Raw genomic sequence first — 46,812 nt, 5'->3', positions numbered from 1 at the left:
CATTCTTTGATTATACAAAAATATCCGTTGCCAGTAATCAAATTCATTTGATTACCAACAACAGATATTTTAGAACCAAAAAAGGCAGAGCCAACAGCGCTCCGCCTTACCTCTGACAATTTAATGAATCACCGTCACGCAATAAACATGCTCAACAGGAACACCGCTATCAATCCTGTAATGACCGAAATGGCCATGGAACGCGTGCGATAAGCAATGATGACGACGATAACGGCCGCAATCATTTCGGAAAAATGGTTTAAGATAATTCCGTAAGTGGCGCTGTCAATGAAGATATCCTTCACGACCAGCGCGGTAAATAACGATACCGGCACAAACTTCATCCATTCGTTGAACCATTCTGGAATGGCCCGCTTGGTGAACAACATCAAGGGAATGAAGCGCGGCACGAAGGCAACACAAAAGCCTAAAATAATTAACCAGAAGTGTTGCGTACTGTTCCACGTATTAACTGCACTCATATAGCGTCTCCCGTATCCTAATCATCCGATTCACTTTCCACCGTCGACTTCTTCGCCCCCGGACTGCGCAACTTCCACAGCCAATGGCTATCTGGCAACCGTTTCCGCAACGTTGTCTCCAGAAAGAACCCAATCAGTGAAGCAATAATCGTCGAAATTACCAACCCCAACGTACTCTTGGTGAGCATCATGCAGGCGGCCGCCAGCAGCCCAGAAATCAGGCAAATGACAATCGTCAAACGGTTCTTGATCTGCATCACGATCATGTACAAGAACAGGGCCGTTAACGCAAAGTTCACGACTCCCAGGTCAATCTTCAGTGCGCTCCCAATCAAACTCCCGACAACGTTACTGAGGGCCCAGAACAGCAAGGAATAGTGCTCCACCATCAAGGCTTCCTTACCCGTCCACTTCTTATCCGTGGCAAATTTTAAGTAATTAATGGCGTAATTTTCATCATTTAACGAAATCGCAAACGCAAATAAAAAGCGATTGGACTGGCCTTTTAAGTAAGGCGATAAACTCGAACTCAGTAATGCATACCGTAATTCCAAAAAGAACAACATCAAAACAATTGAAAGTAATGGGGAATTAATGGTCAACATCGTGGCAATTAAAAATTGCGCCCCACCTGAAAAGACAAGGATCGAAACCAATCCTGTCAGTAAGGTGTTGAACCCTGCCGCGTGTAGCAAAATTCCACAAGCCAGCCCAATTGGTATGTAACTCAAGTTAAGGGGCATGGCTACCCGCAGTGTCGACCGCCATAAGGGTTCATTGGGGTCCGGCACTTGCTTGGGGTTTGGCCGTCGTTTATTCAAGAATGTTTGCCTCCGTCGAATACTCTGAGATATGAAGCAAGTTAATGGGTTTACATGAGAAAACCACACGATGATATTTTAACATGTTTCACGCTATTTTCATATAACAGTTGTGATATTTAGCAAAGGGAATCCGTTATCATCCCTTGTTTGATTAGAACTTTGTGAAAAAATCCAGCGAATTTTCATCGAATGGCCAACTCATAAATGCTTCCCGTAGACTTCCAAATCGGCAGTGAAGCCCTGCATGTCGGCGATTCCTGGTAAATGGCCCCAGTGTTCGTAACCGTGCTTTTCAAATAAACGGCGGCTGGCCTGGTTGTAACCAAAAATTCGCGAAATGACCGTCGTCAGTCCAAGGCGTTTGCCGGCGTTCTCAGCCCATTCTACGGCTTGCCCGCCCAAGTGGTGGCCCTGCGCCTCAGAAGCCAAATACAGGGCAATTTCGGCCGTTTGCGCGTACGCTACGCGGTCACTGTACGGTTCCAGGCCCACGAATCCCACCACGTTATCTGCTTCCACCATCACCCACAACGGAAAATGATCCGCAGAAAATTCGTGGAACCACGGTTGCCGCTCCGCCACCGTCATGGGCGTCAGGTCCGCGGTACTTGCTTTCGTGGCAATCGCCTGATTATAAATGGCCACAATCCGCGGCTGATCCGCCGTGGTGGCTAACCGAAACGTGACTGACATGTGCATCCCTCATTTCTCAACTTATAAAATCGATTATACGCAAAAAGTGCCGCAAAACCAGTGGTTTCACGACACTTTCATTTCACATCTTATGAATGCGACTTGGCATCTGGGTCTTCAACAGCTTGGAGTTTTTGGTTATCATCCAACTGTGACTTGCCCATCAAGTGCTTCTTTTGCAGCCAAACCATGGTTGGCCAGAGCAGCGCTAAACCAATGACGGTAAAGAGTGCTAAGACCCACAACGATTGACCGACCATGCCCTGCATCCCCGACGTGATGGCTTGACGGAATCCGAGGATTGAGTAAGTCATCGGCAGGAATGGGTGCACGACGTTGTAGAAGTGGTTGGTGACTTCCATTGGGAACGTCCCACCGGAACCACCTAATTGGAGCATCAGGAGAACCATGGCGATGAATCGACCAGGGTTGTCCAGCAGCATCGACAGGAACATGACGATAAACATCGACGCTTCCGCGAAGAAGATTGAAATCAGAATCATTTGACCTGGGTGATCGACACTCAAGCCACCTAACATCATCAGGACTGGTTCGATCAGGCCCATGGCGAATCCTTCGACCGCGCCAATGGAAACCTTACTCAAGTACCAACCCGTGGCCGTCCCGTCCTCGCGTGACACCTTCCGAATTGGGAAGGCAAAGTTGAAGACCAAGGCCCCAACGTAGAGGGCAACGGACAGCACGTAAGGTGCTAAGGCGTGCCCGTAGTTTGGCACGTAACTGTAGCTTTCGTGCTTCAGCTTCGTTGGTGCGGCAAACATGTCGGCCGTCTTGTTGGTCAGAGGTTGTGCCTTGAGTTGATCAGCACCACTCTTCAGGGACTTGGCTAACGTGCCACTCCCGTTCTTGAGCTTGTTGGTACCGCTGAGCAATTTAGCACTATTGCTGTCCAGCTGTTGCGAACCATCAGCCAGTTGGTTGACCCCACTGGTTAAGGTTGGAATCTTGCCGTTCAAGGTATTCAGGCCAGAACTAATCTGGGTGGCACCCTGGTTCAGCTTGCTGGAGTTGCTAGTCAGCTTGTTGCCGGCAGCGGTCAGCTTTGGCGTGTTGGCGTTAAGCTTGTTGCCAGCAGCAGTTAACTTACCTGTATTGGCGTTCAGCTTGTTCACACCCGCCGCGGCCGTTTGCAGCCCAGTGTTTAATTGCGTGGCACCGGACGAGAGCTTCTTGGCACCACTCTTTAGGGCGGGACCATTCTTGGCTAACTTGGCAGTACCTGCCATGATCTTGGTAATCCCATTGGTTAAGGTTGGTACTTGACTGTTCAAGCTGGATAAACCGTTGTTCAGTGTTGTTGAGCCGGCGAAGGCTTGGTCGACACCGGACGTGTATTGTGGTAATTGTGTACTTAGTTGCGTAGCACCTGTGCTCAAATCTGTGGCACCCTTCTGCAATGCCGCCAACTGCTGTTTACTATCATCAGAATTCAACGCAGAAAGCGCCGTTAAGTCTGATGATAAGTTATTCATATCGGTGGCTGCATCAGTACTTGAGCTACTCATCAAAGCTTGAAGTGCGTTTGCTTGAGCTTCAGTCATTGTAGCAGACTGCATTAGACCTAGCAGTGCTCCAGCTTTTGCCTGCACATTTTCCAAAGCTGTAGTTGCAGCCGCACTGGCATCAGCAGCCGTTGTAGCATCCTTCAACAGTGAGGCATTAGCCGTGGCGGCTGAAGCCTGCTTTTCAGCTGTAATGTTTTTCGCATTACTATTAATCGTGTCCAACTGCGTTTGTAACTCTGTAACTTTGTCTTTAATTGACTGATCACTACTTGCTGAACTGATTTCGTCAGCTAACGCTTTAGCCTTGGAAGTTGCGGTCACAATATTGCTCTTGGCCGTTGTATTCGCATCACTTGTTGTAGAACCAGAGGTACTTGTAGTCGATCCAGCAACGTCACTCTTGATTTGATCAGTTGCTGTTTGAGCACTAGCCGCAGCAGCTTTCGCGGTAGCCTGCGCCGCCATTAACTGTTGCATAGCGGTATACAAATCATTCGTAGCCGCGGCCATACTCGTGCCATTGCCCCTAATTGAAGCAACGTTTTGAATATTTTGCAACAGTCCTTTAGCCTTGGTTAGGTCCTCAGACATGCCTGCAATATTGTCAAGTTTTGTTTCTAACTGGTCTACCCCATTTTTTAAGCTAGTTGCACCAGTGGCCAATTGACTTGCCCCAGAGTTCAACGAGCTAGAGTTCCCACTCAACGTACTCAACCCAGAATTCAAGCTCTTACTCCCGTCAGCCAGCTTGGTGACACCGCTAGCCAGAGAAGTTGCGCCACTACCCAGCGTTTTCACGCCAGAGTTCAGCGTATAAACCCCATCAACATAAGTGTAAGTCCCACTCTTCAAAGTGCTGGCCCCACTCGCAAGTTGTGACGTTCCGGCGGTCAGTTTCGGCATCCCTGCGCTTAACTGACTCACACCACTGGTAAATTGGTTAACCCCAGCGGTATATTGACCGACACCACTAGTGTACGTGTTCACCCCAGTAGCGTATTGGCCAACCCCGGCGGTATACGTTGCCAGTCCACTTTGCAGCGTAGAAGCACCGGTGGTCAACTTTTGAATCCCAGTTGCCAATGGCGTCACGGACGTCTTCATTTCCTGGAGACCACTATTCAGCGTGTGGACCCCGGTCGTGTAGGTGTTCAGGCCATCCGTCAAGGTCACCGTCCCGTTCTTCAACTGAGCGGATCCCTTGGCAGCCTTGTCCATCCCCTTGCCGACGGCGTAGATTTGCTTAAACGTGGCTTGGGCGTATGCCTTGGTCACTTTTGCACGAATCTGGCTGTTCAGCTGGTCAGAACCGACCTCACTCATGACCTGTGCGATGTAGTTAGCTGAACCGTTCGTCTTGTAGGTAAACGTCATTTTCTTCGGGTGCTTATCCAGCGCCGTCGCAGCGTTTGCCGAGAAATTCTTTGGCAGGGTGATCACCGTGTAGTACTTGTGATTCTTTAACCCAGCCGCCGCCTTCTTAGCGGACACAAATTTCCAGCCTAACTGGTGGTTCTTTTTCAGGTTGGTGATTGTTTGATCCCCAACGTTTAATTTTTGCCCCTGATAAGTCACGGGTTTATCCTGGTTCACCACCGCAACGGGTAACGAACCGGTTTCGCCGTACGGGTCCCAAACCGATTTTAGAAAGAAGATACTGTAGAGGAATGGAATAAACATAATGGCCAACACGGAGATCAAAATCAACCGATTGTGCCGGATGTAATTCCATTCGCCTTTAATCATGTTCACGAATGCCAACTCCCTTTTCCTCAAAATAATCTTAAAATTGCGCGTTCTTAGCTAATAGTAATAAGTATTCTCGCACATTAATACTTGACTTGTCAAAACAACAACAGGCCCTCAACAATCTATAGAAATCGCCACCAACGTTGTGAAATAAGCGTTACAGCCACTTTTGACCCAATAAATTAAATTTCGTGGTGCGGTAAAGTTAGGTCTTCAGTACATCACCTAGTATAGAACTGAGGTCAACTGGTTGCGTTGACTTGAATCAAGTTGATGAAAAAGAGTGGGACAGAAGGCGGTTAGCTGGTGAGCATTAAGGCTGAGAGCCGAATAATCCCGGGCTTGGATTGTTCGGCTCTCAGTTTTAAGCGGAGCCAGCTGCCCTTCTTGTCGCACGTTTCAGTAATCCAGACTTGGAACACCAAAAAGAGCCCGAGAAATTATCCCCAGACTCTTCCGATTGATTTCATAAACTGATGCGTTTAGAACAAAGCCACGATTGCCCGCCACATGCGAACAAAGATGTTGGCCTTCTCAACTGCCTTGGTCACCTTCAACGGCACGGCGGTCGTCTTGGTGTTGCCCAGGAAGCCTAACTTGTCGCCCTTCAGCGAGATGTTAGCCGTCCCAATCTCAGTGTTCTTTGAGACCGGTGCTTCCAACGCCTTGTTCTTGGTCAACTTAGCTTTCAGCTTCGTGGTTGACTGAATGTTGCTGGCAACCTGGTCGTTGCGGATCCAGAGCTTCAAGCCGCTGGTCAGGACCGTCTTCGCCGTCTTTTCCTTGGCATCGTTGGTCTTAACCGTCTTACTTCCAGTCACCTGACTGCCGGCCTTGAGGCTGACGGTCTTAAAGTTGTTGTAAACGTAAGACATCATCTTCTGCGTTTGTTGGAAACGAGCAGGATCAGTTTCCGACTTGTGTGCCGCGTGCAAGACGACGGTGATGATCCGGTTACCGCCATTGTGGGCGGTCCCGGTAAAGTTGGCACCGGCCGCGTCGGAGGTCCCGGTCTTCAAGCCGTCCACGTGGAGCTTCGAGTACGAAGCAGACAGGCCCTTCAACATCCAGTTCCAGTTTTCCATCTTGGTGGCGTCAGCCGTTCCCTTTTCAAACCACTGCTTGGTGATGCTGGTGGTCTTCAAGACTTCGGGGTACTTGTTCAACAGGGCCACTGCCAACTTGGCTTGGTCGGCGGCGGACCATTCATTTTCGGTGGAACCGGCAACGTTGGTGTAACCCAGCTTGCCGACTTGCTTGTTGGTCAGCCCACAAGCGTTGTAAATCTTGGCGCCGGTCATCCCCAGCTTCTTGGCTTGGGCGCGCATCTGCGTAACAAATGCGTGTGGTGACCCGGCAACCGCAATCCCCAGGGCTTCGATGGCCCCGTTAGCGGAGTAAATTAATGAGGCTTGGTAGAGGGCCTTGACCGTGTAGCTGTGGCCGGACCGCAGGGGCACGTTGGACAGGTTGGTATTTTGGGCAACCTTAGCCGTGGCTTTGTTGATGGTCACTTTTTGATTCCATTTCAGCTTCCCGATGTGAACCGCGTCGAGGACCAAGTAGATGGACAACAGCTTGGTCATTGAGGCAACGGGCAGGACCTGATCACTATTTTTATCATAGAGAATCTGACCGGTCGTGGCATCAACGGCAATCCCGGCCTTGGCCTTGAGGTTGACGGTCGAACTACTGGTGCTGGTCGTGGCCGCCTGGGCCGTGAGTGGTGCGCTAAACGAACTGAGGCCCCCGGCAAACAGCGTCATCGCCGTTACCAGGCCCATTACAACTTGCTTTAAACGTTTCATTTAATCAAAACTCCTCTATCTTATGTAGTTACCGGAAAAGTCCGGCAGCTTTATTTGGCCGCTCCCGCCGTTTTTAACCGTTGGGGAATGGCCAAGGGGTGATCGTGTTTGACGGGCAAATGAATCACGAAACTGGTCAGGTCGTCGTCGGACTCGACGTAGATGTACCCGCCGTGCAGGGCGACGATGCTTTGGGCAATCGCCAACCCCAGGCCGGTCCCGCCCGTTTCCTTGGAACGTGACTCTTCAACCCGGTAGAACCGTTCAAAAATTAAGGCCAGCGACTCTTTGGGAATCTTCGGGCCGTCATTGGTGACGCGAACTTCGAGTTCGTCGTCGCTGACGCGTTTAGCCAGCAAATTGATTTCCTTACCGCCATCGCCGTACTTCATCGCGTTGGAGACCAGGTTGTTAAAGACCCGGACCAACTTTTCGGGGTCGGCTTCCATCATCAGACTGGCCGGCTCGCTCGATGCGCCAATCGTCATGCCCTTCTTCTGGGCTTCCAGTTCAAAGCTGGCCCCCAATTGCTCAAGCATGGCAGCCAAATCAATGGTCGTCAGACTCAACGGCGTATCCGTTTGCCGGACCTTGGTGTATTCAAACAGGTCGTCCACCAGGGACTTCATCTGCTTGGATTTCAGGAAGGCCGTGTGCGTGTATTTTAAAACGTCCTCTTGGCTGTGATACTGCTGGTCTTCGATCAATCCGAGGTAGCCGATGATTGAGGTCAGCGGCGTGCGGATGTCGTGACTGACGTTGGTAATCAACTCGTCCTTGGACTTCTCAATCGCCCGCTCCTCATCCATCGAGTGAATGACGGAATCGACCAGCGCGTTGACGGAATCCACGACCCGTTGCACGTCACCACTGACCCGGAACGGAATCCGATGGTCGAAATGGCCGTTGGCAATGTAATGCAGTTCTTCAATGATGTGGTGCAGCTGCATTTGCCGGTAACGCCGAATCAGCCGCCACCAGACGACCAGGGCATCACCAATCACCATGAAGCCAATGAAGACGTTTTCCCAGCTCCAGAGCTGAAAGTGATTCGGGCCAAAGACCACGGACCGTTTGATGATGAAAATCCCATCGCGCAGGCCGGGGTTGCTTTCGATGGCTTGGCTGATCAGCACCAGCAACGCCAGGTTCAGCATCAGCAGTAGGATGACCGTGACGACCCCTTCCATGAAGAGCGCACTTTTTTCACGCGTGGTTAGCTTCATGTTGCGGCCTCCCGCGGATTATTCAATTGGGATTGTTCCTTTTTTACCATAGACACGCCCATCTCCAATTGGTGATGCTTTTTAAATTTGTTTCGTGCTGTAGTGCGTAGGACACTTAAAACTGGCCGCCTGCGGCTTCCAGGTACTGCGCCTGCTGTGGGGCCGGTTCCAGCCTGTGGTGCGGGCTTCCACCTCAACTTTAAGCCGCGAAGTTCACGCGTCTCAAAGGTTGTCCCGTGCTGTAAGGCCGAGCAAAGTTCGCTCGGTCTAACACCACCCACACAGCTGGCTCCGTACCTGGCTTCCTCCGGCTCTGGTTGTGCGTTCACGCTAGTTTTGTTTGGGGCACCTCACCCATTGGACTTGTTGGTCTGGGTGGATGATTTGCTTGTTGCCGGTCAATGGTGAGTGACGCTCGCCAGCAACCAGCAGATGCGATAAAACGTGTCGAATAGCCAACAGTAGTAACACCTAACCCCGTTGCCATTAACAACCAGTATGCCGATAGGGTGGAAAAAATGGACTCAGCCGTGGGATTTACGGTGCGCTAGCAGCGTAAATGGTGCCTTTGTGACTCGCTCTATGAGGCGCAAAGCAAGCCCAGAGACCGCCCTTTGGCTCTAGGCGTCCTGCCCACAGCGTTCCAGTCCATTTTTTCCACCCGGTAAGGCACCAGCTACCACTACCGCCTGCTGCCACACTCTTGTCCCTAATGTGATTCGATCTTGTACCCCACGCCCCAAACGGTTTGAATGACCTTTTCGCCGTTGGTGGCGTCTTCGATTTTGTCCCGTAAGTGGCTCACGTGAACCATGACGGTCTTGGCTGAGACGATACTTTCTTGACGCCAAACGCGCTCGAAAATTTCGTCTGCGGAGAAGACCCGGTTGGGATGGCTTGCCAACAGGTAGAGAATCCCGAACTCTAGTGCCGTCAGGGAAATGGTCTTGCCGGCAATCGTCTTGACTTCGTGGGAATCCTTGTTGATGGTCAACGTGCCGATGTCCAGGATGTCTGGGCTATCGTCGGTCACTTGGTCTTGGCTCCGCCGCAACAGTGACTTGACCCGGGCCATCACTTCTAAGGGGTTAAATGGCTTGGTGACGTAATCATCCGCGCCAGAAATCAGTCCCTGAATCTTGTCCATGTCGCCGGTCTTGGCAGACAGGATCAAAATGGGAATCTGTGAATCCTTACGCACTTCCTTCATGACTTCGATCCCGCTCATTTCAGGCATCATGATGTCCAAAATCATCAAGGCAATGTCTGGCGTGGTGTGCAGCTTGGTCAACGCTTCCTTACCGTTGTAGGCGGTCAGGGGTTCGTAACCTTCGTTTTTAATGTAGATTTCAAGTAATTGCGCAATTTCTTTATCATCATCGACAACTAAAATTTTCATATTGTGCTAATCTCCTTTAACAGCTAGGTCCTATCACTAGCGGTCTTCCCCGTAGGTTTACGTCTATTTTAGCAAATAAATCCCGTGGCGTGACCGGAAAACCCGAACCTTTAGTCGGGCGTAAGGCACTTTACCATTCCTTAATCTTACACTATTTGCGGGTCCGCCGCCAACTTGACGTTTAAGGCTGGGTTAAGCCAAAAAGGCCGTTGCTTGGGGCTTGGTTCCTCGTAACGGCCTGGACGGCTTGAATATTTATTTGTTTATATTGATTTCGTTTACTTAATTCCAACTGGTAAGCACCGTTCTGCCTATGCCATCACTCGTTTTTCCCTCGCCACGGGCTTTAACCAACGCCGCTTAGGAAAAACGCAATGGTGCAAAAAAGCCGACCCAAACTGCCGGTCGACTCTCATTTATTAATTTGCATTCACAAATTTACTTATAGTTAGGTGCAGCCTTCGTAATCTGCACGTCATGCGGATGGGATTCAATCAAGCCGGCGTTGGAAATCCGAACGAATTGCGCGTCGTTGATCAAATCTTTGATTGTGGCGCTCCCGGTGTAACCCATGCCGGAACGTAAGCCACCGACCATTTGGAAGATGATGTCGTTGACGCTCCCCTTGTATTCCACGCGGGCTTCAATGCCTTCTGGCACCAACTTATCGGCTTCGTTCACGCCGCCTTGGAAGTAACGGTCAGCGGAGCCGTGAGACATCGCAGCCAAACTGCCCATCCCCCGGTACGTCTTGTATTTACGACCAGCGTCCTCGATGACTTCACCAGGGGCTTCGTCGGTCCCGGAGAACATCGACCCGAACATCACGGCGTTCCCACCGGCCGCAATCGCCTTCACGATGTCACCGGAGTACTTCATCCCACCGTCAGCGATGATTGGTTTGCCAAATTCACGCGCAACCTGAGCGGCGTCGTAAATGGCGGTCAACTGGGGCACACCGACACCGGCAACCACCCGCGTCGTGCAGATGGAGCCAGGGCCGATTCCCACTTTAACCACGTCAACGCCAGCTTCGAACAGGGCCCGTGTACCGGCCCCCGTGGCGACGTTACCGGCAATTAACGTGGCGTCGGGTAATTGTTGGCGAATTTCTGCCACCTTGCGTAACACCCCGGCAGAATGGCCGTGAGCGGTATCAATGATGATGGCGTCGGCACCAGCATTCAGTAAGGCGCTGGCCCGGTCAAACGTGTCGGACGTGACCCCAACGGCGGCGGCAACTAACAAATGGTTGTTGTCGTCAACTGCGGCGTGGGGGTACTGGCTGGCATCGTTCGCGATTGCCTTCACGTCAGCGACCATTTTGGCTTGGTCTTCAGCACTCATATTTTTGTGGATGACCCCGAGGCCCCCGTTACGGGCCATGGCGGTCGCCATCTTCGTCTCCGTGACGGTGTCCATGGAGGCACTCAAAAACGGAACGTTCAGCTTTAGGTTCGGTGCTAATTGGGTACTCAGATCGACTTCATTCGGCAATACGTGACTTTCTGCGGGTATTAACAAAACATCATCAAAAGTAAATCCTTCTTTAGCAAACTTCGTGTCCCAATTAGACATAGTTGATATCGCTCCTCTTAATTTTAGTCTCAGGCTCGGTTAGGAATCCTGGGAGATATTGTTTCTTAATTTACCAGTCTAGGCCATTCAGGTCAAGGCTTCTCATTGAACTATCATGGATTAATTATTTCGATGCGGTTATTGGTTCATCCGCCGATCCATTTCGTTTACCAAATACTAACACGATTTTTCGCCTGGTAGCTAATGCCATTCCCAACAGCGTCAGGGCTATGCCAAGTAGTTGAACCAGTAGCCCCTTGTAGGCAACTCTGACCACGTGAGACCCTTTCGTGAGTCCATGGATAACCAACTGATTGTGCGCGTCAAGCCGTGCTTGAACACGACGACTATCTAAACTGACATGATAATTTTTGCCATACAAGACCATGGGCAGAACGACCTTATTGGCAGCGCGAGGTAACGTAAACGAAATTTCACTGCCATCAGGAATTCCCATAATTGCTTTCGCATCAACCCTATTTGTCTCATCAAAAACAACGTGATGGTTGGCTATTTCGTCAAATTTTGAGGTACTTGCATTAGGATAATAATCGTAGTTGGCGATGTGCTCCATTAAATTGTCGTATTCATACCTGTTCGTCACCTTATACCATGCCCGACCATCCCGGTATGGTATACTCCCCATCAAATTTGATGATGTTATCTCCGGCGCACCAATTTCAAACGAAATAATTTTTCGCTGCGCATCGATTGAGAACACTAATGCAATCATTCCCATACTGAGAAGACCAAGGCGAATCAGTCTCTGACTTGATACGTGCGAAAGAAAATACACGAACGCTAGGCAAAAGATTAGACTGAAGCCCAATTGTGGAAAAATCATCAAGCGCCACGGAAACTGAATCATTTTTAATGGTGTATTCTGCAGTAAATGCCAGGGAAATAGACGACTGCTTATCAACCAATATCCTAAAGAAACCCAGTAGATTTGCTTCACACCACTATCCAGGATTCTATATCCAATTGTACCAGAAATGAAACCGAGTAAAGCGACAAGAGTAAAACCATACGAAACATTGTTCGACAGTGCTGCGCCAGTATATTCTACTAGATCAATACCATTCAATTGAAATACCTGTGGTACCGAAATCTTAAAATGAGTACTAAAAACCAATGCCGGTAGCCAAAAGGTACTGGTCAGTAAAATCGTCAGTCCAATGGCTTTAGCCAGACCGAGACATTTCTCGTCATCTAACTTTGTCCAATTGATTAGTGTGAAAACAATTAACGTAAAAATCAGCAGGATGAAGCTCAAAACATGACTGAGCGCAACAACCGTCACGCCACAAGTTAACATGCCATACCTACCATTCATGATCCAATGATAAAGGCCTGCAAAGACCATTGGTAAGAAAACGATGGTTGCCACAATACCAATATCTGCCATTAGATATTGATATGAGACGTTTAAGGCCGATAACGTATACACTAATGAAAACAGCATTGCTGACACTTTGGCATTTTTCTTTATCGACAGAAAGCTGTAGTAACTCACGACCAGACCAGCAAAAGTCATCATCGCATTACCCATGTAATAGCTTAAAATCGGCTGTCTAAAAATCATTCGCATCAGAACGTATCCGTAGAGTGGTAACTTGGGATACATGGCCATCACTGCTGAGCCAGTCTGATTGAAGCTAAACGTCCCTAACACCGGAAATAAATTAAAACGCATAACATTTTGGTACAATTCATTAATCCGTTGAAGGTGAAACTGCAAGTCCTGACCGCCGAAGAGCCAGTCATACCTCGCAAAGGCTAGCACGTTTACCAGGCTAATCACTAAGAAAAAACCAACGATTACCCACTTGTTAAAAAATTGTCTGGGTAAGGATGCATTCACCTTTTCCGCATCCTCAATTGAAAAATTCTTCATTTGCAATCTCCAAATTTACTTCCGCTCAAACAGCCAATACTGGACGTCGGTCTCTTCAAAGACCTGCCGATGGACCTTAACCACGCGGTAATGCCGGTACAAGGTCTTGGCCAACTTGGACGTGCCGGGGTTCAAGTTCCCGCTGGAAATGCGTCCCGGCACTTCGCGGTTGCCCCGCCATTCGCGGACAGACTGCTTGGCCGGCGTGTTGAGTACGACCCACTGCACCTGGTGGCGCTGAATGATGCGGCGTTGCGCCCGCAGAATCTGGGGAGCCGCCTTTTCTGGGATATTATAATTTTGGAAATAATAAGCCGTTGGCACCGCGTCCGCCGCCGTGTAGAAGCCCATATCGATCGAGCCGTAGTTGAGTAGCGTCGGGTGGGCCGACTGTTGCCGCATAATCTGACCAAATTCGACTTGCGCTGGCTGTTGCGGCTTACGCGTATTTTTCTTCGTGATGGCCTGATTATTCGGGAAGAGCCGCGAACTGACCACGTTGTTGTTCACGCCCAGCACCAGGAAGAAGCTGAGAATCAATGTGCCCAGGATCACGAACGGATCGTCCGTCTTGGGCAGCCGCACCCATTTGAAAAATAGCTGAAGCAGGTAAATGAAGGGCACGACGAAGAAGGCAAAATAAACCAATTGATAATACTGGTAGAGCGAGCCCGTCTGGTAGCCGTACAGCGCCAGCAAATCGTTGCCCAGGAAGATCAACAGGTACAGCGCGCGGGTCAATTTCCGCTGCAAAATCGTCCGTTGGAACAGGATTAGCAGCGTGCCGCCAACGCCCAGGATGAAGAACAGCACGTCGCCTAGGTAAAAACGTGCCACCAAAATGGTCGACTGAATCAGGTTCGAGAAGAACGAGACCGACGACGTCATATAAACTTTCGTATTAAATAAAATGTAGACGTTAATAAAGGAACCCAGCGACCCCGTTGCCAGGAAGTAAATCAACCACGGCACCGTTGCCAGCAGGAAGCCCGCCCCACTCCACAGGACCACTTGGCCCAGTCGCCGCCACTGTTTCTTGACCAGCAGGTAGCCGCCAAACGCCAGGTAAAAGGCAATCCAGGCGCCTAACAGGGTGTATTTGGACAGGAAAACCACGCCGACAAACAGGCCCTGCGTGAAGTACCACCACGGATTGACCGCCAATTGCCGCTGGTCCAGCAGGAAAATCAAGTAGATCAGCGATAGCAGTAGCGGGAGCACGAAGAATTCCACCGTGTCGCCGTAGTTGTAGTAGGGATGGTACAGGAACAGCATCGGTGATAGCATCGCCACCAAAAAGGCCGGCAGCTCGTCTAGCTTCAACAGCCGTGCTAATTTGTAAGTCAAAATCATTGCCGCCACTAGGACCACAATTTCTGTTATAAAAATAAAAATGAAGCTGCGGTGGCTGATCAGATAAGCCAGGCCGTGCCAGAAGTACACGTAGGGCCCCTTCTGCTCAAAAATATCCTTATACGGGACGATCCCGTTCATCATCGCCTTGCCAACCGTGAAGAAGGCGTTGTTATCCGGCGACGTGTCAAAGTAATACGCTGGCGAGGTGTAGGAACAAAACGCCATCATAAAAATCCCAATGAACGCCAATAACGTAAAATACTGAGCTTCGTGGCTTTGCAATTTTTCCTTGATTCGTAAGTACACGGACCCCGACTCCTTTTCTAAGAGTGGGACCAAAGGCGGTTAGCTGGTGAGCATTAAGGCTGATAGCCGGATAATCCCGGGTCTGGATTATTTGGCTATCAGTTTTAAGCGGAGCCGGCTGCCTTTGGTCGCACGTTTCAACAATATGGTTGTGAAGACACAACGCGCGTCTGAGAGGTTGTCCCAGACACGCTTCAGCAATATAAAATCCTAAATGAAAAGAGGTTGCGACATTGGCCACAACCTCCTTCATTACTTGTTAAAAAGTGATTACTTGATCGTAACCTTAACAGTGTAAGCTTTGTAGCCCTTCTTGGTAACAGTCATAGTGAACTTCTTACCTTTGTTAAGCTTCTTAGCTTGCTTCTTAGTCAATGAAAGCGTCTTCTTACCGTTCTTCTTAACAGCAAACTTCTTAACAGATTGCTTCTTGCTGTTCTTCAAAGCGATGGATGAACCCTTAGCAGCCTTCTTGACGTAGACCTTACGAGCGTTCTTCTTGTACTTCTTGCTTAATTGAACGCGCTTTGACTTCTTAACAGTCTTCTTAGTTGCTTTCTTAGCAACTTTTTTAGAGCTGCTTGAAGAAACAACACTGCTGGTAACACCACTGCCACTACCGCTCGTAGCAACTGCATTGCTCCCTGCAGCGTTAGCAGTCGTTGCAATGACCCCAGCAAACGTTAAAGCAGCTAATAAACTTAAGACGTAACCAAATACTTTCTTCATGAAAAATTCCTCCCTAATTATGTAAGTCTAATCAAACCATAAAGCGGCTTCATTACTCAATAATGTTAGTTCTTTCGTTCAATGCCGTCAAGGGTTATTTTCAAATAGTTGTGGGGGTGATGTAAGCGCGCCACTTGGTGACAGAAAAACAGGCGGCTTGTCCGACAAAGACAGCCACCTGTTGGGTTTCATTTTATTTGTGTTCGCTAAAATATTGGCAACGTCGTCTAAAACTGCCGGCTTGCCGGTCGCCAAATTTAGGCTGGAACGCGGTGGGTAGGACGGTCAAAGCCAAAGGACGGTCTTTGACCTCAGCTGAGCCTAAATTTGGCTCGCTCACGCCTACATGGATGGTGCAATACTGCTAGGCAAGCATTACTAGTCCAGCGACAGCCACACTAATGTCATGTGGAAGAACAACCGTAACCGGAGGAGGCCAGAGGTGGCCGCAGCTGTTGTCGACGGTGTTGGCTGAGTGAAACTCAGCTTACAGCGTGGGGCGCGTTTGGAGACTGGCGGTTTTGGACAGACTTCAAACCGAGCCGGAGGACCGCCTCTCAGGCCGCAGGCGGTCCCCACAGCAGCCGGAATCTCTGGCAGCCGCAGGTGGCTGGTTATCCTCCACCATCACTTACGTTCAAACAACCAATAAGTCACGCTAACCCCTTCAAACACCTGCGTATGCCGGCCGACCGCCGCGTAATTGCGGTACAGCGTCTTGGCCAGCTTGCTCGTGCCCGGATTCAGATTACCACTGGTGATCCGGCCACCGCCACCCTGCCATTGCCGCACGGTCTTGCCCGCCGGCGTGTTCAGGACGACCCATTCCACCTTGTGCTGGCGAATCTGGGCGACCTGTGACCGCAAAATCTGTGGCGCCGCACTCTGGGAAATGTTGTAGTTTTGGAAGTAGTAAGCCGACGGCACCGCCCCCGACGCGGTGTAGAAGCCCATGTCGATCGAGCCATAATTTAGCAGTGTCAGTGGCTGCCCACTCTGGCGCATGTAATTGCCAAACGCAACCTGCGCCGGCTGTTGCGGTCGGCTGGTATTTTCCTCAGTGATCGACGAATTGTTCGGAAACACCCGCGAGTTGGTCACGTTGTTGTTGACGCCGAGGACCAGGAACCAGCTGATCACCAGCGTCGCGAGAATGGCAAAGCTGTCGTCCCCATTTGGCAGTGTCAGACGACTGAAGAGCCACTGACAGAAAATCACGAACGGCAAAACGAAACCGGCGAAATAAATTAATTCATAATACTGGTAGACCGCGCCCGCCTGGTAGCCGTAGAGGGCAAACATGTCGCTGCCCAATGTTGCCAGCAGGTACAAGCCGCGGGTGAAGTTGCTGCGAAAGACGCCCGGCAGGAAGGTCACCACCAGCGTCCCCACCACGCCCAAGACGAAGAACAGGACGTTGCTGAGGTAAAATTGCGAAACCAACGCCATCGATTGAATCAGGTTGGCAAAGAAGGCCACCGACGAGGTCAGATAAACCTTGGTGTTGAAGAGAATGTAGACGTTGATGAACGCCCCCAGGCTCTTGGTGACCAGAAAGTAAATCAACCACGGCACCGTCGCAATCAGAAATCCAGCCGCACTCCAGCCAATCAATTGGCCCAGCGCCCGCCACTGCTTTTTCACGATGCGGTAGCCGACCAGGACCAGGTAGAACACGATCCAGGCCCCGAGCAGCGTGTATTTGGACAAAAAGACCACGCCGACCAGCGCACCCTGAGCGAAATACCACCACGGACTGACGCGCATTTGCCGTCGATCCAGCAGGACAATCAGGTAAATCAGCGACAAGAGAAATGGCAGCGTGAAGAATTCCACCGTATCGCCGTAATCGTAGAACGGGTGCACCAGGAACAGCACCGGTGACAACAAGCCCGTCAACAGTGCCGGCAACTCGTGGTCACCCACCAATTTTGCCAGCTTGTAGACCAGGTACATCGCCGCCACCAACGTCGCAATTTCATAAATAAAAATCAACGTGAAGCCGCGATGATTCACCAGGTAGGCCAGGCCGTGTAGGAAGTACACGTACGGGCCCTTCTGTTCAAAAATATCCTTATACGGCACGATCCCGTGCATCATGGCCTTGCCGACCGTGAAGAACGCGTTGTTGTCCGGTGACACGTCAAAATAGTAAGCCGGGGAGGTGTACGAACAAAACGTCATGATGAAAGCCCCGACAATGGTGAACAAGCCAAATACTTGGGTACTGCGTCGATGAAGCATTAATCTAATGCGTTCCATAATGGTTGCCCCTCCCCATTAGTTTGCTGAACAATCAATCTGATTCCATAAGAAAAGACGCGGTTGCCCGCGCCCTTTCAACTCCCCTAAAATCTAGTAGAGCTTAACTTTGATTTCAAAAGTCTTGTAACCCTTGTCCTTGGCTTTGAGTAAGAAGTACTTTTCACCCTTGGCCAACTTCTTGGCTTCCTTCTTGGTCAAACGAATGTCAAATTTACCATTCTTCTTGACCGTGAACTTCTTAACCAGCTTGCCCTTCTTGGTTAACAAGGAAATCTTTTCCCCTTTGCGGCCCTTTTCTAAGTAAAGGATCGTGCCATTCTTGCGGTAGTGCTTACGAACGGCAATCCGCTTTGCCTTGGCCAAAACCTTGTCCTTGGCTGGCTTCTTCGCTGGCGTTTCTGGTTTGATTTCGGATGAGCTGTTCGCAGAAGAATCACTGCTGCTCATTGAACTCGAGCTGTTAGACGTGATGGAGGAGTCAACCGCATCAGAAGATGAAATGGCCCCGGCGCCCGTGTCGCCACCCTTAGGAATCACGTAACCACTATCCGCTGAACCGCTGCCGGACCCACTCGCCGCGTCGGCACTACTGCCATCAGCGTTAGCGGTCGTTGCAATCGCCCCGGCAAACGTTAAAGCCGCAACTAATCCTAAAACGTACCCAAAGACTTTTTTCATAAAAAATCCTCCCCGAGATAACGAAATTTTTTTCGTCGGGCTAGTGACTAACTCGATTACTTGTGAGCATCATAGTTCCGTCACGAAGACGGGTCAAGCACCGGGTTTTCAGTTTTCACTATGAAAATGAAAGGGTGGCTGTAAATGGCGTCAGGCCTTAAGTTTTCGGCGTTTGCGGCAACCGTTGACCCACTTGGATTTGTCTAAGCGGGTCAGTTGCTAAGCGGTGAAGTCATTTTGAAATTGCGATAAAAAATCTTTTTTCACTTAGGCTAAGCGGCTAACTAAACGAGACCCCTTCGTTGCTTTTTCGCTAGTTATTGCTCGAGAAAATGGCTTCGTGAACCTCGGGCGAGCGCCGGGCTAACCAGAGGGTGTACCCCAGACTGGTGAACCCCAGCAGTGCCCAAATAATCCAACTGGTCTGGCGCGTGCCTGAAGTGAAACGGTAAAACGACACCAGGTCGCCGATGATTTCCTCCCAAACCATTTCCCAGACATTGTGGGCGGTGAAAGCCTTGTTCAGGTAGGTAACCTCGATGACGACCTGAACAATCATGACCAGCACCCAGCCCTCCAGGTAGCGACGGCCACCCTGACTGGTCACAACCCGCCGGTACACGGGCACCTCTTCGTGTTGGTCATTTTCAAAGTAGTACCGTACGCGTTTCTCCTGGCGAATCAGCGTGGCGTTCGCCTGAAACCAACTGACCACGGCGGCGAAGATGACAATTGCCAGCAGGAGCGTCCCGTTCAGTGGCGTCCACTTGAAGGTCTTGGTGAATAGGTAACAGGTGAACAATGGCAGGAGCCAAAAGGTGAAGCGGTGGACCAAGCTGTATTCAAATTGGTCCATGATGAAATAGATGATGACCCCGATAGATAGGATGATTGTCAATTTTGATGCCCTCCTGGTTTGGTTATATTGTTTTAGAGCTGGATTGCTGTGCATTTGCCGCCTGTGGCTGCCGGGTACTACGTCTGCTGTGGGGCCCGGTTCCAGCCTGGGGGACGGGCTTCCACCTCGCTTTTAAGCCGGGAAGAACGCCGTCTCAAAAGTCGTCCCGTGCTGTAAGACCGGGAACAACTGCAGCATCCCGGGTGATATTCGTTTAAAGACAGATTGCTGTGCATTTGCCGCCGGAGGCTGCCGGGTACTACGTCTGCTGTGGGGCCCGGTTCCAGCCTGGGGGACGGGCTTCCACCTCGCTTTTAAGCCGGGAAGAACGCCGTCTCAAAAGTCGTCCCGTGCTGTAAGACCGGGAACAACTGCAGCATCCCGGGTGATATTCGTTTAAAGACAGATTGCTGTGCATTTGCCGCCGGAGGCTGCCGGGTACTACGTCTGCTGTGGGGCCCGGTTCCAGCCTGGGGGACGGGCTTCCACCTCGCTTTTAAGCCGGGAAGAACACCCGTCTCAAAAGTCGTCCCGTGCTGTAAGGCCGGGAAAGCCCACCCGGTCTAACACCACCGACACAGCTGACTCCGTACCCGGCCTCCTCCGGCTCTTGGTTGTTTTCTAATTTGACGTTGCGGTAGTGGCAGCAATTGTCAGTGTGGTGGTGTAGTCATCCGCTATTTTCTGGTGGTGTGAACGTTCATCATATTTTTAACGTAACCCCAATCCAACAAAAAACGAGCAAGAAATCCCAGTCAGGAATCTCTCACTCGTTCACTTGATTTAAGACTGTTCATGTCTCATCAGTTTTCAATTAAGACACTTTACGTTCCAGGCAACGACTAGTCCAGCAAGGGTACCAGCGCGCCACAACGTAACGACCAACCACCTACCCACCACAAATTTCGGGGCGGGTTCAAACCAACGTTGCCTAAGAACCGCAACATCAGCGACCGGAGGCGGCCGGGACTCAGCCGTGGGATTTTCTAAGTGCTTTTCTTAGAAAATGGTGGCTTTGAGACTCGCTTCTCAGAGGCTCAAAGGCAAGTCCAGAGACCGCCTTTCGGCTCTGGACGTCCGCCCACAGCGTTCCAGCCCGAAGCCGCCGCAGGGAGCGAACAGCTCACGCAGATCCTAATCTTTAAGACAGTCTAACCGAAGAACCCGCCACAGGTTTCGGGGCGGGTTCAAACCAACGTTGCCTAAGAACCGCAACATCAGCGACCGGAGGCGGCCGGGACTCAGCCGTGGGATTTTCTAAGTGCTTTTCTTAGAAAATGGTGGCTTTGAGACTCGACCTGTGAGGCTTAAAGCCAAGCCTAAAGACAGCACCACAGGCTTTAGGCGTCCGCCCACAGCGTTCCAGCCCGAAGCCGCCGCAGGGAGCGAACAGCTCCCACAACGAATCCCTAAGACAGTCTAACCGAAGAACCCGCCACGAATCTTGTAAGTGCGGCGAATCCAGAACATGAGGGCGATGGAGACAACCCCCAAGATGATACTTGGCCAAGGCATCAGCACTGGGTTGATAACGCTTGGTAACATTTGGGCGGCGTAGAACAACACCATCCACACGATGAACCCAAGTAACACGAACAACGCCCGAATCCAGCCGTTGTATTTGTGCTTGATCTTAGGATCAAATAACCGGGGCATGATTGGCAGGATGAACCCAGCCACAAGAGCGCTGACCGTGATGGCGGTGATCCCGACCGGTTGGCTGCTGGTCATTAATTTGGGACTGAAGAGGTACATGATCCCGAACATCAAGTTAAAGATCATGAAGAACGTCAGCGCGTTGTAAATCATGTTTGGCCAGTAGTTCGGGCCCCCGATGACCGCCGTAGCCGTCACTGGGCCGTCAACTACGACCTTCACTTGTTTCTCAACGTCGCCGTACAGGTTCTTGGCGGTCGCGCCACTCTTTTGGCCGTCGACCAGCTCGTTGACCATCTTTTGTACGGCAGCGGCTTTCTTTTCTGGGGTCAACTTGGTCTGGTCTAAGGCCTTGTTGAAACGGAACATGTAGTCCGCGTTACGTTTGGTCAGGCCAACGTTGTCGAAGGCTGCCCGTTCGCTAGCGGCCACCGTATTGCGGTCCTGGTGAACACCGGCGTTACGCGGCGTCTGCTTGTTATCACTCATTTATAATTGTTTCCCTTCTAAACGTTGAAACGGAATTCGACGATATCGCCGTCTGCCATCACGTAGTCTTTCCCTTCGACCCGCAGCTTACCGGCTTCTTTCACGGCAGCTTCGGAGCCAAACTCATCTAATGCATCAAAGGCCATAACTTCGGCGCGGATAAAGCCACGTTCAAAGTCGGAATGGATAATCCCAGCCGCTTGAGGGGCCTTGGTCCCCGTTTTAAACGTCCACGCCCGGGTTTCCTTACCACCAGCCGTGAAGAACGTTTGCAGGCCTAAGAGGTGGTATGAGGCCCGAATTAAGCGATTCAATCCAGGTTCTTCCACACCTTCAGCTTCCAAGAAGTCTTGCTTTTCGTCATCGTCCAATTGGGCAATTTCTTCCTCGGCTTCGGCGGCCACAGCGATGGCTTCAGCACCTTCCTTGGCAGCGTAATCCTTGATGATGCCAAAGTACTTGGAGTCTTCAGGATCGGCCATGTCGTCTTCGGCAATGTTGGCCACGTAGAGGACGGGCTTCGACGTCAACAGAAACAGTCCCTTAACGATTACCATTTCGTCTTCGTCAAAGGCAATCGTGCGGACGGCACCCCCGGCTTCGAGGACCGGCTTGATCTTTTCCAAAACGGCCAATTCAGCCTTGGCTTCCTTGTCGCTCCCCTTGGCAGCGCGTTCGACCTTGGACAAACGCTTGTCAACGGCGGCTAAATCAGATAGACCGAGTTCCAAATTGATGGTTTCAATATCATCAATGGGGTCGATCTTCCCGGAAACGTGGGTGATGTTGTCGTCGTCAAACGCCCGGACAACGTGGACAATGGCGTCGACTTGGCGAATGTTTTCCAGGAATTGGTTCCCGAGACCTTCACCCTTGCTGGCACCCTTGACGATCCCAGCAATGTCGGTAAATTCAAACGTGGTTGGCACAACTTTTTTGGCTGGAATTAGTTCTTGAATACGGTCTAACCGGCTATCTGGCACTTCGACCATACCGACGTTTGGGTCGATCGTGGCAAATGGATAGTTGGCCATTTCGGCCCCGGCCTTCGTAATCGCGTTAAATAACGTGGACTTCCCAACGTTTGGCAGTCCAACGATCCCTGCAGTTAATGACATAACAATTATTCACTCTTTCCATTGTTGGTGTCGGCCTTGACCAGCACCTTTTTTAGCTTCTTTTCAAATTCGCGGCGTGACAACATGACAACGTGGCCGCAATTGGTACATTTGATTTTAATATCCGCGCCCATTCGGGTAATTTCCCAGCGGTTGGTGCCGCACGGGTGGGCCTTTTTCATTTCTACCAAATCACCTAAATCGTACATGGCGTTCCCTCCAATGCTTGCTAATCTAAGTGGATGTCTAGCAACTCTAGGATGCGGTTCAAATCATCATTGGACAGGTATTCGATTTCAATGTGTCCCTGTTGATCCTTGTTGGCCGCCTCGTTGATGGAAACTTGCGTGCCAAACCGCTCTTGTAATTGGTTTTCGGTCGAACGCAGGAACGGCGACTTCTTCTTGGCGGGTTTCTTGGCCAATTTCTTGGCGGCACCGTTCAGCTTGTTGACTTCGGCTTCGACCGCACGCACGGTCATCCCCTCGGCAACGGCCTTCTTAGCCAACGCCACCAACTTGGTCTTGTCCTTTAACGACAGCAACGTCCGCGCTTGGCCCATCGACAGCTCGTTGTGTTGCAGCATGTCTTTGACGGCCTTGGGCAGTCCTAACAAACGCAGGTAGTTGGCGATGTACGGCCGACTCTTTCCTAAACGTTCGGAGACCTGGGCCTGAGTCAAGGTGAGCTTGGTCATCAAGGTATCATAGGCTTCGGCTTCTTCCAGCGGGGTCAAATCTTCGCGTTGCAGGTTTTCCAGCACGGCGATCTCCATCATCTGTTCTTCGGTCACGTCGCGAATGATCCCTGGAATTGTGGTTTTGCCGGCAAGCTTAGACGCCCGGAAACGGCGCTCGCCTGCCAAAATTTCGTAGCGTTCCAACGTCTTGTCCGGTTGACGGACGATGATTGGTTGGAACACACCGGTCTTTTCGATGGAAGCGGCCAGATCGTTCAACCCCTTCTTATCAAATTTCTGCCGTGGCTGATACGGGTTGGGCCGGATGTCGGCCAACGTCAGGTCAACCACAGTTTCTTCGGCGGTATCCACGCCATTTTCCGCAAACAGCGCGTCAATTCCCCGTCCTAAACTTTTCTCTTTCTTACTTGCCATGGGCAGCTAGCACTTCCTTTGCGAGTTCAGAGTAAACTTCGGCACCCTTAGACTTGGGGGCGTAATCAATGATTGGCATCCCGTGACTCGGCGCCTCCGCTAGTTGCACGTTACGCGGAATAATTGTGGCATAAACCTTGTTTTGGAAATACTTTTTAACTTCTTCATTGACCTGTTTACCCAGGTTAGTCCGGGCGTCGTACAACGTCAGGAGGACCCCTTCAATCTTCAGGTCGCGGTTAAAGTGCTTCTGCACCAATTTGACCGTGTTTAGCAGCTGGGTCAACCCTTCCAACGCATAGTATTCACTCTGCACCGGAATCAGAATGGAATCGGCAGCCGTGAACGCGTTGATGGTCAGGAGCCCGAGCGAAGGTGGACAGTCGATCAAAATGTAATCGTACTGATCCCGAACTTCGTCGAGCGCGGCCTTTAACCGGGTTTCTCTGGCCATCATGGGAGTCAGCTCGATTTCGGCACCAGAAAGCTGGATGGTGGCCGGAACAATATCTAACCCGGGATGAGCCGTATGAATGACAGCCTCTTGAATCGGCGTTTCGTTGACCAACACGTCATAAATTTCTTTGTCGATGGTGGCCTTTTGAATGCCGACTCCGCTGGTCGCGTTACCTTGGGCGTCGGTGTCTACTAGTAAAACTTGCTTGCCTTCGGTGGCTAGAGCGGCGCCTAAATTCACGCCGGTCGTGGTCTTACCCACGCCACCTTTTTGATTGGCTAATGCAATAATGTAGCCCATATGTCGTTTCACCTCTAGCTTTCTTTGGGAATGTCAATGGTAATGCGGTAACTGTCCGCAGTTTCTTCTTCTTTGGTGGTGAGCTGCATGCCCGCGTCGCTGACCATCTTCACCGATTGGCGAATGGTGTTGACGGCGACCCGGGTGTCGGCCGAAACGCTGTGCTTAGTCACCTTGCGCCGGCGTTTCTTGGGGTGCTGCTGCTTGGCAATCAACTCTTCAGTCTCCTTGACTGTTAGTTGATCAGCCACGACCGTCTTTAAAATGGTCACTTGCGCAGCGTCATCCAAGGACAACAGGGCACGACCATGTCGCTCGCTGATTTCCCGGTTCAACAGGGCCTCTCGTACTGGCTCCGCCAACTTCAGGAGGCGCAACTTGTTGGCCACGAAGCCTTGACTCTTGCCAATGCCCTCGGCCAGTTGGGCCTGGGTCATGTGGTTGAGTTCCATCAGCTTCTGGTAGGCATGGGCCTCTTCAATGGCGGTCAATTCCTCGCGTTGGAGGTTTTCAATCAGGGCCATTGAAGCCGTTTCATCGTCATCCATCTGTTCCAGAATGGCGGGAACCGTGTCCCATTTCAGACTGGAAACGGCCCGGAACCGCCGCTCACCGGCAATGATTTCGTAATGATCCGGTTCGTATTCGCGAATCACAATGGGTTGTAAGAGCCCATGTTCTTGAATCGTTTGCGCCAGTTCGGCGATTGCCGTTTGATCGAAGCGTTGCCGGGGTTGGAACCGGTTCGGCGTGATCTGGGCGACCGGAATCATCACCACGTTTTGTTTCACGGGATGGGCCGGATGCGTGGCCTTTTCCCGATTATTTCCAAATAATGAAAATGGCAATTATCTTACCCCCATCCCATTAATTTTCTAGTGGCTCCCGGTTGGGCGTGCCGGCTTTACGCGGGTAACGCTTGGGCGTGTGCTTGACCTTGTCCACGACCACGATGTGCCGGGGATCGTTGGATTCTGGCAAATTGAACGAGAAGTCACCAGCGACTTGGCCGCCGAGCGTCGTAATCCCGGTCTGGCTAACCGCTAATTCATTTTCGGTCTGCGCCGCCTTCAAGGCAACAAACTGGCCACCGACCTTCACCAGGGGCAGACACAGTTCGCTCAGCACGGACATCCGGGCAACGGCACGTGCGGTCACCAGGTCAAAGCCTTCCCGGTAAGGCGCACGCTTGCCGCCGAATTCTTCAGCGCGGGCGTGATGAAAGGCCACACCGGTCAGGTTCAGCTTAGCTGCGAGCTCATTTAAGAACGTAATCCGCTTGTTCAGGGAATCCACGATGGTCACCTGAAGTTGCGGGAAGACAATCTTGAGTGGCAATGACGGGAAACCGGCCCCGGCACCCACGTCACAGAGGGTCAAGGGTTCGGTCCGGATTGCGGGCACATAAAAAGCCGGGGTCAACGAGTCGTAAAAATGTTTCAGGTAGACTTCGGGCTCCTCAGTAATTGTGGTCAGATTGACGTGTTCATTCGTCGCAACCAAGAACTGATAGTAGTCAGCAAATTGTTGTTGCTGTGTTGCGTTTAATTCGATGCCTTGCGCCGACAGCGCGGCACGAAATTCTTCAGGATTCATGCAATATCTCCCTGCTCAGTTCTCTGTGAAACACAATTGTTTCACGTTTGATTATACTTTACCTTACTTACAGGCGAAACGCAACCGAACCGACAGCCCAGTTTCCGTTTCGCCATAGCGTCGTTTCCTATTATACCGAAAATGGCGACCACATGAAACGTCTATCGCGTACTTTCCGTGGGTTCTTTGCCTTGGCTCGACCAGCATAGGTCGCTAAACGAAACGCAACACTGTCTAAACCTACCGGCTTACCGTTCACCAAATTTAGGCTGGAACGCTGTGGGAAGGACGCTGGCAGCCTGAGAAGCGGTCTGTCAGCTTGCTTTGAACCGCACAAACCAGCGTTTCAAAGTCACCATTTTCCAAGTAGCCCACTTGGAAAATCCCACGGCTGAGCCTAAATTTGATTCACTCACGCCTACGTGGGTTGTAGCCAACTATTGTGGCTGAATGGTGTTCCAATAGCGATGACATTATTGTAATGGTCAATCTGAGTCTGAACCGGAGGACTGCTTTCCAAGTCCGAAGTTGGTCCTCCACAGATGCCGGAACATCTGCTGATTTCTAACTGATTTTGTACGCAAGTCCTTGCTAGGTCAACGGGCATCTCGGTCCAAAAATAGCGCCACAAAACCTTTTATACCTGGTTTTGTGGCGCTTAGTTTGAGTCGTTTAAATTAAAGGTAGCCCGTTCCCCGCTCTGCGTGAGGGGGTCAATCTGGGTCGATGCTTGGCGAAACCCGTGTTGTTGATCTCAATGGTATCAATGACAGGTTGGCCCAAGTATAGCGGGTGATTGGTAATGCTGGCCATCCCCCGCTGAATCGTAATCACGTTATAACTGGTTGCGTCGTGCACCTCATGTCGGTGTGGATCCTGGCAATCAATGTAGGTCGAGGCCGACGCCACCGTGGTCACCGGGATGGTCGAGTCGACCAGATAACTGGCCCCAAAGTGCAGGTGCCCGGCGAAAATGCCGCCGATGTTGTGCCCGTGTAAGATGGCCAACAGCTCGCGATTGTTCTGCAACAACGCGTACCGCATCCCCTGCAGTGCTGGCGCATCTAACGGGTGATGCAGAAATAAAAATGCCCGGCGACGTGGCGCTAGGTGTAAATTCTTGTTTAGCCAATCCAGTTGCTCGCGATCGAGCCAGCCGGCTTCCTTATTCGGTTCCCATTTGGAATCCAAAAAGTAGAAGTCCATGTTCTGGTACACCTGCTTATAGGCGTAGTATGGCTGATGCGGTTCCCCTAAGTACCCCTGGTTAAAGGCTTCCCGGTCATCCTGATCGCCGAGAATTACCTGGATGGGCGCCTGTAGTCGTTCCGATTGGGCCGTTAAATAGGTCCGGAGTTGCGCGTACTCCCGACTGGTGCCGCCCGTCAACAGATCCCCACCGATGACGATTAAGTCCGGTTGTAAGTCGTGGGCCACGATGTCATCAAAGATACGCTGGAGCTTCGTGGCCGGCGGTAACTGCTGATTATATTGCGGCTCGGCTGCAGCTGCTAATTGTGGATCTGATAAATGAACAATTGTGAATTTATTCATACCCCCGTGGCCCCCATCAAATATAGTCGCAGTCACCGGGGTACCACCCGGCAACAGTCCCCGACTATCACTAAGTTAGACCCAGCATACCGAAGTGATGTAAAGATTTGATGTTATCCAGGTCAACATCTTGTAAAATTTTTGCCAGAAGTGAGCAAAGTCTGTAGAAATAGCCATCGCTAGCCAGTTGCGGCTAGTCTGCCAGCTATTCATTTGACACGGTAGAGACATCCAGGTAACCTATGGGTAAGAAAAAACGGTTTGACCGTTTGCTGGCATAGGTAATGCCGACCGCCAGTTATCGTAAAAGAGCTATCAGACAATGGGCTGGTAGCTCTTTTCATCTCTAAATCTATTTTGCTGAAGCACGTGCCAATCACACGCCTCTTCACGGCCGTTTCGGCTTCCGCACGAACAGTAGCATCGGCAACCAAGTGACAATCAACAAGATTAGCGTTTCCAAACTCATTGTAGACATGTGATCAACCTCTTCCCCTGATTTTGTCTCAAGCATATCAGGCCAATGTAACGATTCCGTATAGAATGCCTACCTGTTTGTGTAAAATTTTTCAAGTAGCTACGAAGGTGAAACCTGAAATTCAGGTACACCCTTCTAAGTAGCAACATGTCTAAACCTGCCGGCTTACCGTTCGCCAAATTTAGGCCGGAACGCTGCGGGTAGGACGCGGGTAGCCTGAGAAGCGGTCTACCTGCTCGCTTTGAACCGCCCAACCCGCGTTTCAAAGTCGCCATTTTCCAAGAAGACCACGTGGAAAATCCCGCGGCTGAGCCTAAATTTGGCTCACTCACGCCTACATAGATTGTGACCAATTATCGTGGACAAACGTTGTCAATCCAGCGATGAATACCGCAATGTCATGAAAAAACAACCATAGCCGGAGGAGGCCAGAGATGGAGGCAGCTGTGACAACGCTGTTAACTGAGTGATTTTTCTCAGTTTACAGCGTGGGACGTGTTTGGAGACTGACGGTTCTTGTCAGGCTTCAAGCCGAGCCGGAGGACCGCTTCTCAGGCCGCAGGCGCTCCCCATAGACGACGGAATCTCTGGCAGCCGCAGGTGGCAATTTTTAGCCAACTTTCTGGATCAAAGTCCTTGTTAGCTGGGCGGTTTTAGGTCGTTGGGAACTTTCAATCCTTAGGCAATACAAAAAGGACCCGAGATCGCTCTCAGGCCCTTCCGTGTGCTGTATCTTTGTTGCGTTCGGCGACTAGTTCTTAATAGCGCGAACTTCTTCGAGGAACCACTTGTTGAAAGCTTCAGCGTCGATGTCAGTTGACACCTTAGCGTTCGTCTTGCCATCGTGGTATGCCCCACGGATATCGCCGACCGTTTCACCAATGGCTGGGCCATCAGTGACAACGTCGATCCACATGTCTTCCGTGTGAATAGCTTCTGGGTGAAGCAGGTAGAAGATGGTGTTCACATCATGCATGGCAATCCCTTTGTCACTGTTATCGCCGTCGTTGATGATGATGTCGTGTAACATCTTACCAGTTTCACTGATCGTAGCGAGTTCTTCGATGCTCTCGTGGGTCAGCAAAGCTTTCATGGTAATGTCCAAACCAACCATCACGATTGGCACACCGGACTTGTAGACGATAGCAGCAGCGTCTGGGTCGGTGAAGACGTTAAATTCAGCAGCACTGGTCATGTTCCCTTTGCCCAGGGCACCACCCATGGCAACGATCCGGTCGATGTGGCTCTTAACTTCTGGATATTCGGAGAAGAGCAAGGCAATGTTGGTGTATGAACCCGTTGGTACCAAAGTGATTGGGTCAGCACTAGCCATGATTTCGTCATGCAAAGCTTCTACGGCCGTCTTGTTAATGGGCTTAGGTAAGTCAGTTGGGAATTCGTAGCCAGGCATCCCTGAAGCACCGTGAATCCGAGCAGCGTCTTCAAAGTCTTTGAAGAGTGGTTGTTCAGCACCGGCTGCGACTGGGATGTTTTGGTTGAAGAACCGAACGATCTTCAGCGCGTTGATGGTGGTCTTGTCGACCGTCACGTTACCAGCAACCGTCGTGATTAACTTCAAGTCAATCTTGGGGTCGTTGATGGCCATGGTCAAAGCAGCTGCATCGTCAATACCTGGGTCTGTATCCATAAGAACTTTAATTGTCATAATAAAATTTCCTCCCAATGAAAAGTTTGGTGTTTCGTAAAACGGAAACGCTTACGTTTGAAGCCAGCGAAAAGTTCGCGCTACAGCATGGCACTGAAGACCAGGTCGAGCAGGAACAGAACGCCTAACAAGTAAACCGGCCAGGAGAGGTCTTTGGCCTTCCCTAAAGCCACTTTCATAACGGGATAGCAAACGAAACCGAATGCCAGCCCGGTGGAGATACTATTGGTAAATGGAATCAGCACGATAATCAAGAATGCTGGGAACCATTCGGAGAAGTCGGCCATCTTGATGTTACCGATAGCGGCCATCATGAGCGCCCCGGTGATAATGATCACGGGTGCGATGGCTGCGGACGGCACATAGGCCAACAGTGGCACGAAGATGAGTGAGAGTGCGAAGAGTACCGCGGCGGTCAACGCCATGATCCCGGTCCGGCCCCCACTTTCAATCCCCGAAGCACTTTCGGCAGCGGCAACGGTCGGGCTCGTTCCCAAGAAACTGGAAATGAACGTCGTCACGGAGCTACCTTCGAAGGTCTTCTTAAACTTCTTCTGGTTCGGCAACAACCCTTGCAGCAGGCCCATCGATTCAAAGACCAAGATCATGGTCATCGAGAAGGCTGCCAGAATGAAGGGCGTGCTGAAGATGTGCGAGAAGTCATTTTGGAAGACAATCTTGTGGTACTGGCCCAACCGCGCTAAATCAACGGTGGGTGTGTCACTGTCCTTCACGCCCAGGAAGAACGCCAACAGACTCGTGGCGATGATGGCGATGAAGAAGTTCCCCTTGATCTTGCGAATGTACAGGATCAAGCTGAGCACCAGTCCAAAGAGGGCTAGCAGTGGCGTTGGTTGGGTCAAGTCGCCCAACACGATTAAGGATGACTTACCGGCGACAATCAGGCCCGCTTTTTCCAGGCCGATTTCGACCAGGAAGAGCCCAATCCCCGCGGTAATTCCACTCTTCAAGGACTCCGGAATCGCTTCCGATAGAATCGTGGACACCTTGGTGAAGGCAATTAACATATAAATGAAACTGGCAATTGCCGCGATTCCCAGTGCTTCACGCCAGGTCAGCCCCATGTTCACCACAATGGTGTACGTGAAGAAGGCGTTGACCCCCATCCCCGGCGTCAGGATGACTGGTGCGTTTGACCAGAAGGCCATAATCAGACAGCCAATGACGGAGGAGAAGATGGTCGCGAAGACACTCAAATCAGTGGGAATCCCCGCGTCCTTTAAAATCAGCGGGTTGACGATGATGATGTACGAGATGGCAAAGAAGCCAGTCACACCGGCAATCAGTTCGTTGCGGACGACATCCTTATGCCGCAGGGCTTCCCTTAGCGTCATCTGATTGGCCAGGTCCACCTGCGATTGTTGCTTATCCATAAAAATCCCTATCTTTCGGTACGCCACAACGCAGCGTACAGACTTCACGGGCTTTGCAACCGAATGCTTTCACCCATTCGGCTGGGTTTCACTCCCATTTAAGGAGGTCGGCACCCGGTACGGACTGACTGTCTAGCGTCAGCCGCAATGGTTTTAAATCAGCCCTAGTGACACAGATAGCCCAGGAACTAGAGGCCCCTGGGCTATCCACAACAGCCCCATTAAAAATGTGGCTTTATTTTTTTACCAAACGAATAGACCGACAATTCCGGCTGATAGCAAGGAAACCAGGATCCCGGAAAGTAACATGTAACCAACGTTCTTAGAAATAAGTTCGTTGTTTTCACGGTCAACGATCCCCTTGAAACAACCGATAATCATCCCAGTAGTTGAGAAGTTAGCGAATGAAGTCAGGAAGACAGTTAAGATGGCCCGGTAGTGAGGTGAGAAAGCATTCGTGTTGATGGTTGAAGAAATCTTACCCATGACAACGAATTCGTTCGTAACTAACTTAGTACCCATGTATTGTGCGAATTGGAATGCGTCGGAAACGTTCAGACCCATTAACCAAGCAAATGGGAACATGATGATCCCTAAAATGTGTTCCAGAGATAACCATGGGTTGAAGATTTCCAAGATACGGTCGATCAAGGCAGCTAAGGCAACGAAAGCGATAACGTTAGCGGCGATGATTAAGATCAGACGACCGGCACCCAAGATAGAGTCACCCAAGAAGGAGAAGAATGGTTCTTTCTTGCCATCTTCTTCAACGGCGCCTTCTTCAGCAGCTGCTGCACTTGAACCACCAATTTTAGCAATGGTGTCTTCTTCAGGTGTAACTTCAACTGGGTTCAACATGTTCGTAACGATGATGGCGTTCAAGATGTTAATTGGAACGGCCGTCAAAACAAATTGACCAGGAACCATTTGGGTATATGCACCCAGAATGGAGGCAGTGATACATGACATGGACATCATGGCAAGGGTCAAGTTACGTTCCTTACGCATGCTCTTTAATTGTAATTGTGAAACGGCTAAGGCTTCAGTGTTCCCTAAGAACATCATTTCAACGGAGAAGAATGATTCGAACTTAGGTTGACCAGTAATGAAGGAAAGGCCACGACCAACCCACTTGATGATCCAAGGTAATACCCCGATGTAAGTCAAGATATCAAACATTGGAACAACTAATAAGATTGGCAGCAGTGAACTGGTAACGAAGTTCATTGACTTGGCAGTCCCACCGAATTCTGGGGTAACCCAGTTAGGTAAGGCAAAGACAATCCCTTGGTAAGCAACTTGAACCAACCAGTTGAAACCATCGGCTGCGCCCTTAACAATGTCTTGCCCGATTGAGAAACTCGTGAAGAACCAGGCCAAAACCAAGTTAAGAACTAAAACAACGGCGGTCGACTTCCAGTTAATTTTCTTCTTGTTCTTGGAAAACGCAAATGCGATTGCGAGGTAAACAATTACCCCTAAAATATTGACTGCGACTAGCATTGGTCAAAATACCTCTTTCCGATATTATTCTTTGATGTGTGGACGTTTGCCATACAAAAGTTGACGCGATGTGTTGCTGCAGAAATTATGTACAGCATAACTTCTGTTACGAACGAACGATGGTCAGTCCGTAACGGTGGATTTCAGTCAATCACCAATTACAATGGTGAAATAAAACGGTGAATAATATCTGATACTAAGCTGATGATTGACTGACCTTTGCAACCCAAACCGTTGCGTACTAGCCTTGGTGCTCTCTCACCTCCCTTCAAGGTTCGTTCAACGATTTTTTTATTGCGTTATTTCATTTAAAAAGCTATGTCCGGCTGCATGACCAGCCAGGCCAAAATTCTCTAAGACGGTGGCACCCACGTCAGCGAGTGTCCGGCGGATCCCTAGCGCGTGAACGCTGGGCCGTGATGGTGAGTACGCCAAGAGGGGTAAATACTCCCGGGTGGGCGTGGTCTCACTGGCCGGATCATCTGCGTGGGTCGCGGTAATCAGTAACAAGTCGTTGGCTGTCAGGTCGTGTTCCACCTGGGCCAAGTAATTGTCAGCGGTGGTTAACGCCGCGGCAAATGCCTCAGCGTCCCGTTGCTCGCCTGCAAACCGGAAGTCCGGCAACATGACGTAGGTCAAGCCCGAAGCATTCTGATTCAATTGATCGTAGAGAATCCGAAACGCATCTTGGTTGCTGCCAAGTTGATAGCGTTGCGCGGTGCTCTGCGTCTGCAGGTAACTCAGAAATGGTCCCGCCAAGGTCACGGCGTACCCAGCAGCGGGCAGCGTGGCGAACACGGTCTCGGTGTGATTAGCGCCTGGATAATCCCACATCTCCCGCAAACCCGTTGCGCGCCGGTTGCCTTGGGCTTGCACGTGCAAGCGACCAAAGAAACCAGCCGGCTGAGCAATTGGCTCAACACCGGGCAGCGGATGGTCAACCCGAATATTACCGAGCCCTAACCGCTGTAATGTTGGAAGATTTAGTTTATTCGTACAACTAACCGCCACATGACCCAACGTGTCGGCGCCTACCGATTGAAAGCGGTTTGCGTCTGGGGCTTCCCCCAAACCTAATCCAGCAAAATCAATCACAAAAATGCGATGAAAGGCCACCATTTCTCACTCCTTAGGTCAAGCTTCGGTGGCGGAACCACCCAAGCTTTTTTCGGTCTAGTAATAATATACCTTTTCCGAAGCGCCCTGTAAATGGTCGATTTAAGAAAAACGCAAATTATCAAATTCCGAACATTACCACCCTGAATCAGTTGCGGGAACCCATCCGTTCGGTGGCTAACCGAACGACTGGTATTTTTTGCTAAAAGGATTTACCTTCAACATTTTCCCTAGTTTTCAAAGGACAAAAGGAAGTCCGTCCGCCCACCGACAAGGTCAGGAACGAACGTGACGTTGAATTAATACCGTCATAACTAAAACTGTAAAGCCTGAGGTACCCGAACGAACCAGTCCCGAGAACATAAAAAACGGGCTTCAAGTTTGGTGTAAAAAATCACTTGAAGTCCGCTAACTCTCGGAAAGGAGGTTGTGATTACTACATAATTCCCGTTTCGTAATCATTGTAATTCTTAATCGCCTCATAACTAGAATGTTCCGCCGAGCGGCCGCAGCCAATCAGATCATTTTTCGATTAATTTCTGGCTGCCGTTTCAGCTTGTTACCACTGGAACTTAATTCCTTCATTACCGACACAAGACACGCTCATAATGATTCTACTTGAAATCCTTCGCATGACCCTTGCAACTGCAACATCCGAGCTCTAGCTACTACCTGGAACTGTTTACAAGTCTTCAAACATCTGACGCTTACTTACAAGCACTAAGTCTAAACACTATTCAGTTTTAAATGGAACGTGAATCTGGAAAGCAAATTCTGTGAATCCATAACCTGGATCTGCTAGAGTTCGTTAGAAGGTTTATCGGAGTTGATGCTATCTTTCAGTATCTCGGAGCTAACTTGAAACCGAACTTACGTCGAAGCGGAAATTGGTTTCTTGAAACATGTGTCAACTGGATCATCTGGAACATCACAACTCTTAAATCCTTTCCGCACTGTTATAGTATCATATGCTGTAAGCGTTTGCAACAGAAACACCCGAACTTCTTGTTTATTTTTGCACAATCTGGCTTGGTTCTGCTTGTATCCGACTGGCAAACATTGTTAGACCAGCCTTTGGCGACTTCTCTTCCGACCACTTTACTTTCTCGAAAAAGATTATAAAAAAATACCGTTGGCATTAACCAACGGCATTTCCGCAACGTATGAATCAATTCCCGGCAAAATCCATGGGTTCTTGTTTGGAGGAAAAGTTTCACAGAATGAGCTTAGTAAATTGATTCCTAATGTAATAAAATGACACCCAAGTCATGCGGAGACAATCTCAACGCACACCATAGTTATACCGCGAAACGGTGAGCATTGCACTCTTTTTGAATCAGAAAATCAGCCAAGACTCGGCGAAACACCCACGTATAGGCTTTTATAGGTAGAAAAATGTTTTAATACCAGGCTGGTTTGTCGCCATCGGTGTTGGGCTTGTTGACACCCAAGGATTCGCGAATGGCTTGGTTCGGTGCAGCAGCTAACTTGGCCACCAGCGCCGCAATGCTCTTCCGTGAGACCTCGGTGCCCTTGAAAGGTTCGCCCTTTTGCGTGGTCTCGTAAGCCACTTCGTTCTGGTTGGAGAGCCAGGCTGGCCGAATCACCGTGTAATCCAAGTCGGAGCCCTCAATGACCTTAGCCGCTGCCCCATAGGTTTCCAGGTAACCGCCATCCAGCATTTGGTGATTCCATTTACCAAAGTTACCGGGCACTTCGTCGTAAATGCCCAGCGTGGAAATCCAAATTAAGCGCTTGAGGCCACTGGCATCCATGGCGGCAACTACGGCCTTGGCCTCGGCTTCAATGTTACCACCGGCTAAGTTGGCGTACACGACGTCGACGCCGGTCATGGCAGCCTGGAGATCGGCCTCCTTGGCGGCATCGCCCTCAACAACTTTGACCCGGTCGCTGGCTTGGTCAGCCAACCGTTGGCTGTTACGCAAGAATAAGGTTAAGTGGTTGTTTTGGTCGGCCAGTAATTGGATCGTGGCTAATTTCGCAATCTTACCGTTAGCACCTAAAACTAATACGTTCGTCATATGAAGAACCCCTTTTCGTTTTTGTCTACGGTTATACTGTAATACTCGCAGTTACATTTAGCAAGCCAGAACCTTCGGGAAATTAAAAAAGCCCCGTAACCAACGTGGCTACAGGGCTACCGCAACTAGATCAACATCAACGTCACACCAGCGACTGGCGTTAAGCTGTCACCGAGATCGCCGAAGACTAATTCCTTCTGGAAGACGGGTTGACTGAGTTCAGTTAAGTTCGTTTTTTGAATGGTCAGATGATAACGGCCATGCCGATCACGCTTTAATTCATAGTTCACGAATTCTTGTTCAGGGGCGTAGTCAGCGAAACGGACGGCGTACACGCCAAGCTGGTGAGAAACAACCAACCGGATTCCGTTTTCATCTCTAAAGATATGCAAAATTTGTTCACTCCTATATTGATTAGATACCGCACGATGAAAAAAAAGAAAAAAGAAGCGCCGCCACCACGGCCCCTCTTCGATATCGTCATTCGCTCAATCAAAGATTTAGTAGACCCGCCGCGACTATTTCGACAATCACGGGTACAAAACCAATGATTAACCGCCATGCGCACAGTGATGTTAGCCTGGCCAAACCACGTGCAGTTTGGTATCACCAGATAAATTCCTCTATGTACCTTGATTGTACCATACTTGCCTGAAAAAGATTAGCTCAGGCAGAAATTGTCTCGTGCTAGGTTGTTACCTGATGGTCGTCATTTTGTTCGTCAGTTCACCGCGCAAATCGCCAGGCACGAGAATGTATGCGCTTAACTCGTTAATAATCAAAAGAATTGCATTAATTTGACCTAATTCCTTGCCAACCGGGGGCCAAAAATGGTTCAATTATTAATAACAGGCAAGGTAAGTTCCCGGCTTAATATAACTTTGGAGGTTTTATTCATATGGCAAATACCAAGAATAGTAAAGCAGCAAAGATTTGACAACAAATTATTACGTGGTTACAGGATGATACGCGGACAGAAGTTGTGTCTTCAGCCAAGTTCCCCGGCATCCGTGGCATTCGGGCAGTGACGCTCCGTAAACAACTCGGCGACTTAGGCTTCAAGTCTTCCGTCGTTATGGGCGCCGTCTCTGCCGCACCCGCAACGGATTCCCGGATCAAGAAGGCTGCGGTTAAGCCACGCGAAGTCTACTACTATTTCGACGACTCAACGCCAGTACCAGCAAAGACCCCAACGGTCCAAGCTAGCGCAGCCACTACGCCTGCCGTTTCAGCGGCTCCCGTAGCTGTGACCACTAACGTTCCCGCTGGCATTCTATCTAGCCAACCCGTTAAAGGCTTAGCTGGGACCCCTGCATTTGCTGGTGTCATGAATACCAACCAACAACTCAGCCAGGCCATCAACGACCTCTTGACGGCAGCTCAGAACCAGCGACCACTGTCAGACCTCGAATTAAGCTTTCTGACGGACTTTGCTGGGCAAGTTGCTAAGCAGGGCGAGTTACTCCAAAACTTTGCGACACAGTCTAAAATCGACCAATTACGGCGCGGCTAATCTCGTAGTTAGCAGGAGAAAATGATTCATTCTCAGCACAATTTCACAAGCTCCGATTTTTGCGTTTTTGCTGTTAGGATAGTCACTTACCCATTAATTTTCCTTTTTTGCCAATATTTTAACAGTTTTCGGTCATTTTGTCGGAAAGTTCTTGACTTTTAGTCATTCAACCATTACTCTGTTATAAATTACTTTTATGGGGGACGAACGCCAATGACACTACACGAAAATAACCGGGTATTTTGTGAAAAGACTGAACTTTTCTCTGACGCTTTTTACGGAACCATCACGAAGATCTACGAGCACTCTGCACTGGTCAAGGTTGAACCCGACCAGCTCTCCAAGAAGGAAACTGACAAGATTGATTCCTTCGGCGACTTAGTGGTTATCCGCCAAACTGAGCTACAACTGGTGGACGAAGCTGGCAACGCGCTCAAGGAACCAGATGAAGAATTAGAAGCTGCTGAATAATAATCACGTTGAGCCTGAGGCATTTTGCCTGAGGCTCTTTTGTTTGCAACAAATCAGGCTGAGTCATCAGGATTGTCCCAGCATAGCACATCCCGTGGCCCGTTGCTAAGAACAATCGTTTCACCCACTCAGATGTCTCATAGCGTGGTCATTTTAATCACCATGCTCTCAACCACAAAAAAGGCGCGATTCCCAGAACGGGACCACACCTCATCTAAGCTCATTTCATAATATCTGCCAGCTGTTTGATCAATACCGGCAATTCGGCTGACAACGTTTCGTTGACATGTTCTTCAATCTTGCGGCCCCTTGCCGTAACCTGGAAAACATGATATCTCCGGTCCGTCGGCAGCGTTTCATCCTGGATGTAGCCCCCGTTAAGCAGGCGGCTAATCTGAATGGATACCATGGACTGACCCACGTTCAGGCGTCGGGACAACTCGCTAGTGCTGATCTTTTCCATCACCAGTTCATGAAGAATTCGGTATTGCTCAAACGTTAGGGCATCTCCACTGCTTGGCCGTTTAATGAATGGCCGTAAGAGTGAATTCAATTGGTGGATTCGCTGGACATCCACGGCTAATTTGTGCGCTTCAATCATGACTCTCTTCCTCCTCGTGACCCCCGACAGCTTATGCTCCATCGGGACGTCTTTAACATAGTCCTCGCTCGAAATTATTCGTTAGTGGGCAAAAAGGTTGACCCCTAACGCATCTCTCTTAATATACTAGCATAAATGACCGACTATATTATAAACAAATCACATCTTCGGCAAAACTTCTTATAAATCCGCTTATATTAGCTCCCCTGAACCCTTGCTCACTTCCCGTCATATCGGGCTTTCACCTCGTTCATCATCAAAATGCCATGAACGCCTGTCTCCCCCGAGCATTTCTTGCAAAAAGACTTGCCGATCTCTGTCCGACGTTTGAAATCCCGATTTCAACTGGACCAACTCTGTGAAATACAGATCGTGAAAGTCGAAATACCGTAAGACGTAGGCGTCGGCATGTGGCGAGACGCCTACCGTTGGTGAATCGGGCCCATTTTGCTGAGCAACGAGTCGCTGGATTCGTTGTTCCAAGTCGAAAATTTGGTTGGCCTCGGTAATTTTCTTACTGAGCCGGGAAACCGTATCCTTAATGACTAGCGACAGGCCATTGTTCAGCATGATGCGGACGTGTTCCTTTTGTGCCGCCACAATGTGGTGAATGAATCGGCCGCCAATCCAACTGGTATGGCCGGCTCTGGCCGAACGTTCCGTGGAGATCAACATCATCGGCCCCAGAACAAAGGGTACAGGTCCACTGACTTCCAGAAATTTGACCATCACCTTCATGTCGAACCACCCCACCACTTTGGTTGCCGCCAATTGCCGCAACAACACGCCGGGCGCCGTCTTCGTGAGGCAGAACCCAGCCGTTGTGCTCCAAATAATGGTCTTGCCTTGCTGGTGTATCGGTTTGAAATTCTTAATAAAAATCACGGACGACCAATCAAGATTCATGCCTACACTTAACTCTTGATTAACATCGCCGGGCTGGATTCTGTCAAAATCAACCACGCCGCTCTCATCGACTTGGGCTCGATAGCTCGCTTCTAATCCCGATAAACAAGCATCAATCATGTTAAGCCCCCTTAGTACAATGTGGGCTAGCGGGAGACAGCCTCTTCCGTTACCCGGCTATAGATTCTCACAAAACACGAATAATAGCAAGAAAGACGGCTTGCTTTTAAAATGTGTTTAAGTCAATGAATTCGCATTAGGTCGCTCATTAAATCATGTCTGGCAGAAATGATTGCTAGCCATTTTTACGAACTATAAATATTTTTATATCACATTAATTCGGATTTTCTCATAGAAATTTCACAAGGATGCCAGAAAAGGTTGGTATAATGCGGATATAATTAGTGAGGAGGAGTTTGATGACAACGACACGGCATAGTTTGGGAACTGTCTTAACCCACGCACGAAAAATATTGGCAAATGACGTGATGCCCGCGGAAGCCTTACGTACCGCGGATATCCCGGTTTGGTACCTGACGGAGCTAGAGCGCGATCATATCGGTCGACCTAACGATGATCTGTTGACGTTGATTTATCAAGCTTACGAACTGGACGCGGTGGATGTTGACGAGCTCCGCCGCACCCGCCACTTGGATCAGAAATTACGAGAACTAGCGGTCGCCCGTGAAGCCGCAACCGCCACATTTTTGCGCCAACAGGCCTTTCGCTGGCCAGATAGCGCCATGGTTGCTAACCACAATGGGCGGATTCCCCTATCCGACCCGGCGGCCAGGAATAGCTACGCGGACATTTTACGCTGCCTGCGAACACAGATTGATCATGAACCGGTCATGGCGGCGAGCGTCTACTACCAGCTCTCCCCCATGGCCTACTGGCAAATGGAGGCCGCCCAATTAGCCATCACGGATGAGGTGGAACGCCTGCTGTGCTACCGGCTGGAAGTCGATGACTTGAGTCGGTTCATTTACGCTGACGATTTGTTTGGCACGCTATGTGGTCAACTGGATATTTGCAAGTACTCGGGGGAACGGTTGCGCGTGCCGGGGAATTATTGAATTTTATGTATAAAAAAACACCGCCGCGGTGGCGATGTTTTTTCGTTTGGAAATTAGTAATTAGTTAGCTGGGGTGAAAGTACCAGTGGAACTAGTAGCAGTACCCTTAACAACCGTGTAGTATGCCTTAACTTGGCTACCGTAGATACCATCTCCAACGCTCTTCAGCGTGAATTGGTAAGCAGTTTGTGCACCACTATTGTCGGCCGTACTAGTAGCGATAACAAATTGATCGGCACCGGCAGCGATCAAGTGAGTTTTGATGTCAGCAGCACTAGCAAGAGAACCCTTAGGTTGACTGAAGAAAGTGTCAGCAGACAGCTTTGCTTGGACAGCAGCAGGGTATGCAATCGTACCGTTAAAGTCTACATCATTGTTGTAGGCAGTTGGCGTAACAGTTAAAGTTGCAGCTGCGTTAGCAACAACGTAAACAGTTACTGAAGAGTTCTTGGCAAAAGTAGCATCGCTACTGCCAAGAACACCAACACTAGCTAATGAGTAGCCAGCTGGTAAGTAACCTTCAATAGCAGCGGCTTTTTGAGCTTCCGCAGAAGTGATGGTCGTCTTGCCTGCAGGGAATTCGTAAACAGCTGAGGAAACCTTGGCACCAGTAGCTTTGTTGATGTAGTTAAAGGTAATCCCATTTTCAGCCTTAGCAGTGTCAGTCTTAGATGACGTTACGGCACCAGCGTAAATCCAACCATTGATAGCTGGGTTCTTAGCGTCTTGAACGTAGTAGTAAGTTGAACCTTCACGCGTCTTAGTAACGGCGTCGGTGACAGTCAAAGGATCGCTAGCGTAAGCCGTCGTGTCCTTGATTTGCTTGGATGCCTTGTATTGGGTGTATTGAGGTGCATCCCACGTTACGTTTGCCTTCCCAGGCTTAGCAAAGTAAACGGTCGTGTTAGATGGCATCGTTGCCTTAGTCGTGGTGTTAGCAGAAGCAATCCCACCGGCAAAGGTGCCAGCAGTCTTACCGCCGTAGATGTAACCACGGTACTTACCGTTCATAGAAACGATCTTGTAGTAAACGGAGCCCTTGTTGGTAACCTTTTGGTAGTAAGCACGGAAGTAGTCAGCAGACTTCTTGGAGTTTGCCAACGTCTTCATCGTAGCTTTAGAGGCAACAACCTTGGCACCCTTAACAGTCCCTGGCTTTGAGTAAAGTGCGTTGGAACCGTTAACGGCAACGTTACGGGTGTCAGCAGCAGTCTTCAAAGTTGAGCTTGAAGTAACCTTGGCCTTGCTAGCAGCGTTAGCAGTAGTGGATACCGTTGCAACGGCCCCAAAACTCAACGCAGCTAAACCAATGTAAAGCGATTTTGCTAAACTTGATTGCATAATTGTATTTTCTCCTCTGAAATATAAATTATTTATTGAACGACCTACAGTATACCAAAAATTGGCCAAGATTACGCTTATTTAGACATTTTTAATGTAACTTAAAGGTCGTTGTGCAGGCTGAAAAGCCCCTAGCCACGGTGGACTTCGTGGTTAGGGGCTTTTTCAGGATTGCGATTCATTGTAAAGAAGTTTCAAAGTCCTGATGCTGCCATACTTCCATTTTCAAAAAAGATGATTCATATACGTCATGGAATGAATTCCCTGTATCAAGTCTCTTACTTGAATACTGAACATATCGTTTTTGCCAATCTCTCTCATCACCAACTGGAAACATCAAATGATATGGATCAAGCTCAACGACTAATAATTTAGGATTCATTTTATCGTCCAACAAATAAAGAACGATTACCCTGAATAGGCCACGACTATCTATTTGAGCATCTTTGGTCTGCAAATCAGTCTCCCTAAAATCATCCTGAAATTTCTCAAAAGCCTCCTCAGGCATGTAGCTACAAACGACATCATGAAAACGTTGTTTGTTTTTCCCACGATAAAAGATTGGTTTGCACTCCTTGTTGATGACACTCGTATCAGCAAGAAGTTGCCGAACTGCAACATCCACGTACGATCCTGCAAATCCCAGCTCATTGCTCAAATAATTCGTATAATGATGATCAGGCAGATCAACGCTCTTAAATGAGTCGTCAAGAAATACGACATCGGCTTCAACATTATGTGCATTCAGCCTAGTTCCATCGTACGCATACCGTCTAATCTTAACATTCGAATTTTCACGGAGGTTAACTTTAGGAGCGTCCAATTTAGTCTGTTTCGCTGAACTAGCGGTTATGCTGGCCTTAAAGCTAGGCTCACTCCTTGACATAGGCCACATAGTCTTCTTTGATGGCCGCGGCATCAATTGGTTGGTGATCATGCTCATTGCTTCGAGCGAACGCATCCTTCCATGCCTGGTCTTGATGTGAACGTTCTACTAATCCGAAATCATTAATATCATCAATCTGATTAATCAAATCGTCCAAAAACATCATAACGTCATTTTGAATTTCCGAATTGATTTTTCCGTTGACCGCTGCACTATAGTCTTTCAGCTCGTCATTCTTATCTAGCTTCCAAATCTCATTGTCGACCGGACCGTAACGCCAGGCCTCAAAATTAGGTTCAAAAAGCTGACGAGGGTACTTTTCTGATTGAAATTCTGAGGGTGCGCTGTAATCTAAGTTGCCGTACGTTCCAGCATAAAATGCCCATAAGAAGTACAGTCCCTTTTGAATTTTGATAGGGGTTTTATTTTTCAAATGTCCATAGAGATATGCCGCTGCACTCTTATTCGATTTAAAAAAGGACTCTTCAATCATTCTACTTACACTCCCTCTTCCTAATTGCCCAGGTTGTTAATTCAACGCAACCTTACCATAGCTAATGCTTTCTAGAAACCAAAGAGACTTATAGTATACCTTTTTTATTGCCACACCGTCCACTTCCATCTCTTCACACAATAGAAAAGGGAATCGGTCTTACATGATTCCCCTTCAAACTTAATTTAACTAAGCAAACCAGCTCGTGTCTGTATTCGTAACACTACCTACACCTTCAGCTAACGTTGCTGTATAACTAGCTACAAGATTGTCTCCATACACTTTGTTACGGTTATCTGAAGCAAAATGCACTGAGTTCAACTTGAATACGTAGTGATATTGTTTGCCTGTCGCATCTCTGTACGTCTTTGAACCTTGAATGCCTTTACTACTATCAACTGCCAGAGCACTCGCAAGGCTGGTTAAATTAGTCTCACTAAACTTAGTACCTTTGTCACCATCCAAAAGTCCCAACTTTGTCGCATCAAGATTGATTGAAAGATCGGCCGACGTAAGCTTCCCATTCTGCAATGGATTAGTAATAGCAACAGTTGAGCTCCCAACAGTATTCGCTACGTCTTCAACTTTCATTTCAACTTTGGAAGTTGCCGCTGCAACAACATCAACGTAAACAGTATTACCATAAGTTGCACCCTTAATCGCGTCAGCAACAGTTCCATCTACCTTAGCTTTATATCCACTAGGAACTTTGCTAGTTGCGAAAGTCACCAATGAAGCTTTTGCTGTATTAGTCTGGGTTGCAACAACAGCTTGGCCTGCCTTGATATCTTTAGCAATAGAAATCCAAGTAGCATTTCCGACTTGTTTGTCAGCTTCACGGTACACGATTTTAACACTGTTATCAGCAGTAGCCGCTGGTTCCTCTTCGTTGATACTCAAGCCACCAAAATCAGTACTAGAAGCATCCTTGTAGCCTTCGCCCGCAAAGATCCATCCAGCAACATCAGAATTCTTGTCAGAGGTCACGTAGTAGTACAGTGAGCCTTCCTTGGTCTTGGTTTCAGCCTTGGAGACCGTAAACGTGTCGTCCTTGGTTGCGCCATACATGTTCACCTTGTGGGCCTTGTAAGTCGTATGTTGTGGGGCGGTCCACAGCGAGTTCTTCTTCACGTCCTTGATGTGGAACCCGGCCGTCCGCGTTGGCATGGTGGCTTCCTTAGTCGTTTGCGCTTCTTTGATTCCGGCATCAATCGTTCCCTTTACTTTGCCGCCGTAGATGTAACCGCGGTATTTACCGTTCATGGACACAATCTTGTAATAGACCGTCCCCTTGCTGGTTACCGCCGTGTAGTAGGCGCGGAAATAATCCTTCGAATGAGTTGAGCTCGCCAGCTTCTTCACGGTCTTCTTGGCTGCCACTAATTTGGCCCCGCGAACCGTTCCTGGCTTGGTGTAAATAGCGTTGGTTCCTGTAACTTCGACGTTCTTGCTATCCTTACCCAAAGCTGCCTTCGAGACGATTTTGGCCTTAGACGCCGCATCCGCCGTCGTGGCGGTCGTCGTAACTGCGGCGACTGCACCCAAACTCAGTGCCGCTAGCCCTAAGTACAATGATTTCGCTAATTGTGATTGCATAATTTTCTCCCCTAGAAAATAGATTAGTTGTACACGAGCAGTATACCAAGAACTACCTGCAGATTGGAATAGGCTATTGAAAATAATCCATATAAATAATTATATTCCGTATAACAAAATAAATAAAAAATACCCCCCTCCCAATCCCACCAAGGCCAGTCGTCGCCGGCAATCCCCCAAAACTTTTTTCAAAATTATGAGAGGTCCACTCAGAATACAAATTAATTTCTACGGAAACTAACCATTCCCCAACTGAAACCGGCTCACCTGTTGTAATCAGAATGGTTACGCGCAATCGCTATCCAAACACCCTTGAATTATCCTAGGGATACGCGGTCCTGGCGCCACCATGCTAGACTCTAGTTGATGACGCCATGTGTATTTTTTTGAAACGGTAATTTTCCACCTGGACTATTCGGTTCCATGACCGTCACGGAACGCCATTTACCAATAAGAAAGGAGCTGAGCACATGATCTACGATACTGACAATGACCCGAAAGCCCATCCCCAGTCAATGGCCGCGGTTCTCGCCTATTTGCAGCGATGGGGCGTCCTCGCCAGCATGAATTATAGTGAGCTAACTTTTCAAAACCTGCAGACCGGACACCTGAACGCCTTGCAGGATTACCTCAGCAATCACGGGATGGATTCCCAAATTCGCGGTTTTTGGGACACCGCCCACGACCAGGGCGAAATTTATTTCATCTTCGATACGAGTTGCTACACGTTCGAGCGGGCCGTCTGCGTTTGCGAGCGAATCCTGTTCACGATGTATGGTTACGAGCTTTGGGATGAAGAGGATGAGCGACTGGCGCTAAACGTGCAGCAGCGAAAAGCGGATCAGCGAGTCAAACGTCTGACCAACCGGGCTCATGACACAACGAAACACAAGTAACGCCACAAAATGTTGGTCGGCGCTGCTTGTGTTTTTTGCTACCCGCGAACGCGAATCTACGTTACAATGGAGCAATCAAATCTAATTTACGAGGTGCCTCATGTCCATCAAACTAACCCTAGCAAACAACCAAGTCCTCACCATCGACCAAGATACGCCGCTCAAGGCCTGGAAGGGCACGCACGACAAAAATGAAGAAACTGGCAACCGCGAATACTACGCGGAATCCCTCTTCGACGGCACGCTGCTGGCCGATACAGCACTGACCCCTGCCGACTTACTGGTAGCCCTCCAAGGCTTCTTAAGCCATACCGACTGGTTCGCCGTTGGTCCCGACTTCAAGGAAGTCTTCCAGTCCGCTAGTGTCGTTTCATTAGCAAATTAATTTTGGATATTAAAATGGCGCTCGGGAGGTATTCTCGGGCGCCATTTGTGTATTCGGATTAATTTAGATTTTCACATACCTGTTCTAAAAGATTACCCAATGCAACATGTCTCAGCCTAACATTTAATTCCACAGACTAAGCTTTCCGGTCCTCCTTAATCAACAGAACCAGTGCTGCCCCAACTAGTGCAATCACTGATAGGTACGGTAGAATTGGCATATACTGGTCTCCCACCATACTGAACAAGATTGCCCCCAGTACTGGCGCTAAGATTTGAGCACCTGTGTTAGCAAAGTTTAGGATTCCTAAGTCCTTAGCGGCATTTTCAGCACTAGGAAGAACTTCCAAGTTCAGTGCTTGGTCAACTGAGAAGAAGATTCCTGAACCAATTCCGGCGATAATCCCATACCAAATCATCGTTGATGGTTGACGGACAATGAACGGTAGAATCGTACCAATCGAAATCATTAAAGCCGCGAAAGCTACCGGCCATTTTCGAGTCTTCATTTTGTCAGAGACAGGTCCAGCTGTGGAGGAGAAAACAATTGCTGTAATCATGGTAGCTGTTCCCATCCAAGAAACGTATTGCCCCGCAGAGGTATTGCCTAAGCCCATCCCACTCGTCAGAATGAATACCTGATAAACACCAAAAGCGGTCACTGCAATGTTAATCGGCGGGGCTCCTTGTCAAGTAGACAGTCAAATAATTAAAATTGCTATGCAATCTTCTGAACGGCATGATTCCGGTAT

General features: G+C 49.5%; 40 protein-coding genes. 5 read left to right on the top strand and 35 right to left on the bottom strand.

Annotated features, from left to right (window positions below):
- Positions 1 to 134: 134 nt before the first annotated feature.
- The 28 genes from EKM99_RS11980 to EKM99_RS11845 all read right to left on the bottom strand — a co-directional run bounded on the left by EKM99_RS11980 (position 135) and on the right by EKM99_RS11845 (position 36,289).
- Complete coding sequence (locus EKM99_RS11980) at positions 135 to 482, bottom strand: AzlD domain-containing protein (RefSeq protein ID WP_125583661.1); 348 nt, start codon at positions 480 to 482, stop codon at positions 135 to 137.
- A gap of 17 nt (positions 483 to 499) precedes the next feature.
- On the bottom strand, positions 500 to 1,303 hold the full coding sequence (locus EKM99_RS11975; protein WP_125583660.1) for an AzlC family ABC transporter permease: 804 nt from the start codon (positions 1,301 to 1,303) through the stop codon (positions 500 to 502).
- 201 nt (positions 1,304 to 1,504) lie between these two features.
- The gene (locus EKM99_RS11970; protein ID WP_125583659.1) at positions 1,505 to 1,999 is read right to left on the bottom strand and encodes a GNAT family N-acetyltransferase; all 495 of its coding nucleotides are present in this window, start codon (positions 1,997 to 1,999) and stop codon (positions 1,505 to 1,507) included.
- An 89-nt stretch (positions 2,000 to 2,088) separates the two neighbouring features.
- Positions 2,089 to 5,277, bottom strand: coding sequence for a YhgE/Pip domain-containing protein (locus EKM99_RS11965; protein ID WP_125583658.1), 3,189 nt, complete (start codon positions 5,275 to 5,277; stop codon positions 2,089 to 2,091).
- 479 nt (positions 5,278 to 5,756) lie between these two features.
- Complete coding sequence (locus EKM99_RS11960) at positions 5,757 to 7,082, bottom strand: D-alanyl-D-alanine carboxypeptidase family protein (protein ID WP_125583657.1); 1,326 nt, start codon at positions 7,080 to 7,082, stop codon at positions 5,757 to 5,759.
- A gap of 50 nt (positions 7,083 to 7,132) precedes the next feature.
- Positions 7,133 to 8,308 carry a sensor histidine kinase gene (locus EKM99_RS11955; protein WP_125583656.1) on the bottom strand — a complete coding sequence of 392 codons (1,176 nt, stop codon included), beginning with the start codon at positions 8,306 to 8,308 and terminating at the stop codon, positions 7,133 to 7,135.
- A gap of 709 nt (positions 8,309 to 9,017) precedes the next feature.
- Positions 9,018 to 9,707: a response regulator transcription factor gene (locus EKM99_RS11950; RefSeq protein WP_125583655.1), complete on the bottom strand. Its 690-nt coding sequence runs from the start codon at positions 9,705 to 9,707 to the stop codon at positions 9,018 to 9,020.
- A gap of 438 nt (positions 9,708 to 10,145) precedes the next feature.
- Positions 10,146 to 11,285 (bottom strand): IMP dehydrogenase, encoded by a 1,140-nt coding sequence (gene guaB / locus EKM99_RS11945; RefSeq protein ID WP_125583654.1) that lies wholly within the window; start codon positions 11,283 to 11,285, stop codon positions 10,146 to 10,148.
- A 124-nt stretch (positions 11,286 to 11,409) separates the two neighbouring features.
- Positions 11,410 to 13,182, bottom strand: a complete 1,773-nt coding sequence (locus EKM99_RS11940) for a hypothetical protein (protein WP_125583653.1) — start codon at positions 13,180 to 13,182, stop codon at positions 11,410 to 11,412.
- A gap of 15 nt (positions 13,183 to 13,197) precedes the next feature.
- Positions 13,198 to 14,844 carry a glycosyltransferase family 39 protein gene (locus EKM99_RS11935; RefSeq protein ID WP_125583652.1) on the bottom strand — a complete coding sequence of 549 codons (1,647 nt, stop codon included), beginning with the start codon at positions 14,842 to 14,844 and terminating at the stop codon, positions 13,198 to 13,200.
- Between the two features lie 270 nt (positions 14,845 to 15,114).
- On the bottom strand, positions 15,115 to 15,573 hold the full coding sequence (locus EKM99_RS11930; RefSeq protein WP_125583651.1) for a hypothetical protein: 459 nt from the start codon (positions 15,571 to 15,573) through the stop codon (positions 15,115 to 15,117).
- A 627-nt stretch (positions 15,574 to 16,200) separates the two neighbouring features.
- Positions 16,201 to 17,835, bottom strand: coding sequence for a glycosyltransferase family protein (locus EKM99_RS11925; RefSeq protein ID WP_225419857.1), 1,635 nt, complete (start codon positions 17,833 to 17,835; stop codon positions 16,201 to 16,203).
- Between the two features lie 93 nt (positions 17,836 to 17,928).
- Positions 17,929 to 18,516: a hypothetical protein gene (locus EKM99_RS11920; protein ID WP_125583649.1), complete on the bottom strand. Its 588-nt coding sequence runs from the start codon at positions 18,514 to 18,516 to the stop codon at positions 17,929 to 17,931.
- Between the two features lie 313 nt (positions 18,517 to 18,829).
- Positions 18,830 to 19,414 (bottom strand): hypothetical protein, encoded by a 585-nt coding sequence (locus tag EKM99_RS11915; RefSeq protein ID WP_125583648.1) that lies wholly within the window; start codon positions 19,412 to 19,414, stop codon positions 18,830 to 18,832.
- A 1,419-nt stretch (positions 19,415 to 20,833) separates the two neighbouring features.
- The gene (locus tag EKM99_RS11910) at positions 20,834 to 21,559 is read right to left on the bottom strand and encodes a DUF1129 domain-containing protein (RefSeq protein ID WP_125583647.1); all 726 of its coding nucleotides are present in this window, start codon (positions 21,557 to 21,559) and stop codon (positions 20,834 to 20,836) included.
- A gap of 17 nt (positions 21,560 to 21,576) precedes the next feature.
- Positions 21,577 to 22,677 carry a redox-regulated ATPase YchF gene (gene ychF / locus EKM99_RS11905; RefSeq protein WP_125583646.1) on the bottom strand — a complete coding sequence of 367 codons (1,101 nt, stop codon included), beginning with the start codon at positions 22,675 to 22,677 and terminating at the stop codon, positions 21,577 to 21,579.
- A 5-nt stretch (positions 22,678 to 22,682) separates the two neighbouring features.
- Positions 22,683 to 22,886, bottom strand: coding sequence for a DUF951 domain-containing protein (locus tag EKM99_RS11900; RefSeq protein ID WP_125583645.1), 204 nt, complete (start codon positions 22,884 to 22,886; stop codon positions 22,683 to 22,685).
- Positions 22,887 to 22,906: 20 nt separating this feature from the next.
- Positions 22,907 to 23,791, bottom strand: coding sequence for a ParB/RepB/Spo0J family partition protein (locus tag EKM99_RS11895; protein ID WP_125583644.1), 885 nt, complete (start codon positions 23,789 to 23,791; stop codon positions 22,907 to 22,909).
- A complete protein-coding gene (locus EKM99_RS11890) occupies positions 23,781 to 24,548 on the bottom strand; it encodes a ParA family protein (protein WP_125583643.1) in 768 nt (255 codons plus the stop codon). Before EKM99_RS11890 ends, EKM99_RS11895 begins: the two co-directional genes overlap by 11 nt.
- A 14-nt stretch (positions 24,549 to 24,562) precedes the next feature.
- A complete protein-coding gene (gene noc, locus EKM99_RS11885) occupies positions 24,563 to 25,396 on the bottom strand; it encodes a nucleoid occlusion protein (protein WP_125583642.1) in 834 nt (277 codons plus the stop codon).
- Positions 25,397 to 25,415: 19 nt separating this feature from the next.
- A complete protein-coding gene (gene rsmG / locus EKM99_RS11880; protein ID WP_125583641.1) occupies positions 25,416 to 26,144 on the bottom strand; it encodes a 16S rRNA (guanine(527)-N(7))-methyltransferase RsmG in 729 nt (242 codons plus the stop codon).
- 672 nt (positions 26,145 to 26,816) lie between these two features.
- A complete protein-coding gene (locus EKM99_RS11875; protein ID WP_125583640.1) occupies positions 26,817 to 27,698 on the bottom strand; it encodes a metallophosphoesterase family protein in 882 nt (293 codons plus the stop codon).
- A 1,229-nt stretch (positions 27,699 to 28,927) separates the two neighbouring features.
- Positions 28,928 to 29,842, bottom strand: coding sequence for a ribonucleoside hydrolase RihC (rihC, locus tag EKM99_RS11870; RefSeq protein ID WP_125583639.1), 915 nt, complete (start codon positions 29,840 to 29,842; stop codon positions 28,928 to 28,930).
- A gap of 80 nt (positions 29,843 to 29,922) precedes the next feature.
- Complete coding sequence (locus EKM99_RS11865) at positions 29,923 to 31,236, bottom strand: NCS2 family permease (RefSeq protein ID WP_125583638.1); 1,314 nt, start codon at positions 31,234 to 31,236, stop codon at positions 29,923 to 29,925.
- 243 nt (positions 31,237 to 31,479) lie between these two features.
- Entirely contained in the window at positions 31,480 to 32,739 is a 1,260-nt protein-coding gene (locus tag EKM99_RS11860) for a NupC/NupG family nucleoside CNT transporter (RefSeq protein ID WP_125583637.1), read from the bottom strand.
- 291 nt (positions 32,740 to 33,030) lie between these two features.
- The gene (locus EKM99_RS11855) at positions 33,031 to 33,834 is read right to left on the bottom strand and encodes an alkaline phosphatase family protein (protein ID WP_225419856.1); all 804 of its coding nucleotides are present in this window, start codon (positions 33,832 to 33,834) and stop codon (positions 33,031 to 33,033) included.
- Positions 33,835 to 35,255: 1,421 nt separating this feature from the next.
- Positions 35,256 to 35,897, bottom strand: coding sequence for an NAD(P)H-binding protein (locus EKM99_RS11850; RefSeq protein WP_125583635.1), 642 nt, complete (start codon positions 35,895 to 35,897; stop codon positions 35,256 to 35,258).
- Between the two features lie 125 nt (positions 35,898 to 36,022).
- Positions 36,023 to 36,289: a hypothetical protein gene (locus tag EKM99_RS11845; RefSeq protein ID WP_125583634.1), complete on the bottom strand. Its 267-nt coding sequence runs from the start codon at positions 36,287 to 36,289 to the stop codon at positions 36,023 to 36,025.
- 590 nt (positions 36,290 to 36,879) lie between these two features.
- Between EKM99_RS11845 and EKM99_RS11840 the strand changes: the two genes are divergently transcribed.
- Positions 36,880 to 37,410 carry a hypothetical protein gene (locus tag EKM99_RS11840; protein ID WP_225419855.1) on the top strand — a complete coding sequence of 177 codons (531 nt, stop codon included), beginning with the start codon at positions 36,880 to 36,882 and terminating at the stop codon, positions 37,408 to 37,410.
- 213 nt (positions 37,411 to 37,623) lie between these two features.
- Positions 37,624 to 37,881 (top strand): hypothetical protein, encoded by a 258-nt coding sequence (locus EKM99_RS11835; RefSeq protein WP_125583633.1) that lies wholly within the window; start codon positions 37,624 to 37,626, stop codon positions 37,879 to 37,881.
- A 220-nt stretch (positions 37,882 to 38,101) separates the two neighbouring features.
- Here EKM99_RS11835 and EKM99_RS11830 read toward each other — a convergent pair whose 3' ends face one another.
- Positions 38,102 to 38,482: a MarR family winged helix-turn-helix transcriptional regulator gene (locus tag EKM99_RS11830; RefSeq protein WP_125583632.1), complete on the bottom strand. Its 381-nt coding sequence runs from the start codon at positions 38,480 to 38,482 to the stop codon at positions 38,102 to 38,104.
- 228 nt (positions 38,483 to 38,710) lie between these two features.
- A complete protein-coding gene (locus tag EKM99_RS11825; RefSeq protein WP_125583631.1) occupies positions 38,711 to 39,508 on the bottom strand; it encodes a hypothetical protein in 798 nt (265 codons plus the stop codon).
- 299 nt (positions 39,509 to 39,807) lie between these two features.
- Between EKM99_RS11825 and EKM99_RS11820 the strand changes: the two genes are divergently transcribed.
- Complete coding sequence (locus EKM99_RS11820; RefSeq protein ID WP_125583630.1) at positions 39,808 to 40,464, top strand: hypothetical protein; 657 nt, start codon at positions 39,808 to 39,810, stop codon at positions 40,462 to 40,464.
- Positions 40,465 to 40,524: 60 nt separating this feature from the next.
- On the opposite strand, the gene EKM99_RS11815 is transcribed toward EKM99_RS11820, so the two are convergent.
- The 4 genes from EKM99_RS11815 to EKM99_RS11800 all read right to left on the bottom strand — a co-directional run bounded on the left by EKM99_RS11815 (position 40,525) and on the right by EKM99_RS11800 (position 44,780).
- Entirely contained in the window at positions 40,525 to 41,805 is a 1,281-nt protein-coding gene (locus EKM99_RS11815) for a hypothetical protein (RefSeq protein ID WP_125583629.1), read from the bottom strand.
- Positions 41,806 to 41,983: 178 nt separating this feature from the next.
- Positions 41,984 to 42,430, bottom strand: a complete 447-nt coding sequence (locus EKM99_RS11810) for a hypothetical protein (RefSeq protein ID WP_125583628.1) — start codon at positions 42,428 to 42,430, stop codon at positions 41,984 to 41,986.
- 247 nt (positions 42,431 to 42,677) lie between these two features.
- Positions 42,678 to 43,184: a type II toxin-antitoxin system antitoxin SocA domain-containing protein gene (locus EKM99_RS11805; protein ID WP_125583627.1), complete on the bottom strand. Its 507-nt coding sequence runs from the start codon at positions 43,182 to 43,184 to the stop codon at positions 42,678 to 42,680.
- 189 nt (positions 43,185 to 43,373) lie between these two features.
- Positions 43,374 to 44,780: an S-layer protein gene (locus tag EKM99_RS11800; protein ID WP_125583626.1), complete on the bottom strand. Its 1,407-nt coding sequence runs from the start codon at positions 44,778 to 44,780 to the stop codon at positions 43,374 to 43,376.
- 470 nt (positions 44,781 to 45,250) lie between these two features.
- Here EKM99_RS11800 and EKM99_RS11795 point away from each other — a divergent pair, with 470 nt between their 5' ends.
- Positions 45,251 to 45,676 carry a hypothetical protein gene (locus EKM99_RS11795; RefSeq protein WP_125583625.1) on the top strand — a complete coding sequence of 142 codons (426 nt, stop codon included), beginning with the start codon at positions 45,251 to 45,253 and terminating at the stop codon, positions 45,674 to 45,676.
- Positions 45,677 to 45,776: 100 nt separating this feature from the next.
- A complete protein-coding gene (locus tag EKM99_RS11790) occupies positions 45,777 to 46,061 on the top strand; it encodes a hypothetical protein (protein ID WP_125583624.1) in 285 nt (94 codons plus the stop codon).
- Between the two features lie 136 nt (positions 46,062 to 46,197).
- Here EKM99_RS11790 and EKM99_RS11785 read toward each other — a convergent pair whose 3' ends face one another.
- Positions 46,198 to 46,722 carry an MFS transporter gene (locus EKM99_RS11785; RefSeq protein ID WP_225419854.1) on the bottom strand — a complete coding sequence of 175 codons (525 nt, stop codon included), beginning with the start codon at positions 46,720 to 46,722 and terminating at the stop codon, positions 46,198 to 46,200.
- Positions 46,723 to 46,812: the final 90 nt, after the last annotated feature.

Source organism: Levilactobacillus cerevisiae, assembly GCF_003946245.1.
GTDB classification, from domain to species: Bacteria; Bacillota; Bacilli; order Lactobacillales; family Lactobacillaceae; genus Levilactobacillus; species Levilactobacillus cerevisiae.
Note: the sequence above shows the minus strand (reverse complement) of the source record. Positions and strands in the feature narration are given on the sequence as shown.

Bases quoted from the DNA above. Each gene is read 5' to 3' on its own strand.
- EKM99_RS11980 (WP_125583661.1), bottom strand. From the start codon at position 482: ATGAGTGCAGTTAATACGTGGAACAGTACGCAACACTTCTGGTTAATT.
- EKM99_RS11970 (WP_125583659.1), bottom strand. From the start codon at position 1,999: ATGTCAGTCACGTTTCGGTTAGCCACCACGGCGGATCAGCCGCGGATT.
- EKM99_RS11960 (WP_125583657.1), bottom strand. From the start codon at position 7,082: ATGAAACGTTTAAAGCAAGTTGTAATGGGCCTGGTAACGGCGATGACG.
- EKM99_RS11955 (WP_125583656.1), bottom strand. From the start codon at position 8,308: ATGAAGCTAACCACGCGTGAAAAAAGTGCGCTCTTCATGGAAGGGGTC.
- EKM99_RS11950 (WP_125583655.1), bottom strand. From the start codon at position 9,707: ATGAAAATTTTAGTTGTCGATGATGATAAAGAAATTGCGCAATTACTT.
- guaB (WP_125583654.1), bottom strand. From the start codon at position 11,285: ATGTCTAATTGGGACACGAAGTTTGCTAAAGAAGGATTTACTTTTGAT.
- EKM99_RS11940 (WP_125583653.1), bottom strand. From the start codon at position 13,182: ATGAAGAATTTTTCAATTGAGGATGCGGAAAAGGTGAATGCATCCTTA.
- EKM99_RS11930 (WP_125583651.1), bottom strand. From the start codon at position 15,573: ATGAAGAAAGTATTTGGTTACGTCTTAAGTTTATTAGCTGCTTTAACG.
- EKM99_RS11925 (WP_225419857.1), bottom strand. From the start codon at position 17,835: ATGGAACGCATTAGATTAATGCTTCATCGACGCAGTACCCAAGTATTT.
- EKM99_RS11920 (WP_125583649.1), bottom strand. From the start codon at position 18,516: ATGAAAAAAGTCTTTGGGTACGTTTTAGGATTAGTTGCGGCTTTAACG.
- EKM99_RS11910 (WP_125583647.1), bottom strand. From the start codon at position 21,559: ATGAGTGATAACAAGCAGACGCCGCGTAACGCCGGTGTTCACCAGGAC.
- ychF (WP_125583646.1), bottom strand. From the start codon at position 22,677: ATGTCATTAACTGCAGGGATCGTTGGACTGCCAAACGTTGGGAAGTCC.
- EKM99_RS11900 (WP_125583645.1), bottom strand. From the start codon at position 22,886: ATGTACGATTTAGGTGATTTGGTAGAAATGAAAAAGGCCCACCCGTGC.
- EKM99_RS11895 (WP_125583644.1), bottom strand. From the start codon at position 23,791: ATGGCAAGTAAGAAAGAGAAAAGTTTAGGACGGGGAATTGACGCGCTG.
- EKM99_RS11890 (WP_125583643.1), bottom strand. From the start codon at position 24,548: ATGGGCTACATTATTGCATTAGCCAATCAAAAAGGTGGCGTGGGTAAG.
- rsmG (WP_125583641.1), bottom strand. From the start codon at position 26,144: ATGAATCCTGAAGAATTTCGTGCCGCGCTGTCGGCGCAAGGCATCGAA.
- EKM99_RS11875 (WP_125583640.1), bottom strand. From the start codon at position 27,698: ATGAATAAATTCACAATTGTTCATTTATCAGATCCACAATTAGCAGCT.
- rihC (WP_125583639.1), bottom strand. From the start codon at position 29,842: ATGACAATTAAAGTTCTTATGGATACAGACCCAGGTATTGACGATGCA.
- EKM99_RS11865 (WP_125583638.1), bottom strand. From the start codon at position 31,236: ATGGATAAGCAACAATCGCAGGTGGACCTGGCCAATCAGATGACGCTA.
- EKM99_RS11860 (WP_125583637.1), bottom strand. From the start codon at position 32,739: ATGCTAGTCGCAGTCAATATTTTAGGGGTAATTGTTTACCTCGCAATC.
- EKM99_RS11850 (WP_125583635.1), bottom strand. From the start codon at position 35,897: ATGACGAACGTATTAGTTTTAGGTGCTAACGGTAAGATTGCGAAATTA.
- EKM99_RS11835 (WP_125583633.1), top strand. From the start codon at position 37,624: ATGACACTACACGAAAATAACCGGGTATTTTGTGAAAAGACTGAACTT.
- EKM99_RS11830 (WP_125583632.1), bottom strand. From the start codon at position 38,482: ATGATTGAAGCGCACAAATTAGCCGTGGATGTCCAGCGAATCCACCAA.
- EKM99_RS11825 (WP_125583631.1), bottom strand. From the start codon at position 39,508: ATGATTGATGCTTGTTTATCGGGATTAGAAGCGAGCTATCGAGCCCAA.
- EKM99_RS11820 (WP_125583630.1), top strand. From the start codon at position 39,808: ATGACAACGACACGGCATAGTTTGGGAACTGTCTTAACCCACGCACGA.
- EKM99_RS11815 (WP_125583629.1), bottom strand. From the start codon at position 41,805: ATGCAATCAAGTTTAGCAAAATCGCTTTACATTGGTTTAGCTGCGTTG.
- EKM99_RS11805 (WP_125583627.1), bottom strand. From the start codon at position 43,184: ATGATTGAAGAGTCCTTTTTTAAATCGAATAAGAGTGCAGCGGCATAT.
- EKM99_RS11800 (WP_125583626.1), bottom strand. From the start codon at position 44,780: ATGCAATCACAATTAGCGAAATCATTGTACTTAGGGCTAGCGGCACTG.
- EKM99_RS11795 (WP_125583625.1), top strand. From the start codon at position 45,251: ATGATCTACGATACTGACAATGACCCGAAAGCCCATCCCCAGTCAATG.
- EKM99_RS11790 (WP_125583624.1), top strand. From the start codon at position 45,777: ATGTCCATCAAACTAACCCTAGCAAACAACCAAGTCCTCACCATCGAC.